50 protein-coding genes and 1 pseudogene (1 of these 51 running past the window's edge) are annotated in these 57671 nt (G+C 74.2%); 28 read left to right on the forward strand and 23 right to left on the reverse strand.

Annotated elements, in window-relative coordinates:
- Positions 1-237 precede the first annotated feature (237 nt).
- From otsB to AB0I11_RS27045, 3 genes are all read right to left on the reverse strand, one after another.
- Positions 238-1062 carry a trehalose-phosphatase gene (otsB, locus tag AB0I11_RS27035; RefSeq protein ID WP_357326334.1) on the reverse strand — a complete coding sequence of 275 codons (825 nt, stop codon included), beginning with the start codon at positions 1060-1062 and terminating at the stop codon, positions 238-240.
- 67 nt (positions 1063-1129) lie between these two features.
- Positions 1130-1483: a hypothetical protein gene (locus AB0I11_RS27040; protein ID WP_046562518.1), complete on the reverse strand. Its 354-nt coding sequence runs from the start codon at positions 1481-1483 to the stop codon at positions 1130-1132.
- 179 nt (positions 1484-1662) lie between these two features.
- Entirely contained in the window at positions 1663-2103 is a 441-nt protein-coding gene (locus AB0I11_RS27045) for a helix-turn-helix transcriptional regulator (RefSeq protein ID WP_046562519.1), read from the reverse strand.
- A 264-nt stretch (positions 2104-2367) separates the two neighbouring features.
- Here AB0I11_RS27045 and AB0I11_RS27050 point away from each other — a divergent pair, with 264 nt between their 5' ends.
- The 6 genes from AB0I11_RS27050 to AB0I11_RS27075 all read left to right on the forward strand — a co-directional run bounded on the left by AB0I11_RS27050 (position 2368) and on the right by AB0I11_RS27075 (position 7876).
- Positions 2368-2709 carry a hypothetical protein gene (locus tag AB0I11_RS27050; protein ID WP_357326338.1) on the forward strand — a complete coding sequence of 114 codons (342 nt, stop codon included), beginning with the start codon at positions 2368-2370 and terminating at the stop codon, positions 2707-2709.
- A 34-nt stretch (positions 2710-2743) separates the two neighbouring features.
- Positions 2744-3178 (forward strand): hypothetical protein, encoded by a 435-nt coding sequence (locus tag AB0I11_RS27055; protein ID WP_357326341.1) that lies wholly within the window; start codon positions 2744-2746, stop codon positions 3176-3178.
- A gap of 413 nt (positions 3179-3591) precedes the next feature.
- Positions 3592-5007, forward strand: a complete 1416-nt coding sequence (locus AB0I11_RS27060; protein WP_357326344.1) for a PhoH family protein — start codon at positions 3592-3594, stop codon at positions 5005-5007.
- 335 nt (positions 5008-5342) lie between these two features.
- A complete protein-coding gene (locus AB0I11_RS27065) occupies positions 5343-6023 on the forward strand; it encodes a lytic transglycosylase domain-containing protein (RefSeq protein ID WP_357326347.1) in 681 nt (226 codons plus the stop codon).
- Between the two features lie 118 nt (positions 6024-6141).
- A complete protein-coding gene (locus AB0I11_RS27070; protein WP_357326349.1) occupies positions 6142-6804 on the forward strand; it encodes a rhomboid family intramembrane serine protease in 663 nt (220 codons plus the stop codon).
- A 103-nt stretch (positions 6805-6907) separates the two neighbouring features.
- The gene (locus AB0I11_RS27075) at positions 6908-7876 is read left to right on the forward strand and encodes an NAD(P)/FAD-dependent oxidoreductase (protein WP_357326352.1); all 969 of its coding nucleotides are present in this window, start codon (positions 6908-6910) and stop codon (positions 7874-7876) included.
- A gap of 49 nt (positions 7877-7925) precedes the next feature.
- Here the strand turns inward: AB0I11_RS27075 and AB0I11_RS27080 are convergent, their stop codons facing one another.
- The gene (locus tag AB0I11_RS27080; protein WP_357326356.1) at positions 7926-8612 is read right to left on the reverse strand and encodes a TetR/AcrR family transcriptional regulator; all 687 of its coding nucleotides are present in this window, start codon (positions 8610-8612) and stop codon (positions 7926-7928) included.
- Positions 8613-8749: 137 nt separating this feature from the next.
- Here AB0I11_RS27080 and AB0I11_RS27085 point away from each other — a divergent pair, with 137 nt between their 5' ends.
- Complete coding sequence (locus AB0I11_RS27085; protein WP_357326359.1) at positions 8750-9700, forward strand: NAD-dependent epimerase/dehydratase family protein; 951 nt, start codon at positions 8750-8752, stop codon at positions 9698-9700.
- On the opposite strand, the gene AB0I11_RS27090 is transcribed toward AB0I11_RS27085, so the two are convergent.
- Together AB0I11_RS27090 and glpX are read right to left on the reverse strand one after the other, a co-directional pair.
- Positions 9666-10637, reverse strand: coding sequence for a DMT family transporter (locus AB0I11_RS27090; RefSeq protein WP_357326362.1), 972 nt, complete (start codon positions 10635-10637; stop codon positions 9666-9668). The genes AB0I11_RS27085 and AB0I11_RS27090 overlap by 35 nt on opposite strands.
- The gene (gene glpX / locus AB0I11_RS27095) at positions 10634-11665 is read right to left on the reverse strand and encodes a class II fructose-bisphosphatase (protein ID WP_357326365.1); all 1032 of its coding nucleotides are present in this window, start codon (positions 11663-11665) and stop codon (positions 10634-10636) included. The genes AB0I11_RS27090 and glpX overlap by 4 nt, the downstream gene beginning before the upstream one ends.
- A 159-nt stretch (positions 11666-11824) precedes the next feature.
- On the opposite strand from glpX, the gene AB0I11_RS27100 reads away from it, so the two are divergent.
- Positions 11825-12592: a DUF4245 domain-containing protein gene (locus tag AB0I11_RS27100; protein WP_357326368.1), complete on the forward strand. Its 768-nt coding sequence runs from the start codon at positions 11825-11827 to the stop codon at positions 12590-12592.
- Between the two features lie 249 nt (positions 12593-12841).
- Entirely contained in the window at positions 12842-13684 is an 843-nt protein-coding gene (locus tag AB0I11_RS27105; RefSeq protein ID WP_357326371.1) for a hypothetical protein, read from the forward strand.
- Positions 13685-13793: 109 nt separating this feature from the next.
- Here AB0I11_RS27105 and AB0I11_RS27110 read toward each other — a convergent pair whose 3' ends face one another.
- Together AB0I11_RS27110 and xseA are read right to left on the reverse strand one after the other, a co-directional pair.
- Positions 13794-14015, reverse strand: coding sequence for an exodeoxyribonuclease VII small subunit (locus tag AB0I11_RS27110; RefSeq protein WP_046562612.1), 222 nt, complete (start codon positions 14013-14015; stop codon positions 13794-13796).
- Positions 14016-14145: 130 nt separating this feature from the next.
- Positions 14146-15387, reverse strand: coding sequence for an exodeoxyribonuclease VII large subunit (gene xseA / locus AB0I11_RS27115; protein WP_357326376.1), 1242 nt, complete (start codon positions 15385-15387; stop codon positions 14146-14148).
- Between the two features lie 185 nt (positions 15388-15572).
- Between xseA and AB0I11_RS27120 the strand changes: the two genes are divergently transcribed.
- Both AB0I11_RS27120 and AB0I11_RS27125 read left to right on the forward strand, forming a co-directional pair.
- Entirely contained in the window at positions 15573-16556 is a 984-nt protein-coding gene (locus AB0I11_RS27120; protein ID WP_357326379.1) for a 4-hydroxy-3-methylbut-2-enyl diphosphate reductase, read from the forward strand.
- 40 nt (positions 16557-16596) lie between these two features.
- Entirely contained in the window at positions 16597-17022 is a 426-nt protein-coding gene (locus AB0I11_RS27125; RefSeq protein WP_357326382.1) for a hypothetical protein, read from the forward strand.
- Positions 17023-17168: 146 nt separating this feature from the next.
- Here the strand turns inward: AB0I11_RS27125 and AB0I11_RS27130 are convergent, their stop codons facing one another.
- Both AB0I11_RS27130 and AB0I11_RS27135 read right to left on the reverse strand, forming a co-directional pair.
- Positions 17169-20477 carry a S8 family serine peptidase gene (locus AB0I11_RS27130; RefSeq protein WP_357326385.1) on the reverse strand — a complete coding sequence of 1103 codons (3309 nt, stop codon included), beginning with the start codon at positions 20475-20477 and terminating at the stop codon, positions 17169-17171.
- 83 nt (positions 20478-20560) lie between these two features.
- A complete protein-coding gene (locus tag AB0I11_RS27135; RefSeq protein ID WP_357326388.1) occupies positions 20561-21805 on the reverse strand; it encodes a DNA recombination protein RmuC in 1245 nt (414 codons plus the stop codon).
- A 54-nt stretch (positions 21806-21859) separates the two neighbouring features.
- Here AB0I11_RS27135 and AB0I11_RS27140 point away from each other — a divergent pair, with 54 nt between their 5' ends.
- Positions 21860-22696 carry a hypothetical protein gene (locus AB0I11_RS27140; protein WP_357326391.1) on the forward strand — a complete coding sequence of 279 codons (837 nt, stop codon included), beginning with the start codon at positions 21860-21862 and terminating at the stop codon, positions 22694-22696.
- Between the two features lie 160 nt (positions 22697-22856).
- Here AB0I11_RS27140 and AB0I11_RS27145 read toward each other — a convergent pair whose 3' ends face one another.
- The 5 genes and pseudogenes from AB0I11_RS27145 to AB0I11_RS27165 all read right to left on the reverse strand — a co-directional run bounded on the left by AB0I11_RS27145 (position 22857) and on the right by AB0I11_RS27165 (position 29873).
- Positions 22857-23507 carry a C39 family peptidase gene (locus AB0I11_RS27145; RefSeq protein ID WP_357326394.1) on the reverse strand — a complete coding sequence of 217 codons (651 nt, stop codon included), beginning with the start codon at positions 23505-23507 and terminating at the stop codon, positions 22857-22859.
- A 418-nt stretch (positions 23508-23925) separates the two neighbouring features.
- Entirely contained in the window at positions 23926-26712 is a 2787-nt protein-coding gene (ppc, locus tag AB0I11_RS27150; protein ID WP_357326397.1) for a phosphoenolpyruvate carboxylase, read from the reverse strand.
- 124 nt (positions 26713-26836) lie between these two features.
- The gene (locus AB0I11_RS27155; RefSeq protein ID WP_357326400.1) at positions 26837-27892 is read right to left on the reverse strand and encodes a hypothetical protein; all 1056 of its coding nucleotides are present in this window, start codon (positions 27890-27892) and stop codon (positions 26837-26839) included.
- A gap of 183 nt (positions 27893-28075) precedes the next feature.
- Positions 28076-28671 (reverse strand): annotated as a pseudogene (locus AB0I11_RS27160) (hypothetical protein).
- Between the two features lie 287 nt (positions 28672-28958).
- A complete protein-coding gene (locus AB0I11_RS27165) occupies positions 28959-29873 on the reverse strand; it encodes an AraC family transcriptional regulator (protein WP_357326403.1) in 915 nt (304 codons plus the stop codon).
- Between the two features lie 140 nt (positions 29874-30013).
- Here AB0I11_RS27165 and mfd point away from each other — a divergent pair, with 140 nt between their 5' ends.
- The 4 genes from mfd (at position 30014) to AB0I11_RS27185 (ending at position 37288) form a co-directional block, all read left to right on the forward strand.
- Positions 30014-33670, forward strand: a complete 3657-nt coding sequence (gene mfd / locus AB0I11_RS27170; RefSeq protein ID WP_357326406.1) for a transcription-repair coupling factor — start codon at positions 30014-30016, stop codon at positions 33668-33670.
- A gap of 92 nt (positions 33671-33762) precedes the next feature.
- Entirely contained in the window at positions 33763-34560 is a 798-nt protein-coding gene (locus AB0I11_RS27175) for a hypothetical protein (RefSeq protein WP_357326409.1), read from the forward strand.
- A gap of 2 nt (positions 34561-34562) precedes the next feature.
- Positions 34563-35561 carry a nucleoside triphosphate pyrophosphohydrolase gene (locus AB0I11_RS27180; protein ID WP_357326413.1) on the forward strand — a complete coding sequence of 333 codons (999 nt, stop codon included), beginning with the start codon at positions 34563-34565 and terminating at the stop codon, positions 35559-35561.
- Positions 35562-35665: 104 nt separating this feature from the next.
- Positions 35666-37288, forward strand: coding sequence for a DUF885 domain-containing protein (locus tag AB0I11_RS27185; RefSeq protein ID WP_357326416.1), 1623 nt, complete (start codon positions 35666-35668; stop codon positions 37286-37288).
- Here the strand turns inward: AB0I11_RS27185 and mgtA are convergent.
- From mgtA to AB0I11_RS27200, 3 genes are all read right to left on the reverse strand, one after another.
- Positions 37285-39894: a magnesium-translocating P-type ATPase gene (gene mgtA / locus AB0I11_RS27190; protein WP_357326419.1), complete on the reverse strand. Its 2610-nt coding sequence runs from the start codon at positions 39892-39894 to the stop codon at positions 37285-37287. The two genes, AB0I11_RS27185 and mgtA, sit on opposite strands and share 4 nt — an antisense overlap.
- A gap of 162 nt (positions 39895-40056) precedes the next feature.
- On the reverse strand, positions 40057-40929 hold the full coding sequence (gene nudC / locus AB0I11_RS27195; protein ID WP_357326422.1) for an NAD(+) diphosphatase: 873 nt from the start codon (positions 40927-40929) through the stop codon (positions 40057-40059).
- Positions 40926-41618, reverse strand: a complete 693-nt coding sequence (locus tag AB0I11_RS27200; RefSeq protein WP_357326425.1) for a hypothetical protein — start codon at positions 41616-41618, stop codon at positions 40926-40928. The genes nudC and AB0I11_RS27200 overlap by 4 nt, the downstream gene beginning before the upstream one ends.
- 211 nt (positions 41619-41829) lie before the next feature.
- Here AB0I11_RS27200 and eno point away from each other — a divergent pair, with 211 nt between their 5' ends.
- From eno to AB0I11_RS27220, 4 genes are all read left to right on the forward strand, one after another.
- Positions 41830-43113 (forward strand): phosphopyruvate hydratase, encoded by a 1284-nt coding sequence (eno, locus tag AB0I11_RS27205; protein ID WP_357326429.1) that lies wholly within the window; start codon positions 41830-41832, stop codon positions 43111-43113.
- A 28-nt stretch (positions 43114-43141) separates the two neighbouring features.
- Entirely contained in the window at positions 43142-43777 is a 636-nt protein-coding gene (locus AB0I11_RS27210) for a septum formation initiator family protein (protein WP_357326432.1), read from the forward strand.
- 87 nt (positions 43778-43864) lie between these two features.
- Complete coding sequence (locus tag AB0I11_RS27215) at positions 43865-44422, forward strand: DUF501 domain-containing protein (protein WP_357326435.1); 558 nt, start codon at positions 43865-43867, stop codon at positions 44420-44422.
- 1 nt (position 44423) lies between these two features.
- Complete coding sequence (locus AB0I11_RS27220) at positions 44424-44936, forward strand: amino-acid N-acetyltransferase (protein WP_357326438.1); 513 nt, start codon at positions 44424-44426, stop codon at positions 44934-44936.
- A 7-nt stretch (positions 44937-44943) separates the two neighbouring features.
- Here AB0I11_RS27220 and AB0I11_RS27225 read toward each other — a convergent pair whose 3' ends face one another.
- Complete coding sequence (locus AB0I11_RS27225; RefSeq protein WP_357326441.1) at positions 44944-45840, reverse strand: PHB depolymerase family esterase; 897 nt, start codon at positions 45838-45840, stop codon at positions 44944-44946.
- Between the two features lie 99 nt (positions 45841-45939).
- Between AB0I11_RS27225 and AB0I11_RS27230 the strand changes: the two genes are divergently transcribed.
- Together AB0I11_RS27230 and AB0I11_RS27235 are read left to right on the forward strand one after the other, a co-directional pair.
- Complete coding sequence (locus AB0I11_RS27230; protein ID WP_357326444.1) at positions 45940-46917, forward strand: helix-turn-helix transcriptional regulator; 978 nt, start codon at positions 45940-45942, stop codon at positions 46915-46917.
- A 51-nt stretch (positions 46918-46968) separates the two neighbouring features.
- Entirely contained in the window at positions 46969-47910 is a 942-nt protein-coding gene (locus AB0I11_RS27235) for a Ppx/GppA phosphatase family protein (protein ID WP_357326484.1), read from the forward strand.
- A 79-nt stretch (positions 47911-47989) separates the two neighbouring features.
- On the opposite strand, the gene AB0I11_RS27240 is transcribed toward AB0I11_RS27235, so the two are convergent.
- Genes AB0I11_RS27240 through AB0I11_RS27255 form a run of 4 tightly spaced genes read right to left on the reverse strand, consistent with a single transcriptional unit; the run spans position 47990 to position 53510 of the window.
- Positions 47990-48853, reverse strand: coding sequence for an ABC transporter permease (locus tag AB0I11_RS27240; protein ID WP_357326447.1), 864 nt, complete (start codon positions 48851-48853; stop codon positions 47990-47992).
- Positions 48850-49839, reverse strand: a complete 990-nt coding sequence (locus AB0I11_RS27245) for an ATP-binding cassette domain-containing protein (protein WP_357326450.1) — start codon at positions 49837-49839, stop codon at positions 48850-48852. The genes AB0I11_RS27240 and AB0I11_RS27245 overlap by 4 nt, the downstream gene beginning before the upstream one ends.
- Positions 49840-49869: 30 nt before the next feature.
- Positions 49870-52761: a BTAD domain-containing putative transcriptional regulator gene (locus AB0I11_RS27250; RefSeq protein WP_357326453.1), complete on the reverse strand. Its 2892-nt coding sequence runs from the start codon at positions 52759-52761 to the stop codon at positions 49870-49872.
- A 59-nt stretch (positions 52762-52820) separates the two neighbouring features.
- Positions 52821-53510, reverse strand: a complete 690-nt coding sequence (locus AB0I11_RS27255; protein WP_357326456.1) for a hypothetical protein — start codon at positions 53508-53510, stop codon at positions 52821-52823.
- Positions 53511-53676: 166 nt separating this feature from the next.
- Here AB0I11_RS27255 and AB0I11_RS27260 point away from each other — a divergent pair, with 166 nt between their 5' ends.
- The 6 genes from AB0I11_RS27260 to AB0I11_RS27285 all read left to right on the forward strand — a co-directional run.
- Positions 53677-54009: a PadR family transcriptional regulator gene (locus AB0I11_RS27260; protein ID WP_357326460.1), complete on the forward strand. Its 333-nt coding sequence runs from the start codon at positions 53677-53679 to the stop codon at positions 54007-54009.
- A complete protein-coding gene (locus AB0I11_RS27265; RefSeq protein WP_357326463.1) occupies positions 54006-55022 on the forward strand; it encodes a hypothetical protein in 1017 nt (338 codons plus the stop codon). Before AB0I11_RS27260 ends, AB0I11_RS27265 begins: the two co-directional genes overlap by 4 nt.
- A 247-nt stretch (positions 55023-55269) precedes the next feature.
- Positions 55270-55956, forward strand: a complete 687-nt coding sequence (locus tag AB0I11_RS27270) for a dienelactone hydrolase family protein (RefSeq protein ID WP_357326466.1) — start codon at positions 55270-55272, stop codon at positions 55954-55956.
- The gene (locus AB0I11_RS27275; protein ID WP_357326469.1) at positions 55949-56689 is read left to right on the forward strand and encodes a uracil-DNA glycosylase; all 741 of its coding nucleotides are present in this window, start codon (positions 55949-55951) and stop codon (positions 56687-56689) included. The genes AB0I11_RS27270 and AB0I11_RS27275 overlap by 8 nt, the downstream gene beginning before the upstream one ends.
- A 20-nt stretch (positions 56690-56709) precedes the next feature.
- Positions 56710-57453, forward strand: a complete 744-nt coding sequence (locus AB0I11_RS27280; RefSeq protein ID WP_357326472.1) for a DUF4129 domain-containing protein — start codon at positions 56710-56712, stop codon at positions 57451-57453.
- Positions 57447-57671, forward strand: the 5' portion of a protein-coding gene (locus AB0I11_RS27285; RefSeq protein WP_357326487.1) for a hypothetical protein. The gene runs 363 nt beyond the window's last position; the window shows 225 of its 588 coding nt (coding positions 1-225); the start codon lies at positions 57447-57449; its stop codon lies beyond the right edge, outside the window. The genes AB0I11_RS27280 and AB0I11_RS27285 overlap by 7 nt, the downstream gene beginning before the upstream one ends.

The following is a 57671-nucleotide window of genomic DNA, read 5'->3' on the forward strand; positions in this document are numbered from 1 at the left end:
ACGGACCAAGGAGCGACGACGTCAGCGAGCGACCCACACGATTTTCAGCCCGGAACGGGCCACCTCGCCAGAGGCGACAAGGACTAACCCCACCCTCCCTCCCGCCCTCCCGCCTAACGCCCCGTCGATCATGGAGTTGTGGCGCCCGAATCACCCGTGATGCCGCCTTTGTCCACCACCACAACTCCATGATCGGCGGAGCCGGGGTGGGGTGGGAGTGGGCGGGGCGGGGGTGGGTTAGGGGAGGTGGGGGAGGGCGGCGGTGAGGAAGGTGCCGAGGGCGGCGGGGGAGTCGAGGGTGAGGTCGGCGGCGTCGGCGACCTCGCGGCCGGTCTCCGGGTTGGCGACGGCCACGCAGACGCCGATGAACTCCGGGTCGGCGGCGGCACGGGCGCGCAGCGCGGCGAACGCCTTGATGTCGGAGACGTCGTCGCCGAAGTACCAGGCACCGCCGGCGTCCCGGATCACCTCGCCGATGACCAGGCCCTTGTCCCGGTCGACCGGGGGCTTCAGCTCCAGCACCATCCGCCCGGCCTGGCAGCGCAGGCCGAGCCGCTCGGCGTTGGTCCGGCCCCACTCCTGCACCAGGTCGCCGAGTTGCGGGGCGGTCCGCCAGTGCAGCGCGACGGAGAGCCGCTTGAACTCGACCAGGGCGCCGGGCGGCAGTTCGGCGCGCGCCTGGTCGGCCAGCTCGGCCATGGTGGGCACCCAGGGCAGCGCGGCGGGCTCGGTGACCGTCTCGCCGCCGGAGTGGCTGTGCTCCAGGCCGTAGAGCCCGTACAGGTCGATGCCGGCGAGGCCGCCGAACTGGTCGCGGAGGAACTCCACCGGGCGCGCGGAGACGATGGCGATCCGGCGTACCCGCGGGGCGAGCGCCGCCAGCGCGGTGAGCACCCGGGGAGCGGGCCGGACCGTGGTGGGATCGTCGCCGACCGGCGCGAGGGTGCCGTCGAAGTCGAAGAAGAGGACCACGTCCCGCGCGCGTGCCGCGGTAGCGCGCCACGCGTGCTCGGCGTCCAACGGGGTCCTCGGCTGCTGGTTGCCCAGATTCAACGGCGGCACGCGCGTCAGCGTACCCCGCGCCGGGCGGGGTATTCGTGGCCGCGATGGTTGGCCGGCCAGGCGGTGGTCAGCGTTCGGCGGCTCCCCGTCCCCGGCGCCCGAACGGCACCACGGCCGCGTCCTGGCCGTGGCTGAGCAGGTAGCCCTCCACGAAGCCGGTGTTCCGGTCGCCGGTGTGTGCCTCGATCTCGTTGAGCCGCGCCACCAGGAACTCGGTGAGCGCGCTGACCCGGTCGTTGAGCCGGTCGTGCAGTTCGGCGACGACGGCGAGGACCACCGAGGTGCCGGCAGTGATGAGCGCGAAGAGGTTGACGACCAGGGGAAGCTGCCCGCCGTTCAGTACGCCGACCACCACGTTGCCGGTCACGCACGATGTCACCGACACCACCGCGACCACGACTGCCAACCATTTCAGGGTCATGGACAGACCCCTCCTTCTGTCCCGCAGGGCTGAGTTCGGCCTTGTCCCGTCCCCCCGCCGACGACGAGCCCCGAGCAGTACAAACAGGGACGCTAGCGCGTCCGATCCGGGCCCGGAGGGGATAGATCGGATCTGTCCGGGGGTTCTTTCGCCATTTGCGGAACTGCCTGGCGTGTCGACTATCCGGCCTGCCTGCCTCGTTTTCCGGAATCCGTCGGCAGGGTCGGGCGGTACGCGAGGTAGCGGATGGTCTCCCGGATGTGGAACTTCTCCGCGTCCGAGACCCGGGGGTCGACGAGCCGGCGCAGCAGCGCCTCGACGTCCGGGTCCATCGGCGGCGGGGTGGGGCTGGCCTTCGGCGCGGTCGCCCGGTCCCAGCCCAGGGCGGCGAAGGCCGCCGCCGGGTTGAGGCCGAGCCCTTCGCAGAAGGCGACCACCCGTTCCACCTCGGGGTCGCTGGCCCAGTCGCCGCGTACCCAGCGGTTGATGGTCTGCCGGGAGACCCCGGTGCGCCGGGAGACCTCGGTGCCGCTCCACGCCCGCATGGCGCGCGCGTCGTCCAGCGCGCGGCGAACGAAGGTGGCGAAGGCGATCTTCCGGGCGTTGGCCGTCTCGGTCACTCCGTGACGGTACGGCCCGGCCGGTCCGCCGGCGCGGCCCGGCACGCTGTTGTCACGCCGACGAGACGGAGGATCCGGATCGCCGGTAAACGATTGGGAGGTGCTCCTGAGGGGTGCCACCCGGGCAGAATAGATGGACGGCAGTACGGCGGTAAACGGACGAAAAGCTGATACTGTCACGCTCATGAGACAACTTACGGTGTGTCACGTGCATGAGACGACGAGTGCTCACATGCGTCACTCCGCGAGTGCTGAGGGGGTCTCGTGACCGAGCTCGCGACCCGTTCCCAGGCCTTCGGCCTGATCGCGGCCGGGGTGGCCGCCGGGTTGAGCGCACCGTGGCGCCTCTACCTGGCCCGGGGCTGCCGTTATCTGTCGCTCAGCGTCGGCGACCGGGACGAGTGGGACGCCTGGCGTACCCACCTGGGCTGCCCCGAACTGAGCGTCCGGGTCTACGACGCCGGCGGCGACATCCGCCGGACCTCGGTGGCCGAGGTGATCCTGGACGGCTGCCGGATCAGCGTCGAGCTGGTCGAGGAGGTCAGCACCGAGGACCTGGAGCGGCTGCTGGTCGTTGACCCGGTGGCCGAACCGGAGGAGCGATGAGCCGGCGGGCCGGGACGCGGGCGGGGGTGACCCGGTGAGCCCTTTCCTGGCCGTCCTCCTCGTCCTCTTGCTCGGCTCGACCTGCTACGCGGCGGGCCGGCTGCACGGGCAGCTCAGCTACCGGATCGGCTACCGGTTCGGCTACCGGCAGGGGTATTTCGACGGTGACCGGGGCGCCTGGAACCGGCGGCGCCGCGACGCGCAGGCCGCGATCGCCTCGGCGCTGGCCCGGTCCACCCCGGCGTCGGTGTCCGCCCCGCCCAGCCGCGCCGCGGTCCCGTTCGCCGGCACCGCCGTACCGGCCGCGGTGACCGCGAAGCCCGCACCCGGCGCGGCCCCGCGGGCCACCGCGACCGTGCAGCTCGGCGGACTCGCCACCCGGCAGGGCACCACGTACACGGGCTCCTCGTTCAGCGCGTCCGTGGGGGGCGGGCGGCAGACCGGGACCCTGGTACGCCGGCACGGCTGAGGCCGCCCGGGCGCGGTGCGGCGTTCGCGGCGGACGCGCACCGTCTGGGCCACCGCCGACTGGTGACGGTGGTCCGGCCGGCCGGGATGCGCGCAGGGGGCATGCATCCCGGCCGGCCTCGCGCCGCGGTCGACCTTCCGAACGACCCTGAGCCGCACCGGGCCGGGCCGCACCGCACCGGGCCGCGCTGAGCGGGCTGGGTTCACCCGGTCGATGCGCCGCAGCCCGCCGCCACCACTAGCCGACGGGCCGCGCGGGCATTAGCGTCTAGACATGGCACGGGGCTTTCCCGGGCCAGCCGGACAGCCCGGACCTGCGACCTCGCGCACGGGGCCCGCATCCGACCCCGTGTCCACCGGGCACCGGACGAGGCGGAACTCGGGTGGCCGGGTGCCCATCCGCGGAGCAGGCCTGTGACCACTCGCCGTACCCCCGCCGGTGCCGACCAGACCCCGGCCGCGACCGCCGTGACCCGCCGGACCACCCGCAGCCGCCGCACCGCGGCGCCCGCGTCGGCCGGCCCCGAGGAGCCCCGACCAGCCGGCCCGGCCTTTGTCCTGGACACCTCGGTGCTGCTCTCCGATCCCGCGGCGTTCTACCGCTTCGCCGAACACGAGGTGGTGCTGCCGCTGGTGGTCATCTCGGAGTTGGAAGGCAAGCGGCACCATCCCGAGCTGGGCTGGTTCGCCCGCCAGTCCCTGCGGATGCTCGACGAGCTGCGGGTGCGGCACGGTCGGCTCGACCGGCCGGTGCCCGCCAACGACCAGGGCGGCACCCTCCGGGTCGAGTTGAACCACACCGACGACGGGGTGCTGCCGCCGGGGTTCCGCAACGAGTCGAACGATGCCCGCATCCTCTCGGTGGCGCTCAACCTGGCCGCCGAGGGGCGGGAGGTCACCCTGGTCAGCAAGGACATGCCGCTGCGGGTGAAGGCGGCCTCGGTGGGCCTGCGCGCCGACGAGTACCGGCACGGCCAGGCCAGCGATCCGACCTGGACCGGCATGGCCGAGCTGGAGCTGACCGAGGAGGAGATCGCCCGGCTCTACGCGGGCGAGGCGCTGGACCTGGATGCCGCCGCCGGCCTGCCCTGCCACACCGGGCTGGTGCTGCACTCCGGCCGGGGCTCGGCGCTGGGCCGGGTGCTGCCGGACAAGACCGTGCGGCTGGTCCGGGGCGACCGGGAGGCGTTCGGCGTGCACGGCCGCTCGGCGGAGCAGCGGGTCGCGCTGGACCTGCTGCTGGACGAGGCGATCGGCATCGTGTCGCTGGGCGGCCGGGCCGGCACCGGCAAGTCGGCCCTGGCGCTCTGCGCCGGGCTGGAGGCGGTGATGGAGCGTCGCCGGCACAAGAAGGTCATCGTCTTCCGCCCGCTCTACGCGGTCGGCGGTCAGGAACTCGGCTACCTGCCCGGCTCCGAGTCGGAGAAGATGTCCCCCTGGGCGCAGGCGGTCTTCGACACCCTCGGCTCCGTGGTGCACGAGAACGTGCTGGAGGAGGTCATCGCCCGCGGCCTGCTGGAGGTGCTGCCGCTGACCCACATCCGGGGCCGCAGCCTGCACGACGCCTTCGTCATCGTGGACGAGGCGCAGTCGTTGGAGCGGGGGGTGCTGCTCACCGTGCTGTCCCGGATCGGTCAGGGGTCCCGGGTGGTGCTCACCCACGACGTGGCGCAGCGGGACAACCTGCGGGTGGGGCGGCACGACGGGGTGACCGCCGTGATCGAGGCGCTGAAGGGTCATCCGCTCTTCGCGCACGTCACCCTCAGCCGTTCGGAGCGTTCACCGATCGCCGCAATGGTCACTGACTTGTTGGAGGACGGACCGCTCTGATCCGGGTTTTTGCCCGCCTTTGTGGGCATTCGCCTTGTGGTGCAGATCACAAATAGAGCCCAGCGTTTCCCATCAGCCTCACTGTGCGCAATGGTGTCCATCGAGCGTCTCCGACAACTCCAGGTCCGCGCGGCCAGGTTCGCGCACCGATCTGGAGTCGTCGGACGCCCCGACAGGATCGTCGAGCATCGTTCGCCCCGGCGCGGCGAAGGGCCACGAACCGCGGGGCGGCGGCCGCGAGTTCGGGGCCGGGGCGCTCGCGGCGTGCCGACGCGCGGCCATTGAGGCGGCCAGGCGTCCGCGCCGTGTCCTTGCCCCCGACGAAGGGACACTTCGTGAGTCGGCTGTGGAGCCGGTTCGGCGCCCGTACGGCCGCTGTCGCGCTGCTTTCCGTGGGCGTCGCCGGTGGCTTCTACCTGGGCGAAGACCGTCAGACCCAGCAGCAGGGCCTGACCGCGCAGGTCGGCCTCGAGGTCGATCAGGCGGAGTACGCGTACCAGCGGGACCGGCAGGCCGACCACCGGTTGGTGTCGGCCAAGCAGCGGGCCGCCGAGTACCAGGCGAAGCTGCGGGCCGCCGCGGCGGCCAAGGAGGCCGCCGAGCGGGCCAAGGAGGCCGAGGCGGCCGCCGCGTCCCGCAAGAAGGAGCGCGAGGCCGCGGCCAAGGCGGTCACCAAGCCGTACGAGGGACCGATCCCGTCCTCCTGCGAGGAGTACAGCGGCAACCGGAAGGTCGGTTGCGCGATCATGCTCGACCAGGGCTTCGATATCGACCAGTTCCCCTGTCTGGACAAGCTCTGGACCAAGGAGAGCGGCTGGAACCACAAGGCCTACAACGCGGGGTCCGGCGCGTACGGCATCCCGCAGGCGGTCCCGGGCAGCAAGATGGGCTCGGTCGCCGACGACTGGAAGACCAACCCGGCCACCCAGATCAAGTGGGGCCTCGGCTACATCAAGGGCCGGTACAACAACCCGTGCGGTGCCTGGCAGCACTCGCAGAACAGCGGCTGGTACTGATCGGACGCCCCGTCGACGGCGGGCGGCGCGGATGTCCGCGCCGCCCGCCGTCGTCTCATCCCGGTCGGCTGCGGCGCTCGGGTGGCGGTCGGGCCCGATTGCTGATAGCTGTTGGTACGTGACCTGGCGCGGTGGCCCCACGGGCGGCGATCCCCGACGGTTCGGCACCGAGGCGTTCTACGCCTCGCTGGGTCGGGCCTTCGTGGCGATGTGCGCGGTCGTGCCGGTCCTCTTCCTCATCGAGGCCCTCGACGTCGGCCTCCGGTCCGACCTCGACGTCACCGCCGGGATCATCCCGCGCCGGATCCAGGGGCTCGACGGAGTGATCTTCTCGCCGTTCCTGCACGCCGGCTGGAACCACCTCTACAGCAACAGCATCCCGCTGATCCTGCTCGGCACCTTCGTGCTGGCCGCGGGCACCCGCCGGTTCCTCTGGTCCACCATGGTGATCATCCTGGTCAGCGGCCTGGGGGTGTGGTTCACCGGCTCGCCCAACTCGGTGGTGGTCGGCGCGAGCGGGGTGATCTTCGGCTATCTCGGCATCCTGCTCACCCGTGGGGTGGTCGAGCGGAGCTGGTGGAACTTCGCGGTGGTGCTGCTGGTCGGCCTGCTCTACGGTTGGCAGCTGCTCGGCATCCTCCCCACCGACGAGCGCATCTCCTGGCAGGGGCACCTGTTCGGGTTCCTCGGCGGGATCGTCGCGGCGATCCTGTTCCGCCGCCGCCGGGACGAGCTGCCCGACCCGGCGCCGGTCGAGCCGTCCACCGTCACCCTCCCCTGATCGGGCACCGACGCGGATCCGGGACGTGCTTGCCCGGTGCCCCCCGGCCGCCTACCGTCGGGATCAATACGCGTTGATCCGTGACCGAAAGTGACGGTACGCCATGCGCGAGGTCGATGTCGCCGTGATCGGGGCCGGTCCGGCCGGGCTCTTCGCCGCGTACTACGCCGGCTTCCGCGGGCTCTCCGTGGCCGTCGTCGACGCGCTGCCCGAGCCGGGCGGGCAGGTCACCGCCATGTACCCGGAGAAGCTCATCCTCGACGTCGCCGGCTTCCCGGCGGTCAAGGGCCGGGAGCTGGTGGCCAACCTGGTCGCCCAGGCCGCGCCCTTCCAGCCCGAATACCTGCTCGGGGTCCGCGCCGAGAAGCTGGCGTACCTCGACGGGCGGCCGGTGCTCGGGCTGGCCGGCGGGGACCAGTTGCACTGCGGGGCGGTGGTGGTGACCGGCGGGCTGGGCAGCTTCGCGCCGCGACCACTGCCGGTGGCGGACAGCTTCCTGGGCGCCGGGATCGTCTATTTCGTGCCGCAGCCGGCCGAGTTGGCCGGCCGGGACGTGCTGATCGTCGGCGGCGGCGACTCCGCGTTCGACTGGGCGGTCACCCTGGCGCCGCTCGCCCGGTCGGTCACCCTGGTGCACCGGCGGGAGAAGTTCCGGGCCCACGCCTCCACCGTGGCGCGGGTCCGCGCGCTGCCCGTGCGGGTGGTGGTCAACGCCGAGGTGACCCAGCTGTACGGGGAGGACCGGGTCACCGGTGCCGAGCTGACCGTACGCGGCGGGCCGGTGGAGACGCTCCCGGTGGACACCGTCGTGGCCGCGCTCGGCTTCACCGCCGACCTGGGGCCGCTGGCCGAGTGGGGGTTGAACCTGGACCGCCGGCACATCGTGGTGGACAGTGCGATGGCCACCAACCTGCCCCGGGTCTTCGCGGCCGGCGACATCACCGAGTACCCGGGCAAGGTCCGGCTGATCGCCACCGGTTTCGGCGAGGCCGCCACCGCGGTGAACAACGCGGCCGTGGCGATCGACCCGTCCGCGCACCTGTTCCCCGGTCACTCCTCCGACGGCACCTGAGCCGTCCGGGAGCGCGACGACCGGGTGCCCGCGGTCGGCCCGCCGGCGCTCAGGGCAGGCCGATGAGGTCGGCCATCAGGGCGGTCTGGTGGTCGAAGTACTCGTCGCGGTGCGGCAGCATCCGGTTGAACCGGCCGAAGAGTTCGAAGCTGATCAGGCCGAAGAGCTGGGTCCAGCCGGCCATGCCCCGGGCCAGCAGCGCGGCGGGCAGCGCCATGGAGGTGCCCGCGGCGACCTCGGCCAGGTCGTCGCGAAGCGGCTCGGGCAGTTCCTCCTCGGTCGGGTGGAGCCGGCCGCTGGCGACCCCGTCGCGGAGGATGCCGACCAGGGTCAGCGGGGGGCGCGACGCCGGCGCCACGGTGTCGTCGGGGGCGGCGTACCCGGGGACCGGACTGCCGTAGAGCAGGGCGTACTCGGCGGGGTGGGCGAGCGCCCAGGTCCGGGCGGCCCGGCAGGCCGCGTGCCAGCGCCCGCGCAGGTCGGCCCGGTCGGCCGCGGCGTCGGCCGCCTCCACCGCGTCGCCGAGCGCCTGGTACGCGTCGAGGATCAGCGCGGTGAGCAGGTCGTCGCGGCTGGGGAAGTAGCGGTAGATGGCCGAGGAGACCATGCCCATGTCGCGGGCGACCGCGCGCAGCGAGAGGTTCGCGCCGTCGGTGGCCAGGTGGCGGCGGGCCACCGCCTTGATCTCGTCGATCATTCCGGCGCGGACCCGGGCGCGGAGCGAGGGAGCGACCATGCCCCCACTCTGCCACGTCTGAGAGCGGCAATCAAAAGAGAGAGCACCGCTCTTGACGGAAGGGGCGCGGTGGAGCATGCTCTGATGCGAGAGCGGTGCTCTCAGAAGGTATCCCCGCTTCGAAGGGTGGCCCCTCCATGGCCCTGCACGTGATCGTCGGCGCCGGACCCGTCGGCACCGCCACCGCCCGCCTCCTCGCCGACCGCGGCGAGCGGGTACGGGTGGTGACCCGGCGCGGCACCGGACCCGACCACCCGGCGATCGAGCGGACCGCCGCCGACGCCGCCGACACCGACCGGCTCACCGCGCTGACCGAGGGCGCCGCGGCGCTCTACAACTGCGCCAACCCGGCGTACCACCGGTGGCCCACCGACTGGCCGCCGCTGGCCGCCGCGCTGCTCACCGCCGCGCAGCGGACCGGCGCGGTGCTCGCCACCGTCGGCAACCTCTACGGGTACGGGCCGGTCGACGGCCCGATGACCGAGGCCACCCCGCTCGCGGCCACCGGCGTCAAGGGGCGGGTCCGCAACCGGATGTGGGCGGACGCGCTCGCCGCGCACCGGGCCGGAGAGGCCCGGATCACCGAGGTACGCGGCTCCGACTACCTGGGCACCGGCGGCTCCTCGCTGGCGATGATGGTGCTGCCCCGGGTGCTCGCCGGGCGACCGGTGTTCCTGCCGGTGGACTGGGACGCCCCGCACACCTGGACGTACATCCCGGACGTCGCCCGCACCCTGGTCGCCGCCGCGGCCGAGGAGCGGGCCTGGGGCCGGGCCTGGCACGTGCCCAGCTCACCGGCCGTGCCGATGCGGGACCTGGCCACCCGCGCGGCGGCCCTGGTCGGTGCCCGGGCGCCGCGCCTGATCCGGATGCCGTACCCGCTGCTCTGGCTCGCCGGGCTGGCCGACCCGACGGCCCGTGAGCTGCGCGAGACCGCCTACCAGTTCCGCCGGCCGTACGTGCTGGACGCCACCGCCGCCGAGCGGGCCCTCGGCCTCACGCCGACACCGCTGGACCAGGCCCTCGCCGAGACCGTCGCCGGACTGCGCCCGGTCACCGGCGCGGGGCCGGCCCGAGCGCGGCGATGAGGACCGCCACCATGGTCAGGGCGGCGCCGAGCAGGGTGTCCAGACCGGGGCGCGCGGCCGAGGTGGGGAGCAGCAGGTCGAGCAGGACGGCCCCGACGATCTGCCCGGCGATGGTGGCCAGGCCGAGCAGCAGCACCCCGGTAAAGCGGACGATGGCCGCGGCCAGCGCGATGAACACGATGCCGATGGGCCCGCCCAGATAGAGCCACGGCTCGGCCGGGAAGCCGCCGGCCGGGCGGCCCCGCACCGCCACCTCCACCGCGAAGGTGGCGAGCAACGCCGCCGTGCCGACGGCGAAGTTCACCAGCGTGGCGATCGTGGCGCTGCCGGCCGCCGCCCGCACCTGGCCGTTCACCGCCTGCTGCCAGGCGATGCCGACGCCGGCGGCCATCGGCAGCAGAGCCAGCGCCAGCGCGCCGGGGTCGCCCAGCCGGTCGCCCACCGCCAGCAGCACCGCCAGCACGGTGAGCACCGCGCCGACCAGCCGGTGCGGGGTGATCGGCTGCGGCCCGGTCGGTCCGAGGCCGGCCCGGTCCACCAGCAGGCTGCTGCCCGACTGCCCGGCCACCACGGCCACGGTGAACACGGCGACGCCGAGCGTGCCGATGGTGAGCCCCTGGGTGGCGACCAGGAAGGCGCCACACAGGCCGCCCAGGCACTGCCAGGGCCGCAGCGAGCCGGCGCGCAGCGCCACCCGCAGGGCGGCCAGCCCGCGCCGGCCGGCCGGGGTGGCGGGGACCAGCACCAACAGGATCAGCAGGCCCACGCCGAACGAGACCACCGCCGCGGCGATCCCGTCGGCCAGCCGTACCCCCAACTCGCCGTTGATCCGGGACTGGACGGCCACGCCGACGCCGGCGCCGGTGGCCAGCCCGACGCCGGCGATCCGCCGGGCCGGCGGCAGCGTGGGCGGAGCCGCCGTCCCGGTCAGCGTCACTCCTGCTCGGCCAGGGGACGGCCGTCGAAGTCGACCGCCGAGTAGAGGGCCAGCTTCTCCAGCCGGTGGTACGAGTCGATCACCCGGATCGTGCCGCTCTTGGAACGCATCACGATCGACTGGGTGTACGCCCCACCGGAGCGGTAGCGCACCCCGCGCAGCAGGTCGCCCGAGGTGACGCCGGTGGCCACGAAGAAGCAGTTGTCGCCGGTGACCAGGTCGTCGGTGAAGAGCACCCGGTCCAGGTCGTGCCCGGCGGCGATCGCCTTCTCCCGCTCCTCGGCGTCCTTGGGCCAGAGCTTGGCCTGCATCATCCCGCCCATGCACTTGAGCGCGCAGGCCGCGGTGATGCCCTCCGGCGTGCCGCCGATGCCCATCAGCACGTCGACGTCGGACTCGCCCCGGGCCGCCGCGATCGCGCCGGCGATGTCGCCGTCGGAGATGAACCGGATGCCCGCCCCGGTCCGCCGGATCTGCTTGACCAGGTCGTCGTGGCGCGACCGGTCCAGCACGCAGACCGTCACCTCGGCGGCGTCGGTGCCCTTGACCCTGGCGATCCGGCGGATGTTCTCGGCCACCCCGGCGTTGATGTCGACCACGTCGGCGTACATCGGGCCGACGGCGAGCTTCTCCATGTAGAAGACGGCGCTCGGGTCGAACATCGCGCCGCGCTCGGCCACCGCGAGCACCGCGAGGGCGTTCGGCATGCCCTTGCTCATCAGCGTGGTGCCGTCGATCGGGTCGACCGCCACGTCCACCTCGGGACCGGTCCCGTCGCCGACCTCCTCGCCGTTGAAGAGCATCGGGGCGTTGTCCTTCTCGCCCTCGCCGATCACCACGACCCCGCGCATCGGGATCGAGTTGATCAGCTTGCGCATGGCGTCGACGGCGGCTCCGTCGCCGCCCTCCTTGTCGCCCCGACCGACCCAGCGGCCGGCGGCCATCGCCGCGGCCTCGGTGACCCGGACGAGGTCGAGGGCGAGGTTACGGTCCAGATCCTGGGGGGTTCGCGTCCTGGTGATTGTCATGACGGCTTCCTCCTCGCGACGTTGCGGGGTGGACCGGCGGGATGCGGCCGTCGCCGCCGCCGGTTTTGTCGCTGATCCTCACACGATCTCAGGTTCCGCGTCGGAGCGGGGCGGAGGAGGCCAGGATCACGCCTCACGGCGGGCTGCGAGAATGGTCGGGTGGAACCCGCACAGCCTGCCGACCGCGTACCGACCGACGCCACCCCGCCCGACGGCCAGCCGCCGGTCGGGCCCGCCGCCGGGCCCGCTGCCCAGGCCGGGGAGCCGGCGCTGGTCGAGTCGTCGACCGGTCCCGCACCGCTGGCCGAGGGCGGCGAGCCGGCCCTCGTCGAACCGGTCGACCGGCCGGCCGCGGGCGACGCCGGCCCGCACCCCGCCGTCTCCGGCGACCAGCCCGCCCCGCCGGCCCGCAAGGAGAAGTCGCGCTCCGAGCGGTCGCCCCGGGACATGGCCCTGTCGCTGCTGGTGCTGCTGGTCCCCATCGTGCTGCTGCTCGCCTTCTACCGGGGCTTCCTGGGCGGGGACGAGCCGACCACCGTCGATGCCGCGCCCGCGATCGAGCAGGCCCGGGCGGCCGGCGCGTTCCCGGTCAGCGAGCCCGAAGGGCTGGCCTCCGGCTGGCGTACGGTCAGCGCCCGCTACCGGACCGAACCCGGGGGCGCCACGCTGCGGATCGGCTACCTGACCCCGGAGGGGCGGGGCGCCCAACTGGTGGAGAGCAACGTGCCGGCCGAGCAGTTGCTGCGCACCGAGCTGAAGGGTGGTCAGCCGCAGGGGCCGGCCGAGCTGCCCGGCGCGAGCTGGCAGCGGTACACCGCCCGGGACAACGAACAGGCCCTGGTCCTGCTCGAACCGAACCGCACGGTGCTCGTGATCGGTGACGCCCGGGAGGGCGAGCTGCGTCAGCTGGCCAGCGCGCTGCGCTGACCCGGCCGGCGTCGCCCGGGGACCGGCCGCCGGCGCCTGGGGACCGGCCGCCGGCGCCCGGGTGGACGGCGGACGGCCGCGCCCAACCGGACAGGGATTGCCGAACACCACTTCAGGGAACAGAGGAGGCACGGACCCGTCGCCGCCTCCGAGGTCGCGCCGGGGCCGTGCGCCGGAGCCGGCGTCAGGGCTGCGGCGGAACGCCTCCGGCACCTCGTGGGCCGGACGACCCACCTGGAGAGGTTCAACATGAAGATTCGACGGTTCAGCGCCGCCGCCTTCGCCGCGGCGCTGCTCATCCCCGGCGTGGCCGCCTGCAACGACGACGGGACCGCCGGCGCGGGGGCCTCCGGCACCCCGAGCGCCTCCGGCAGCATCGCGCCGAGCGGCAGCGCGGGCACCGGCGACGCCAAGCAGGCGCTGCTCGACTCCACGAACGCGATCCGCGACGGGAACTTCCGGTTCACCATGTCCGGCGCCGGCTCCACGGCGGAGGGGCAGGTGCACGAGCCGAGCCAGAGCGCGGAGATGCGGATGACGATCGGTGAGCCGTCGTCCGACCTGATGATGAAGCTGGACCTGATCCACCTCAAGCCCGACAGCTGGGTGAAGCTGGAACTCGGCGGGAAGGCCGCCAGCAGCGTCCCCGGCGTGCAGAAGCTCAATCTCGGCAAGTACCAGCACCTCGACCAGACCCGGATCAAGGGCAACCGGGCGCTCGGCTTCGACTTCGACAAGGTCGACCCGGCCGGCAGCGCCGTGCTGACCCAGGGCATCACCGAGGTCCGGCAGACCGGCGAGGGCGCGTACGCGGGCACCGTCGACGTGTCCAAGGCGGCCGAGGCCGGATCGCTCGACCCCGCGGTGATCACCGCGCTCGGCACCCAGGCGAAGACCGTGCCGTTCACCGCCAAGGTGGACGGGCAGGGCCGGCTCAGCGAGCTGGTGCTCCAGCTCTCCGCCGCCGGGCAGAGTGCCGCCCAGGACATCAAGATCACGTACTCGGACTACGGCAGCGCGACCGCCGCCCAGAAGCCCCCGGCCGACCAGGTCGTCGAGGCACCGGCCGAGTTCTACAACCTGTTCAGCTGACCGAACGCTTCGGTGGGGCGGCCACGGCCGCCCCACCGGCGTCTCTGGTCAGTCCTCGGCGGCTCGGTCGCCGCGCCCGCGTTTCCGGTCGCTGTGGCGGCGGTTCCGGTCAGTCCTCGGCGGGTTGCCGGGCGGCGTCGATGCGGGCGCGGGCACCGTCCAGCCAGCGCTGGCAGACGCCGGCGAGGCGCTCGCCCCGCTCCCAGAGCGCCAGCGACTCCTCCAGCGAGGTCCCGCCGGCCTCCAGCCGCTCGACCACCTGGGCCAGCTCGGCCCGCGCCTGCTCGTAGCTGAGCCGCTCGTCCGGCCCGGCGTCTCTCTGGTCGCTCATCGGGCCCATCCCATCACACTCCCGGCGCGGACCGTGGGCACGGGTCGCCGGCTGCGGGCGGCGCGTCGCCGGAACCCGCCGGGTCGAGGCGGCGTCAACCCGCCGGGTCGAGGGGGCGTCCGGGGACCGGTCAGCTCCCGCCGTCCACCGTCGCGGCCAGCTCGCCCTCGGCGAGGCGGACCCGCAGCGGGTCGCCCTTGGCCACCTCGGACGCCGCGCGGACCACGTGCCCGTCGGCGCGTTGGACGATCGCGTACCCCCGGTCGAGGGTCGCGGCGGGGGAGAGGGCGCGCAGCCGGGCCAGGGTGTGCCGCAGGTCGTCGCCGGCGGCGGCGAGCCGGTGGTCCAGGCAGCGGCCGGCGCGGTCGCGCAGCGCGACCACCTCGGCGGCCCGCTGCTCGACCATCACCTGCGGGCGGGCCAGCACGGGTCGGGAGCGGAGCAGGTCGAGCCGGTGCGACTCCCGGTCCACCAGGTTGCGGACCGCCCGCTCCAGCCGGGACCGGGCCTGGCCGATGAGGCGTACCTCCTCGGTGAGGTCGGGGACGACGCGCTTGGCCGCGTCGGTCGGCGTGGACGCGCGGACGTCGGCCACGTAGTCCAGCAGCGGCGTGTCCGTCTCGTGGCCGATCGCGCTGACCACCGGGGTACGGCAGGCGAAGACCGCCCGGCAGAGCGCCTCGTCGGAGAAGGGCAGCAGGTCCTCGATGCCGCCGCCGCCCCGGGCGATGACGATCACGTCGACGGTGGGGTCGGCGTCGAGCACCTTGAGCGCCGCCACGATGTCGGGCACCGCGCTCGGGCCCTGCACCGCCACGTTGACCGTGCGGAACTCCACCGCGGGCCAGCGCCGGCGCGCGTTGGTGAGCACGTCCCGCTCGGCGGCCGAGGCCCGCCCGGTGATCAGCCCGATCCGCTGCGGCAGGAACGGCGGGCGGCGCTTGCGGGACCGGTCGAAGAGTCCTTCCGCGGCGAGCAGCTTCTTGAGCTTCTCCAGCCGGGCCAGCAGCTCACCCAGCCCGACCTGGCGGATCTCGTCGGCGCGCAGGCTCAGCGTGCCCCGGGCGGCGTAGAACTCGGGCTTGGCGTGCAGCACCACCCGGGCGCCCTCACGCAGCTCGGGCGCGCCGGCGTCGAGCACGTCCCGGTTGGTGGTGACGGTCAGGCTCAGGTCGGCGGACGGGTCGCGCAGGGTGAGGAAGACGGTGCTGGCGCCCGGCCGGCGGCTGATCTGCGCCACCTGCCCGTCCACCCAGACCCACCCCAGCCGGGCGATCCACGCGGCGATCTTCTGGCTGACCACCCGGACCGGCCACGGCTCCTCGGACGTGCTCCGTCCGACCTCGCTGCCGCCCTGCCCCACCGCGCCCATCCGCCCACCCTAGTTCCCGCCGCACCGCCCACCCCGACACCACCTCCGCCCCGCCCGTGTCGTCCGAAACGGGACGGCGGTGAGTTCCGGGACCGCGCCGCGCCTGGTGATCAACGGGGTGGTGCGGGGACGGTCGACGCCTCGCGGCCGCTGCCGGCCGAAGAGCCGCCACGTACGATGGTCGGGTGACTGAGGCTGCGACCACTCCCCGGACCGGCAAGCGCGTGCTCCTGGCCAAGCCCCGCGGCTACTGCGCCGGGGTGGACCGGGCGGTGCAGACCGTCGAGGAGGCGTTGAAGCTCTACGGCGCCCCCATCTACGTGCGCAAGCAGATCGTGCACAACAAGCACGTGGTGCAGACCCTCGAGGCCCAGGGCGCGATCTTCGTGGAGGAGAACGAGGAGGTGCCGGAGGGCGCCACCGTGATCTTCTCCGCGCACGGCGTCGCCCCCGAGGTATACGAGCAGGCCCGGGAGCGCTCGCTCAGGGCGATCGACGCGACCTGCCCGCTGGTCACCAAGGTCCACCAGGAGGCTCGCCGGTTCGCCGCCGAGGACTACGACATCCTGCTGATCGGGCACGAGGGGCACGAGGAGGTCGTCGGCACCGCCGGTGAGGCGCCCGCGCACATCCAGCTCGTGGACGGCCCGGACGGCGTCGACAAGATCTCCGTCCGCGACCCGAACAAGGTCGTCTGGCTCTCCCAGACCACCCTCTCGGTCGACGAGACGCTGGAGACGGTGGCCCGGCTCAAGCAGCGGCTGCCGCTGCTCCAGTCGCCGCCCAGCGACGACATCTGCTACGCCACCTCCAACCGGCAGCACGTGGTCAAGGAGATCGCGCCGGACTGCGACGTGGTGATCGTCGTCGGCTCGCGTAACTCCTCCAACTCGGTCCGCCTGGTCGAGGTGGCCCTCGACGCCGGCGCCCGCGCCGGGCACCTGGTCGACTTCGCCCACGAGATCGACGACGCCTGGCTGGCCGACGCCCGCACCGTCGGGGTGACCTCGGGCGCCAGCGTGCCGGACGAGCTGGTCCAGCAGGTCCTCGCGCGCCTGGCCGAGCGGGGCTTCACCGACGTCGACGAGATCACCACCGCCAACGAGCGGCTGACCTTCTCGTTGCCGCAGGAGCTCAAGCGGGACATGAAGGCCGCCGCGCGCGGCTGACGGCCGGAACGGAACCGTCGGCCGGTACGTCGAACTCGGCATGAAGACTCCTCGGACGGTGCTGGTCGCCCTGGTCGCCGGCGTGGCGCTGAGCGCCTGCGCGGGCCTGGGCGCCGAGCCCACCACCCCCACGACGACGGGAGCCACCCCGGTGACCAGCCAGCCCAGCCCGGACCCGAGCGCCGTCCCGAGCGACCCGACCCCGACCGGCAAGGGCGGCCCGACGCCGACCGGCAAGGGTGGCCCCTCGGTGCCGCCCCCCGCCCGGGACACCCTGACCGGCGTGGTGGAGGCCGGGGTGGAGCCGAACTGCCTGCTGATCGGCGGCAACCTGCTCGTCGGCGGCCCGCGCGACGTGCTCAAGCCGGGCACCCGGGTCGTCGTCACCGGTCACCCGCAGCCCGGCCTGATGACCACCTGCCAGCAGGGCACCCCGTTCGTCGTCGAGTCCGCCCGCCGGGCCTGAGCGCGGCCCCGGGCGGAGCCCCGCTCTGACGGGCGCAGTCCGGCCCCGACCGGCGCAGTCCCGCCCCGACCGGCGCAGTCCCGCCCCGACGGGCGGAGCCCCGCCCCCACGGGTGGGGACGGGGCTCCTGACGGGTCGGCCGGCGGTCAGTTCACCGCGCCGACGGCCACCGAGCCGCGGCCGACGACCGCGCCCTCGACGGTGGTGACGGCCAGGTCACCGTAGAGTTCCCGGCCGGCCGCCGGGGCGGCCAGGGCGGTCACCGTGCCGGTCAGCGTGGCGGTGGCGCCGTTGGCCAGGAACACCGGGGTCCTGGGGGCGGCGAGGGCACCCAGCGCCGGCGACGAGAACGAGTCCCGGTAGTCGTACTCGGTGCCGCCGGCGGCGACCGCGTAGCCCTGCACGACCACCCGGTAGGTGCCGGCGACCGGGTTGGTCAGGGTCACCGCCTCCTCCGAGTCGCCGTCGGCGGACCGGCCCACCTGGGTCGCGCCGCGGAAGACGTACAGGTCCAGGTCGGCGCCGAGGTCGGAGGTGTTGCCGATCCGGGCGCTGAACGAGGTCGTACCGGCCGGGACGTCCACCGTGTACTCCTGGCTGGTGCCCACGGTGATGGTCGGCCGCCCGCTGCGCACGCTGGCGAGCGGGCCGCCGACGCCGCTGACCCGGACCGGGCCGAAGGTGTTGGTCAGGTCCCAGCTCACCTCGGTCGGGGTGCCGGCGGTCACCGACGGCAGCTCGACGACGGCCGGCTCGACCGCGACACCCTGCACCCGCGTCTGGAGCTGGTACGGGTTGTCCAGGCTCGGGGAGGTACGCCGGGCCTCCACCTCGATCTCCCAGACCCCGGCGATCGGGTTCTGGTAGTCCCGCTCCTGCGGCTTGCAGGCCGCGGCGTCGGAGAAGTTGGTGTAGCAGGCGGTGCTCGTGGTGCTGTCGACCGGCACGCCGTACGGGTTGATGGCGATGAACCGGGTCTGCGAGCCGGTGGCGATGCCGGAGAGGTTGACGTGGAGCGCGCCCGTGCCCTCCGGGACCGTCACGAAGTACGAGGTGAAGCTGTTGCGCTCGACCGAACCCTCGGTGGTGAAGGCGTAGGCGGGCGTGGTGACCTGGGTCGGCACCACCACGACGGTGGAGACCTCGAAGTCGATCACCGAGGTGGCCGGGTCGTCCACCGTCATGATCGCGCCGTGCGCGCCGGTGCTCAGCGGCTTGGCCTTGACCTGGACGGTGACCGTCCGGTTCAGCGGCAGCGCCACGGACTTCGGCGCCGAGAAGGTGCCGTCGTTGCCCCGGAACGCGATCTCGTGCCTGATGGTCCGGTCCGGCCCGCTGGTCCGGGTCAGCTTGACCTCGTAGGAGCGCTTCTCCTTGACCTGCTGGCCGCCCCGGCCGATGGCGCAGCGGTTGTAGACGCCGGTGCCCACGTTGGGGTTCTTCTCGAACTCGCCGCTGTCCGGGTTGTACGTCGCCAGGTTGCCCGACAGCTCGGTGCAGACCGGCGCCGCCGACGTGTAGCCGCGGGTCTGTACGCCCCTGGCGAGCAGGCCCCAGGCGCCCGGCACGTTGAGCATGCCGTAGCCCTGGCCGTACGTCGGCACGCCCTTGATCGCCTTGGCGGAGCTGTAGAGGGCCCGGCGCAGCGCGGCCGGGGTGACCGCCTGGCCGGTGGCGCGGGCGGCGGAGAGCAGCAGCGCCGCCCCGCCGGTGGCCTGCGGCGAGGCCATCGAGGTGCCGTTGAGCATCTGGTAGCCCGGGGGCAGCTGGTAGCCGGCCTCGGGGACCGGGTTACCGGGCTGCCAGGTCGGCGCGGTGGAGATCGCCGAGCCGGGGGCGGTGATGTTCGGCTTGAAGCCGCCGTCCTCCCGCGGGCCGCGCGAGGAGAAGTTGAACAGCGCGTTCTCCTTGCGTACCACCGAGCCGTAGTTGGCCAGCCAGGTGTCCTTGCTGACGTTCGCGGCGACGCTGACCACGTTGCTGGCCACCGACGGGTCGCCGACCGTGTTCAGGCCGGGCCCGGAGTTGCCGGCCGAGAGGAACAGCTGCACCCCGTACGTGGTGATCAGGGTGTTGTAGAGCTCGGCGCGGGCGTTGGCGCCGTCGTTCAGCGCCGGCAGGCCGCCGATCGACATGTTGACCACGTCGACCTTGCGGTTGACCACCAGGTCGACCATGCCGGTGGTGAGCGCCGCGGCGGTGCAGCCGCCACCCCACGAGCAGGCGCGGGCGGAGACCAGCTTGGCGCCCGGGGCGGCGCCGTCGAAGGCGCTGTTGCCCAGCATGTCGTTGGCGGCGGTGATGCCGGCCACGTGGGTGCCGTGGGTGGCCTCGATGATGCCGATGTTCACGTAGTCGACGAGGCCGGGGCCGCCGGCCGGCGCGGTGTCGACGTCCTCGCGGTACTCCACGACGAACGGCATCTGGTCCCGGACCGCGGTGGCCGGGTTGTCTGTGCCGAAGTGGCCGACCTGGAACTTCTCCCGGTACGGCCGCATCACCTCGTCGTCGGTGAAGTCCCGGTTCTGGTTGACGTCCACCCGGATGTCGTGGCTGACCGGGTCGTAGAGCACGCCCCAGGCGTTGGTGGTGTCACCGTCGCGGTTCACGTCACCGGCCGGGTCGCTGGCCGCGGTGATGGACTCGCGGAACGTGTTGAACGTGAAGGTGCCCGCCGGTGCGGTCCAGGTGGTCGCGCCCGCGCCGGTGCCGATGACGAAGGACGGGCCGCTGACCTGGGTGGTCATCGGCCGCCAGGTGGCGTCTTCGAGCGGGTCGGTCGCGGTGACCCAGTCGACGATCTTGCGCTCGCCGGTGGTGGTCTTCTGCAGGGCCGGCTGGTCCAGGTCGATCCCGGAGTCCATGATGCCGATGGTCACGCCGCGTCCGTCCCAGGTCGGGTGCGCGGCCTTGAAGGCCTCCGCGCCGGTCTCGGCGGTCGGCATGTACGGGTTGACCGCGCCGGTGCCCGCGCCCGGGCCGGCCAGCGTCGCGCCCTGCCGGGCGGTCTTCGCGCCGGCCTTGGCGGCCTCGGGGGCCGGGTCGGGGCGCTTGATGGTCTCGTCGAGGTCGACGGCGGAGACGCCGGGCAGCGTGGCGGCCTTCAGCACCTTCCCGGTGGGGACCTTGGCCAGCAGGTAGCCGACCTGGTCGTAGCGTTGGCTGACGGTGGCGCCGAGGTCCTCGAGGCCGGCGGCGACCGTGCCGGCCGCGCCCTGCCGGGCGGCGATGATCAGGGTGACGGTCGGCGCGTGCTTCGCCTCCGCCTCGTCGAGGAGCTTGGCGTCGTGCGCGCCCAGCGCCTCGACCGCGGTCGGCTGGGAGGCGTCGGGGGTGGCGGCGGGGGCCGCGCTCGCGGTCGCGGCGCCACCTCCGACGGTCATGGCGCCGGCGGCCAGGACCGAGGCGAAGAGCGCGGCGGAGGTACGCCGGCTCCGGTTGCGGGGTTGGCTCACGTTCTCTTCCTCCAGAGAACAGGGCCCTGTGGAGCACAGGGCACGTGTCCCCGTGATCCTCTGGGGCACCCCGCCCGATGTCACTAGTCCAGGATGGATTTGTGACCGGTCCGTAACGCAGATCGACCATCGTCGTCACAGTCAGCACGTGGATCGTCGGGGCCGGCTGGCCGTTCGGACGATGTGGACGGCGCGTCGAGCAGCTCCGGCGCCTGCGGCTGCCGGGGGGTCAGCTCGACCTGCGCCGGCGCGGCCAGCTCCTGGTCGGAGACGCCCAGCTCGGCGAGCTTGCGGGCGCTCACCAGCACCCGCGCCTCCAGCGAACCCACCGCCCGGTTGTACGCCGTGACCGCCCCGCCGAGCGAGGCGCCGAGCTTGCCGACGTGCTCGCCCAGGGTGGACAGCCGCCCGTACAGCTCGCGGGCCAGCGAGTGCACGGTGGCCGCGTTGCGGGCCAGGGCCTCCTGCCGCCACGAGTACGCCACCGTGCGCAGCATCGCCACCAGGGTGGCCGGCGTGGCCAGCACCACGTTGCGGGCGAAGGCGTGCTCCAGCAGCGTCGGGTCGCGCTGGAGGGCCACGTCGAGGAACGGGTCGGCCGGCACGAAGAGCACCACGAACTCCGGGGTCTGGTCGAAGGCCGCCCAGTAGGACTTGGCGGCCAGCCCGTCCACGTGTGCGCGCAGGTGCCGGGCGTGCGCGTCGAGCTGGGCGTCCCGTCCCCGCTCGTCGCGCGCCTCCATGGCGGTCAGGTACGCGTCGAACGGCGCCTTGGCGTCCACCACCACGGTGCGGCCACCGTGCAGCCGGACCACCAGGTCGGGGCGGACCCCCTGGTGGTCCGTGGCGGCGGTGACCTGCTCGTTGAAGTCGCAGTGCTCCAGCATGCCGGCGGCCTCCACGATCCGCCGGAGCTGGTGCTCGCCCCATCGGCCGCGCACCTGCGGGGCCCGCAGCGCCGCGACGAGCTGCTTGGTCTCGGTGCGCAACTCCCCGGAGACGCTGCTCATCGCGCGTACCTGCTCGCGCAGCTCGGCGTACGCGTCGATGCGGTCCCGCTCCAGCTCGGTGACCCGCTGCTCGTAGCGGCGGAGGGTGTCGTGCAGGGGCGCCACCGCCCGCGCCACCGCCTCCTGGGACTGGGCGGTCGCCTCGTAGCTGAGCGCCCGCATGGACTGCTCCAGCCGGCCCTCGCCCTCGCGGTTGGCGGCGAGGGTCGCCTCGAGCCGGGCGATCTCGGTCGCCGATCGGGCGCGGGCGGCCAGCCAGCCGACGGCGCCGCCCGCGCCGAGGCAGAGCACCACCACGGCCACCGTCGAGAAGCTCATGGCCAGAAGCTTGCCAAACGGATACGACGTGCGCCTGCTGGGTACGGTCGAGTCATGGAACTTGCCCTTTGGCTGGTCCTGGTGCTGATGCTCGGAGGTGCGCTCGTGTTCTGGCGATGGGGAAGCAGGTCCCGGCGGGCCACCGAGCTGGCCGACGCCCGAGCGGAGGCCCAGCGCTGGTACGAGCGGCTGGGTGGCCAGCTGATGAATCTGCACGGCGACGCCCCGGCCGTACGCCAGGCGCTGGCCGACGCCGGTGAGCGGTACAACGCCGCCGGCTCCCAGCTCGAGCAGGCCCGCACGCCGCACCAGTTCGCGCTGGCCCGGGAGACCGCGCTGGAAGGGCTGGCGTACATCCGGGCCGCGCGGACGGCGATGGGCATCGACCCGGGACCGGAGCTGCCGCCGCTCGCGGCCGCCCGGGGCGCCGGCATGCTCACCAAGGAGCGCGAGGTCAACGTGCAGGGGCAGACCTACCGGGCCGGCCCCCAGCCGGGCAACCAGACGCCCTACTACTACCCCGGCGGCAACTGGCAGGGCCGGCCGGTGCCGGCCGGCTGGTACTCGACGCCCTGGTGGAAGACGGCGCTCGGCACCGGCGCCGGGGTGCTCGGTGGCCTGCTGATCGCCGACGCGCTCTTCTCGCCGGCCTTCGCCGACCCGGGCTACGGCTACGAGGCCGGCTACCAGGAGGGCTTCCAGGACGGCTACGGCGACGGCCAGGACAACGGCGACCAGGGCGGCAACGACGTCGGCGGCGACCAGTTCGCCGGCGACCAGGGCGACTACGGCGCGGCGGGCGACTACGGCGGTGGGGACTTCGGCGGCTACGGCGGCGACTTCGGCGGCGGCGACTTCGGTGGGGGCGACTTCGGCGGCGGGGACTGGTGACCCGGGCGGCGTGAGTGGCGGGAGGCCCGCCCGACCGGCCCGCCCGGTGGGTGTCGCGGCGGCTGACTGTCGCTCGTGAGCGGTCTGCGACCGCCGGCGGGGACGACGACGAAAGGGCATCCCGGGTGGGGTCGGGCCCTTTCGGGTGCTGCTCGGATCGTCAGGAGGCGCTGTAGCCGCGGGTGGCGATCCAGTCGGCGAGGTTGTCCACGCTCATCCGGTAGGAGGCCATGTTCGGGTCGGCCGAGTCGGCGATCGTCACGGTCTTTCCGCCGTCGCGGTAGCCGACGACGCTGATGTAGTGGCCGCCTTCGAAGGAGTGGGTGTTGCCGTCGGTGTCGGTGGCGGTGCCGGCGATGTTGGCGACCACGGCCCGGCCGTCGTCGACGGTCTCGACGATGTCAGCGCGCAGCCGCTCGGTCTGCTTGTCGTCGGCCTTGGGGTCGCGGATCTCCACCGAGTGGTAGGTCTTGCCGGTTTCCTTGTTCAGCACGGGGGTGATGTCGTTGATGCTGTTGGTGCCGGCCTCGGTGGTGCCCATCTCCTTGGCCATGGCGTCCACGTCGATGTTCTTACCCAGGACGCTCAGGGCGTTGCGGGTGGCGGCGGGGCCGCAGTAGTAGAAGTTCGGCTGGGCCTCGTAGCGGACGTCGAGTTCCCGCTCGCCGTGGCCCTTGCGGTCGGTGCTGACCTGCGCGGTCTTCTCCGCGGGGGCGGCGTGGGCGGCGATGGCCGGGCCGGCGATGCCACCAGCGGTGGCGGCGAAACCGGCAGCGGTCAGGACGGTGTTACGCAGCAGAGTGGTACGCATGATGAGTGCCTCTCTGATCGGGGGTGACGCGGCACGACGGCAGGGGGCGCACGAGGTGCCGCGGCAAAAGGGGGAAGGTTTTCGCGGGGCCCGGCGATCAGTGACCTGCTCGGGCGTCCAGGGAAGGTAACGACGGCCGGTGGCCGATCATTCCGACCGCCGCCGCCGCACCCCCTGGGGCGGGCTGCTTCGCGGTCTGCCCTGTACAACGCCCCCACCCCCGACCCGATTCCGCCCGCACGGTGGCGTCCACCACCGACCCGAACCGGACACCGAGCCCACAACCCCCACACACAACCCGGATATCACAGCCATAGCGGCCACTCCGCCCCGGCCCACGCCCCGTTGACAAGGAGTTCGCGTCAGGGACGGCGCGGATCCCCGGACGCAAACTCCTTGATCAACAAGGGAGAACGGGTCAGCCCGTGTTGCGCATGCCGGCGGCGATGCCGTTGACCGTGGTGAGCAGGGCCCGCTCCAGAGCGGTGCCGTCGTTGGGGGCGCGCCGGCCGCCCGGTGCGGTGGCGACCGCCCGGCCGGCGGCACCGGAGTCCCGGTACTGGCGCAGCAGCGCCACCTGGAGGTGGTGCAGCGGCTCCAGGTAGGTGTCGCGTACCGCCAGGGTGCGCTGGAGCACCGGCGAGTTCTCCAGCAGGGCCGGCGAGGCTGTGACCGCCAGCACCTCCTGCTTGGTCAGCTCGTACTCCTGCTCGATCTTGGCGAAGATCGGGTGCAGCTTCTTCGGCACCAGCGTCTCGACGTACCGGCGGGCGATGGACAGGTCCGTCTTGGTCAGCATCATCTCGACGTTCGACAGGAACGTGCGGAAGAAGTGCCAATTCCGGTTCATCTCGGCGAGCACGTCCTCGAGCCCGGCCGCGCGGGCCGCGGCCAGGCCGGACCCCACGCCGAACCAGCCGGGCACGATCTGCCGGGTCTGCGTCCAGCCGAACACCCACGGGATGGCGCGCAGGCCGGACAGGCCGGCACCGGTGTTCGGCCGCTTCGCCGGCCGGGAGCCGATGTTCAACGCGCCGAGCAGCTCGGTCGGGGTCGACGCCCAGAAGTACGCCGCCAGGTCGGGATCCTCGACCAGCGACCGGTACGACCGGAAGGCCGACTCGGACACCACGTCCATGGTGGCGTCCCAGCGCTCCAGCATCTCGGCCGGCTGCCGGGGTGCGGTGTGCAGCAGCGTGGCCTGGAGCACCGCGGCCATGGTCAGCTCCAGGTTCTCCCGGGCCAGCGCCGGGAGCGTGTACTTGTCGGAGATGACCTCGCCCTGCTCGGTGACCTTGATCGCGCCGTCCAGGGTGCCGTACGGCTGGGCCAGGATGGCGTCGTGGGTCGGGCCGCCGCCCCGGCCGACCGTGCCGCCCCGGCCGTGGAAGAGCCGCAGGTGCACGCCGTGCCGGGCGGCCACGTCACGCAGCGCCCGCTGGGCCCGGTGGATGGACCACTGGCTGGTGGTGATGCCGGCCTCCTTGTTGGAGTCGGAGTAGCCCAGCATCACCTCCTGCACGTCGCCCCGGGCCGCCACCAGCGCCCGGTAGGCCGGCAGCGACAGCAGCTCGTCCAGCAGCTCGCCACCGGCGTTCAGCTCGGCCGGGGTCTCCAGCAGCGGCACGATGCCGATCCGGGCCCGGCCGCTGTGCACGTCGACCAGGCCGGCCTCGCGGGCCAGCACCACGGCCGCCAGCACGTCGTCGACGCCCAGGGTCATCGAGATGATGTACGACTCGATCACCTCGGTGCCGAACCGGTCCTGCGCCTCGCGGACCGCGGCGAACACGTCGAACGTCTTCCGGGCCGACTCGGTGAGCGGGGTGTCCTGGGTGGAGAGCGGCCGGCGGCCGGTCAGCTCGTCGGCGAGGAGCTTGGTGCGCTCCAGCCGGGTCAGCGACGGGTAGTCGGAGACCTCGCCGACCGCGGCGTAGAGCTGGGCCAGCACCTCGTGGTGCTTCTCGGCGTGCTCCCGGACGTCCATGGTGGCCAGGTGCAGGCCGAACGCGGAGACCGTACGGATGGTCGAGGCGAGCCGGCCGACCGCGGTGAGCTGGCCGGAGTTGCGGGCCAGCGAGGCGCGCAGCAGCTCCAGGTCGGCGATCAGCTCGGCCGAGCCGCGGTAGTCCCGCCCCGGCACGTGCGCGGTGCCGCTGCGCAGCCGCTCCCGGGTGTTGGCCAGCTTCGCCTTCACGCACCGAGCCTTGAGCCGGTACGGCTCCTCGGCGTTGACCCGGCGGAACCGGGGCGCCACCTCGGGCAGCGCGTCCAGGTCGGCGGCGAGGCTGGCCGAGAGGTCCAGCGAGACCGCGCGCAGCCGGCGGGAGACGCTGACCTCGCTGATCAGCTCGTCCATCGCCCGCTCGGTGGCCTCGATGCCGTGCTCGTGCTGGATCCGCAGCACTTCCCGGGTGACCGCCGGGGTGACGAACGGGTTGCCGTCCCGGTCGCCGCCGATCCAGGTGCCGAAGGTCAGCGGGCGGGCCGTCGGCGAGGTCTCGACGCCCAGGGTGCGCAGCGTGTCGGCGAGGTCGTCGAGGACCTGCGGCGCGGCCTCGGCGTGCAGGTCGCGCAGGTAGTAGATGGCGTTGCGTGCCTCGTCGGTCGGGTCCGGCCGGTCCAACCGCAGCTCGTCGGTCTGCCACATCAGGTCGAGCAACTCGGCCAGGCGCCGGTTGGCCGGCCCCTCGTCGCTGGCGCCGTAGAGGATGGCGTTCGCGGTCTCGGTGTCCAACTCGTCGGCGATCGCGCGCAGCTTGGACAGGATGGACCGGCGGGCCGCCTCGGTGGGGTGGGCGGTGAAGACCGGGCGTACCGCGAGCCGGCGGGCGGCGGCGGCGATCTCCTCGGCCGGCACGCCGCGTTCGGCGATCATCTTGGCCGCCTGGTCCAGCCAGCCGCCGTGCATGGCCCGGCGCCGGCGCAGGTCGCGGGCCCGGTGCACCTGCTCGGTGATGTTGGCCAGGTGGAAGTAGGTGGAGAAGGCCCGGGCCAGCTTGGTCCCGGTGGTGACGTCGAGACCGCCGAGGCGCTGCGCGGCGGCCGGCGGGTCGGCGCGGACCTGGGCGCGGATCTCCTCGACCAGGTCGAGCAGCGGACGGCCCTCCTGCCGGGCGAGGGTCTGCCCGAGGAGCGTGCCGAGGCGGCGGATGTCGGCCCGCAGTGCGGCGTCCGGGCCGTCGTGGTCGTGCTGGTCGGTCACGGGTGCGCTCCTTACGTGAGTACGAAGGACAGCGCTGTCCGACTCCCTGGATGGTATCCGTGCCGGGGCCGACCGGAGCATGGGGATCGCGTGATGATCTGCACTCCGGGACGGCCGGTGCGGGTCAGTCAACGGTCCGTGGCCCGTCGCCGGCGGCGGGCCGGCTCCCGGCGGCGCGGGCGGCCCGGCGGTGCGCCTGGAAGATCGTCGCGGTGATCAGCCCGAGCGCGCCGAGCAGCGCCCACAGGATCAGCCCGGCCACGGCCCAGCCGGCCGAGCGGCGATCGAAGTAGACCGCCGAGCGGATCAGGTCGGTGGCCAGTCCGGGCACGTTCCAGCGGTGCATGCCGCGCATCCAGTCGGGCAGGAACTCGGGGGCGTAGATGCCGCCGGAGCCGGGATTGCCGAGCACCACGAGCAGCAGGATGACGATGCCGGTGCCGATCACGCCGAGCCAGGCCTGCACGGCGGCGGCCACCATGGCGGCGGCGAAGACGGTCAGCGCGCCCACCCCGGAGAGCGCCAGGATGTCGTGGTCCCAGACGTCGAGCACCGGACCGACCACGACGGCCCCGACGATTCCGAGCACCACCGAGTAGACCGCGAGCGCGGCGATCCGCAGGCCGGCCCGGGGCAGGCCGGCCGGCGCGGTGCGGGTCTGCAGGGCGAGCGCGGTGGAGGCGAGATAGCCGCCGAGCACGAGGCCGACCGCCAGGTAGAACGGGACGAGGCCGCGCGGGTCGGTCTCCGCCACCGGCACCTCGTCGGCGACCTGGATCGGCACGCCGGCCTGCCGGGCGGCCTCGGTGAGCACCTGGGTCACCAGTTCGGCGGCGGCCGGCGAGGAGGCGCTGGCGGTGGTGAGTCGCAGCCCGTTGTCCGGGCCGGTGGTCAGCACCCCGTAGACGGCGCGGGCGGTCAGGCCGTCGGCGGCGGCCGCCAGGTCGTCGTACTCGATCGGTTTGAGCTTGTCGGTGCGCTGCCGCACGGCGGCCAGCACGGCCTGGGCGCGCTGGTCGCCGAGCACCACCCCGACCGGGACGTCCCGCGGGTTGGGTTGGTGCAGCGCGCCCACGTACGCGGCGATGAACGCGGTGGCCAGGGCGAGCGTGCCGACCAGCAACGCCGCGGTGCGCGGCAGCCACCGGCGTACCGGAAGGTCCCGCTCCGCCTCGTCCACGGGCTCAGCCTATTGCGGGCAAATGCCCAGCTTGGGCGGTTTTCCCGGCGGAAGCGCCGACCCGGCCGGACAGGCCCGGACCATGACGCCGCCCCGCTGTCCCGCCCGGGGCGATCCGCGGGACGACCCGACCGCCGTCGGTGCCGGCGCCGGGGACCTGACGCTGGCCGGCCGAACCCGCGGTCAGCCGTCGACGGTGGCGAAGGCGCGCACCGGGAAGGTGCCCATGCCGGCCACCCGGGGCGGCGCGGCGGTGAACCGGAACCCCTCCGGCGGCAGGGCGGCCAGCCCGGTCAGGTGCTCCACGATCGGGATGCCGGCGGCCAGCAGGCCACTGTGCGCGGGACGCTGCCCGGCGGCCGCCGGGGTCATGTCGTCGATGTTGATCGAGTCGATGCCGACCAGTGCCGCGCCCGCCTCGACCAGCCAGTCCGCGCCGTCGCCGGTCAGGTAGGGCGCGTCCGGGGCGGCTGCCAGCCGGGCAGGGTGACCATCCCGTCGCTGATCACGTGGCTGAGCTCGATCAGCCGCCGGCCGCCCCCGACCGCCGGCGCACCGGTGCCCCGGCCGCCCTTGTGCGGCTCCGCGATGATCGTCTTGCCGCTGATCCGCACCTCGGCGACCATGAGCAGCCCGAGGTGCCGGACGAAGAGCGCGGCCAGTTCCGGGTCGGTCAGGTCGCGGCCGGGAATGTCGAGCCGGAAGCCCTCGGTGCGGAGCCCGCCGCCGTTGGCGAAGGTGACCTCGGCGTCGAACTGCGCCCGGTACTGCTCAACCATGCCGCTCACCGCAGCACGTCGGGCGTCCCACGGTCAACCTCGCGGCCGCCGGTGCCGGCGGCAGGGGAGGTGCCGCGCTGGGGGAGCGCGGCACCTCCGGCGGCCCCGCTGCGTGGCGGACCTCCTGCGCGGCCCGAGCCGGGGCGTCGGGCCCCCCCGAATGGGTCCGCGTGCCCCCGCCGTCCCGGCGCCCTGGGGCGACCGGGATCGGGCCGGTGCGGACAATCCTCGGCCGGTCGGCCGGCCCGGTCTTGTAAAAATGTGCGCGGTTCGGGTCCGGACCCCGCTCAGGCGGCCCCGGTCCGCGGCGCGGTGCCGTGCAACAGCCGCCGCAACCGGGCCGGCGGGTGGCCCACCTGGTCCCGGAGCACCCGGGTCAGGTGCGCCTGGTCGGCGAAGCCGTAGTCGCTGGCCAGCGCGCCGAGCGGGCGCCCGTCCGGCTCGACCAGGGTGTCCAGCACCGCCTGGACCCGCAGCCGGTTCCGGTACGCGGTCAGGCTGCTCCCGGTGACCCGCTGGAAGACCCGGCTCAGGTGGTGCGGCGAGCAGCCGACCGCCCGGGCGACCTCGTCGAGGCCGAGCGAGAAGTCGGAGGTGGCCAGCACCTCCCGGGCCCGGTCGGCGAGGCGCCGGTGCGCGGCGAGCGTCGCCGGGCGCCGCCGGATCGCGTGGTCGAGGTCGGCGTCGGCCCCCTCGGCGGCCAGCCGGCTGTGCTGGAGCAGCCGGCCCAGGAAGCGGTGGAACCGCTCGGCCAGCTCGAAGCCGTCCAGCCGGCGCCGGGACGCGGCGACCAACTGCCGGTGCGCCAGGTCCAGGGCCGGGTCGGAGTGGCCCTCCCAGCCGTCGCGGGCGAACCAGCGGGCCGCGTCCGGCCGTTCGGCCAGCACCTCGTGATCCACCTCGAGGCAGGTGTACGAGTCGCCGCAGCCGTACGGGTGGGCCACCGCCATCTCGTCGCCGGGCCGGGCGAACAGCACGGAGGTGCTGTCGGCGACCGCCGTACGCCCGTTGAACCGGCGGTGGTAGGCCCCCGACACGCCGATGATGACCTTGTAGCGGTCGTCCGCCACGCTCTCCGACCAACCATGGTCCTCGACGATGCAGCGGGCCTGGTAGATCAGGATCCCGCCCGGATGGCCGAGCACCCGCCAGTGGGCGGACGTGGTGCTCCGGCGCGGATCACTGCCGACTCCCTCGGGCAAGGCGACTCTCCCCCCGGTGGCCCGTCCCGGCGTGCCGTGCCGAGCGGGTTCCTGGAGAGATAGTGTCGATCCGACAGACCCCCCGTCCAGCCCGGGCGAGGGGTGATCGTCGTGTGCTCTCCGCGGGGAAGTGATCACGCATGCTCACCGGACTGTTCGCCGCCGCCCTGGCCGATCCCGGGCTGGCCCGCGCGCGTGACCTGGCGCGCTCCGGTGCCGCCCAGGTCGACGGCCTGGACCTGACCGCCCCGGCCGCGCTGCGCCCGTTCGCCGTCGCGGCCGTCGCCGCCGACGAGCCGGCCGGGGGCGCCGGACGGCCGGTGCTCGCGGTGACCGCCACCACCCGGGAGGCCGACGACCTGGCCGCCGCGCTGGGCAGCCTGCTCCCGCCGGAGCAGGTGGCCGTCTTCCCGTCCTGGGAGACGCTGCCGCACGAGCGGCTCTCGCCCCGCTCGGACACCGTCGGGCGGCGGCTGGCCGTGCTGCGCCGGCTGGCCCACCCGGACGCGGCCGACGCGCACGGGCGTACCGGCCCGCTGCGGGTGGTCGTGGCGCCCGTCCGGTCGCTGCTCCAGCCGCAGCTCAAGGGGCTCGGCGACCTGGAACCGGTGCAGCTCGCCGCCGGCGACGAGGCGGACCTGGAGGAGATCGCCCGCCGGCTCACCGACATGGCGTACGCCCGGGTGGACCTGGTCACCAAGCGCGGCGAGTTCGCGGTGCGCGGCGGCATCCTCGACGTCTTCCCGCCCACCGACGAGCACCCGTCCCGGGTCGAGTTCTGGGGCGACGAGGTGGAGGAGATCCGCACCTTCGCCGTGGCCGACCAGCGCACCATCGAGGGCGTGGCGCAGCTGTGGGCGCCGCCGTGCCGGGAGCTGCTGCTGACCCCGGAGGTGCGGAAGCGGGCCGCCGCGCTCGCCGCCGAGCATCGCGAGCTGACCGAGATCCTGGACAAGCTGGCCGAGGGCATCCCGGTCGAGGGGATGGAGTCGCTGGCCCCGGCGCTGATCGGTGCCGACGCGCTGGAGCTGCTCGTCGACTGCATGCCGGCCGGCACCCACGTGCTGCTCTGCGACCCGGAGCGGATCCGCACCCGGGCGCACGACCTGGTCCGTACCTCGGAGGAGTTCCTCCAGGCCAGCTGGGCCGCGGCCGCCGTCGGTGGCCAGGCCCCGGTCGACCTCGGCGCCGCCGCCTTCAAGACCCTGGCCGACGTACGCACCCGCGCCCGCGCCCTGGGCCAGCCGTGGTGGACGCTCGCGCCGTTCGGCCTGGTAGAAGCGGAGGCCACGCCCGCCCGGCAGCCGTGGGAGGACGAGCCGACCGGGGTCGACGTCACCCCGGACGACGCCATCGCGGTCACCCTGGCCGCCCAGCCCGCCCCGCTCTATCACGGCGAGACCGCCCGGGTGGTCGACGACCTGAAGCGCTGGGCCGGCGAGGGCTGGTCGATCGCGTTGGTCTTCGAGGGGCACGGCCCGGCCCAGCGGGCCGTCGAGGTGCTCCGCGACGCCGGCCTGGGCGCCCGGCTCACCGAGGAGGTGCCGACCGCGCCGGCCCCCGGCGAGCTGCTGGTCTCCTGCGGCTGCCTGACCGCCGGCTTCGTCGACGAGGCGTCCCGGTTCGTGCTGCTCACCGGCGACGACGTCACCGGCGGCCGGGGCACCTCCACCCGCGACATGCGCAAGCTGCCCAGCCGGCGGCGCAACACCATCGACCCGCTGGAGCTGCGGGCCGGCGACTTCGTGGTGCACGAGCAGCACGGCATCGGCCGGTACGTCGAGCTGGTCCAGCGCACCGTCAACGGCGCGAGCCGGGAGTACCTGGTCATCGAGTACGCGCCGAGCAAGCGCGGCCAGCCCGGCGACCGGCTCTTCGTCCCCACCGACCAGCTCGACCAGCTCTCCCGGTACGTCGGCGGCGAGCAGCCCACGCTGCACAAGATGGGCGGCTCGGACTGGCAGAAGTCCAAGGCCCGGGCGCGCAAGGCGGTCCGCGAGATCGCCGCGCAGCTCATCCAGCTCTACGCCGCGCGCAAGGCGTCCAAGGGGCACAACTTCGGCCCCGACACCCCGTGGCAGCGGGAGCTGGAGGACGCGTTCCCGTGGCAGGAGACGCCCGACCAGCTGGCCGCCATCGAGGAGGTCAAGCGGGACATGGAGCAGACCGTCCCGATGGACCGGCTGATCTGCGGCGACGTCGGCTACGGCAAGACCGAGATCGCGGTCCGGGCGGCGTTCAAGGCGGTGCAGGACGGCAAGCAGGTGGCCGTGCTGGTGCCCACCACCCTGCTGGTGCAGCAGCACTACAACACGTTCGCCGAGCGGATGAGCCAGTTCCCGGTGTCGATCCGGCAGCTGAGCCGGTTCCAGACGCCGAAGGAGACCGAGCGGACGCTGGAGATGATCGCCGACGGCACCGTCGACATCGTGATCGGCACCCACCGGCTGCTCCAGGCGTCCACCCGGTTCAAGTCGCTCGGGCTGGTCATCATCGACGAGGAGCAGCGCTTCGGCGTCGAGCACAAGGAGCACCTGAAGACGCTGCGCGCCTCGGTCGACGTGCTGGCCATGTCGGCCACCCCGATCCCGCGCACGCTGGAGATGGCGATCACCGGCATCCGGGAGATGTCCACCATCGCCACCCCGCCCGAGGAGCGGCACCCGGTGCTCACCTTCGTGGGAGCGTACGACGACCGGCAGGTGGCCGCCTCCATCCACCGGGAGCTGCTCCGCGACGGGCAGGTGTTCTACCTGCACAACCGGGTCGAGTCGATCGACCGGGCGGCCCGGCGGATCCGGGAGCTGGTGCCCGAGGCCCGGGTGGCGGTGGCGCACGGCCAGATGGGCGAGGATGCGCTGGAAAAGGTGATGGTCGGCTTCTGGGAGAAGGAGTTCGACGTCCTGGTCTGCACCACGATCGTGGAGTCCGGCATCGACATCCCGAACGCCAACACGCTGATCGTGGAGCGGGCCGACCTGCTCGGCCTGGCCCAGCTGCACCAGATCCGGGGCCGGGTCGGCCGCGGCCGGGAGCGGGCGTACGCGTACTTCCTCTATCCGCCGGACAAGCCGCTCACCGAGAACGCGCACGAGCGGCTGGCCACCATCGCCCAGCACACCGAGCTGGGCGCGGGCATGTACGTGGCGATGAAGGACCTGGAGATCCGGGGCGCCGGCAACCTGCTCGGCGGCGAGCAGTCCGGGCACATCGAGGGCGTCGGTTTCGACCTGTACGTCCGGATGGTCGGCGAGGCGGTCTCCGCGTTCAAGGGCGAGCGGCCGGAGGAGGAGGTCGACGTCAAGATCGATCTGCCGGTCGACGCGCATCTGCCGCACGACTACGTCGCGGTGGAGCGGCTGCGCCTGGAGATGTACCGCAAGCTCGCCGAGGCCCGGGACGACGAGCGGCTGCGCGAGGTGGTCGCCGAGATGACCGACCGGTACGGCGAGCCGCCCACCCCGGTGCAGAACCTGGTGGCGGTGGCCCGGTTCCGGTTGCTGGCCCGCCGCTACGGCCTGACCGACGTGTCGATGCAGGGCAAGCACCTCCGGTTCGGCCCGCTGCCGCTGCCCGACTCGAAGCAGCTGCGGCTCAAGCGCTACCACCCGGACTCGGTCTACAAGGCCGCGCTCGACCAGGTCAGCGTGCCCCGGCCGAGCACCCGCCGGATCGGCGGCGAACCGCTGCGCGACCAGGCGCTGCTGGAGTGGTGCGCCCAGCTCCTCTCCGACGTGCTCGGCAAGCCCGAGGAGCTGGCCGGTTCTGCCAGCCCCGCAGTGGCGAGCGGGAGGTGACCCGGCGAGCCGGCGGTGGCCGGGGCGCGGTGTGGTGGGCACCCAGGTGGGCGGCGTCACAGCCGGGCGCCGGGCGTGAGAGAGTGGCCGTCATGCGTGCTCGCCGTCTCTTCGCCGCCGCCAGCGTCGCGGCCCTCGCTGTGCTTCCCGTCGCCGGCTGCGGCCGGTCCGCCCCGGACGTCGCCGCGTACGTCGGCGACACCAGCTACTCGATCGACCGGGTCAACACCATCCGGGACGAGGCCGCGCGGGCGTACGCCGGCGTGGTCAAGTCCGCCGAGGAGCAGGGCCAGCAGGTGCCGGCCGAGCGGCGGCAGCTGGACCTGGACGGCCAGGACGTGGTCAACCTGCTGGTCGGCCTCGACCTGGGCAAGCGGATCGTCGCGGCGAAGCAGCTGCAGACCGCCGACGAGATCAGCCCGGCGGACATCGGGCAGGCGCTCAACGTGCCGGACACCGAGTACGCGCGGCTCGCCGCCGAGTGGTACGACGTCTTCGCCGCGCTCGGCAAGGGGCTGCCGAAGGCGGAGCTGTCCGACGCCGACCGGACCGCCGTCTACGCGGCGCTGGTGAAGGCGAACGTGGCCCCGGCCGGCTGGTCCGCGGACGACCAGCGCAAGGCCTTCGCCGACCCGACCATCGCGCCGCAGCTGTCGGCCGTGGTGGGGCTGAGTGAGGCGCTGAAGGACGAGGTGGAGCGCCAGGACGTCCGGGTGAACCCGCGCTACGCGTCGCTCGCCGTGCCGGCCCTGCTCCAGCTGCGCACCATCAGCCTCTACGATCTGCCGTACGTCGACGGCGCCGACGAGGTGACCGACATCTCGACCCCGGAGCCGGAGGCCACCGACCCGGCCGAGACGGACGCCTCCACCGGCCCGGCCACCACCTGAGCATGACGGCACGGATCGTCCTGCTGGTCACCTCGCCCCGGCTGCCGGCCGGCTTGCTGACCGCGGCCGCCTGGGACGTCGTACGCGAAGCTCCGGTGCTGGCCGGCGCGGAGAGCGAGCTGACCCGGGTGGTCCGCACGGCCGGTGCCGAGGTGGCCGTGGTCACCGGGGGCGCGACGCAGGCGCTGCTCGACGCGGCGGCGGCCCACGGCAGCGCGGTCTGGCTGGCCGGACCGACCGGGGACGAGGCGCTGGCCCGGGAGCTGGGGCTGCGGCTGGCCCGCGAGCCGGGGCTGGCCGAGCTGGAGCTGATGTACGGCTCCTGGGATCCGCCGGGCGCGCGGCTGCTCGACGCGGTCGAGGTGATGGACCGGCTCGCCTCGCCGGGCGGCGACCCGTGGAAGCGCGCGCAGACGCACCGCAGCCTGGCCGGCTTCCTGCTGGAGGAGTGCTACGAGGCGTACGACGCGATCAGCGCCGACGACACCGACGCGCTCCGCGAGGAGCTGGGTGACGTGCTGCTCCAGGTGCTGCTGCACGCCCGGCTCGCCGAGGACCTGCCCGAGGGGAAGAGCTGGACGGTCGATGACGTGGCCGGCGGCCTGGTCGACAAGATGGTCCGACGCAACCCGCACGTCTTCGCCGGGGTCGAGGCCGGCTCGATCGAGGAGATCGAGGCGAACTGGGAGCGGATCAAGCGGGCGGAGAAGACCCGGGAGTCGGTGCTGGACGGCATCGCGTTGAGCCAGCCGGCCCTCGCCCTGGCCGCGAAGATCCTGGACCGGGCGGCCCGGATCGGCCTGGCCGTGCCCCCGCCGCTCGCCGAGTCCCAGGTCGACCCGGAGGCCCGGCTCGGCGCCGGCCTGCTCGCCACGGTCGCCGCCGCGAGGCGGGCGGGAATCGACCCCGAGGCCGCCCTCCGCCGGGCCAGCCTGGCCTACGCGCAGGCCGTCCGCACCGCCGAACGCCCCGCCCACCCCACCCCCGACCAGCCGAGCTGATCAAGGAGCTCGCGGCCGGAAACCGGGCTCGGCTGACGCAGCTCCGTGATCAACCGGAGCGGCGGTGGAGACCGGGAAGCCGGGTAGATCGGTAGGGTTTCGGCATGGAAGCGTTTGGGCCGCTCGCCGAGCGGATCGTGGAGGCGTTGCTGGAGAGCCGGCCCGGGCTGGCCACGTCCGCCGGGGACCATCGGTACGACGACCGGCTGCCCGACCTCTCCGCCGACGCCCTCGCCGCCGACCAGGCGATGCTCAAGGACGCGGCCGACGCGCTCGCCGAGATCGACCCGGACGCCCTCGACGTCGCGGAACAGGTCGACCACGCCCTGCTCAGCAACCTGGTCGACGGAGGGCTCTTCGAGGCCACCGAGATCCGCAGCCACGAGTGGGACCCGCTGCGGCACAACCCCGGCCCGCTGCTGCACGCCCTGCTGGCCCGCCCGTACGCGCCGGCCGAGGAGCGGCTCACCCACCTGGCCGGGCGGCTCGCCGCCGTACCCGACGCGCTGGCCACCGCCCGCGCGACGCTGCGCGACATGCCCCGGATCCACGCCGAGACGGCGATCGGGCAGTTCACCGGCACGGCGGCGCTGATCCGCGATGAGGTGCCGGCGCTGCTGGCCGAGGCGCCAGCCCTGCACGGCCGGGTGGAGCCGGCCGCCACCGCGGCGATCGCCGCGCTGGAGGAGTTCGTGGCCTGGCTGCGGATGGGGCTGGTCGCCGACACCGGCCCGGGGCGCGACCCGCGGCTGGGCCGGCGCCGGTGGGAGGCGCGGCTCTGGCACACCCTGGACACCGAGCTGAGCGCCGCCGAGATCCAGCGCCGGGCCTGGGCCAACCTCGACCGGGTCGGCGCCGAGCTCCGCGCGGCGGCCGTCGAGCTGGTCGGCGGCCCGGCGGACGACGAGACGGTACGCCGGGCGCTGGACCTGCTCGCCGCCGAGCACCCGGACGACGCCACCATCGTCGACCTCGCCTCGGTCACCCTGGACGAGGCGACCGACTTCGTCCGCGCGCACGACCTGGTCACCCTGGTCGACGACCCGTGTGTGATCCAGGAGATGCCGGAGTTCGCCCGGGGCGTGGCGGTGGCCTACTGCGACTCGCCCGGCCCGCTGGAGACGGCAGACGTGCCGACCTTCTACTGCATCGCGCCCACCCCGGCGGACTGGCCGGCGCACCGGGTCGACTCCTTCTACCGGGAGTACAACGACCACATGATCCGGAACCTGACCGTGCACGAGGCGATGCCGGGCCATTTCCTCCAGCTCGCCCACGCCCGCCGCTACGCCGGGCCCACCCGGGTCCGCGCGCTCACCGAGTCGGGGGTGTTCGTCGAGGGCTGGGCGGTCTACGCCGAGGAGCTGATGGCCGGGCTCGGCTTCGGCGGCCTGCCGGTCCGGCTCCAGCAGCTCAAGATGCAGCTCCGGATGACCATCAACGCGCTGCTCGACCAGCTCGTGCACGCCGAGGACCTGACCGAGGCCGACGCCATGGCGCTGATGACCGGGCGCGGCTTCCAGGAGGAGGGCGAGGCGGCCGGCAAGTGGCGCCGGGCGCTGCTCACCTCCACCCAGCTCTCCACCTACTTCGTCGGCTACAGCGAGGTCGCCGACATCGCCCGGACCCGCCCGGACGGGGTGCCGGTACGCGACTGGCACGACGCGATGCTGGCGCACGACTGCCCGCCGCCGCGCCACCTGCGTACCCTGCTGGGCCTCGCCTAACGGGTGCTGAACCGGGCCGCCCGGCGGTGGGTGCGCCGGCGGTGCACCGCCGCCGGTTCGCGGCGGCTCGGGCGCAGCAGGTCCGACGAGGCGAACAGCGTCCGCTTCGTCGCCTCCACCAGCGCCAGGTACGCCGCCACGAGCCCCACCAGCACCGGCAGGAAGACGACCGGCAGCGGCCGGAAGCCGAGCGGCCCGGCGACCGGCAGGTACGGGATCAGCCACGCCGCCGCGACCGCGCCGAACGCGGCGAGCAGCAGGGCCCGGCTGGGCCGGCTGCGCCAGAACGGGCTGGTGTGGGTACGGATGACGAACACCACCAGCGTCTGCGTCGCCAGCGACTCCACGAACCAGCCGGTGCGGAACTCGACCGGCCCGGCGTGCAGCACGCTGAGCAGCAGCGCGAAGGTGAGGAAGTCGAAGAGCGAGGAGAGCGGCCCGAAGGTCAGCATGAACCGGCGGATCTCCCGCAGGTCCCAGTGCGCCGGGCGGGCGAGCTGGTCGGCGTCCACCCGGTCGGTGGGGATCGCCACCTGGCTCAGGTCGTAGATCAGGTTGTTGAGCAGGATCTGGGCGGGCAGCATCGGCAGGAACGACAGGAACGCCGACGCCCCGGCCGCGCTGAACATGTTGCCGAAGTTGCTGGACGTGCCCATCAGCACGTACTTGATGGTGTTGGCGAAGATCCGCCGGCCCTCGGTGACCCCGTCGGCGAGCACGTCGAGGTCCTTCTCCAGCAGCAGCACGTCGGCCGCGTCCCGGGCCACGTCGGTGCCGCCGGCCACCGAGATGCCGATGTCGGCGGCGTGCAGGGCCAGCGCGTCGTTCACCCCGTCCCCGAGGAACGCCACGTCCCGGCCGGCGGTCCGCTGGGCGCGGACCAGCCGGGCCTTGTCCTCCGGCGAGACCCGGGCGAAGACCGTGGTGGCCTCGATCGCCGCCGGCAGCGCCGCGTCGTCGATGCCGGCCAGCTCGGACCCGGTCAGCACCCCGGTCACCGGCAGGCCGAGCTGCTCGCAGACCCGGACGGCGACCGCCGGGTGGTCCCCGGTGATCACCTTGACGCCGATGCCCAGCCCGGCGAGCCGGTCCAGCGCGGCCCGGGCGTCCGGCTTCGGCGGATCCAGGAAGACCAGCAGCCCGCCGAAGGTCAGCTCCCGCTCGTCGTCCGGCTCGATGCCGGTCAGTCCGGCCGCGGGCCGGCTGGCCACCGCGGTCACCCGGTCGCCGCCGGCCAGCCGCTCGTCGAGGGCGCGCCGCGCCGCCTCCGGTACGTCCCGGCAGAGCGCCATCACCTCCTCGGGCGCGCCCTTGGTCACCAGCGTCCGCCCGTCCGGCCCGTCCACCAGCACGCTCACCCGGCGGCGCTGATGGTCGAAGGGGAGCAGCCCCACCCGCCGGTACGCGGCGACCGGCTGGGCCCCGGCGTCCGGCGCCGCCCAGAGCGCCCGGTCCATCGGGTTGCCGTCACCGCCGGCGCTGGCCTCGTTGGCGAGCAGGCCGGCCAGCAGCACGTGCGCGTCGGGCCGCCCGTCCGGGCCGAGGGTCTCGGCCAGGCTGAGCCGCCCGTCGGTGAGGGTGCCGGTCTTGTCGGTGAAGAGCACCTCGACGTTGCCCAGGTCCTCCACGCAGACCAGCCGCTTCACCAGCACGCGCCGCCGGGCCAGGGCGCGGGTGCCGGCCGCCAGGCTGGCGGTGACGATCGCGGGGAGCAGCTGCGGGGTGATGCCCACGGCGATCGCCAGGCTGAACAGCACGGCGTCGATCAGCGGCCGGTGCAGCACCAGGTTGATCACGAAGATCACCGCGGTCAGCACGCCCGCCACCCGGGCCAGCATCAGCGAGAACCGGCGCAGCCCGCGCTGGAACTCCGTCTCGCCCGGCCGCTCGCCGAGGCCGGCCGCGATCCGGCCGAACGCGGTGTGCCCGGCCGTCGCGACCACCACCCCCACCCCGGAGCCGGCCCGGACCACCGTGCCCATCAGCGCGCCCGAGGCGAGGTCGCCCAGGGCGGTTCCGGCGGGCACCGGCGCCGGGTCCTTGGCCACGGCGACCGACTCGCCGGTGAGCACCGACTCGTCGCACTCCAGCCGGTGCGTCTCGATGAGCCGCAGGTCGGCCGGCACGATCGTGCCGAGGTCGATCCGCACCACGTCGCCGGGGACGAGGTCGACCACGTCGACCACCTCGGTCCGGCCGCCCCGGACCACCGGCGCGGTGTGCCGTACCCGGTCGTGCAGCGCCGCCCCGGCCCGTTCGGCCCGGTACTCGTTGCCGAAACCGAAGCCCACGCTGATCGCCACGATGACCCCGATGACCAGCGCGTCGGTGCGTTCGCCCACGAAGTAGGAGACGGCGGCGGCGACCAGCAGCAGGCCCAGCAGGGCGGAGCGGAACTGCCGGACCAGGACGGCCAGGGCGGAGACCCGGTGGGTGCGGACCGCGTTCGGGCCGAGGCGGGAGCGGCGGCGGAGCACCTCCTCCGGGGCCAGCCCGGCCGGGCCCGTCCCGAGCGCGGCGGACACCTCGTCGACCGGGCGGGCCGCCGCCTCGGCCAGCGGCAACCAGCCCGCGTCCCGCCCCGCCCCGGCCTCGCGCACCGCCACCGTTCCCGTCGTCCGACCCACCGTCCGGGCCCCCTCACCCATTGCACACCCGGGCCTGACCGCCCGGACCAGCATCCGGCGCGCCGGGCCGGCCGGGTCAGGGCCGTCGGACCCGTCGTCGCGGGCAGGAGGGCCGGACGGGGCCGCGGGCGGGGACCGGGCTCAGCGGGCGGCCGGGGCGGCGACCGCGTCGATCAGCCAGCGCGAGAGGGAGTACGCCGGGGGCAGCTCCGCCGGCAGCGCGTCGACCGGGAACCAGCGCGCCTCGGTCAGCTCCCGCAGGTCGACCACCGGTTCGGCGTCCGGTCCGGTGACGGTGGCGGTGAAGCCGGCCAGCAGGGTCCCCGGCCCGGACATCGCCCAGGGCTGGCTGTCCACGTACCGGGGGCGTTCGATGGTGAGCCGGACCTCCTCGCCCACCTCCCGGTGGGCGGCCGCCTCCAGCGACTCGCCGGCCTCGACGAACCCGGCGACCAGGGCCCACAGCCCGGTCGGCCCGTACGCGTGGCGGACCAGCAGCAGTTCGTCGGGACCGCCGGCCGGGCCGGGACGGGTGATCGCCACCAGCACCGCGACGGAGAGCGGCACGAAGACGGTCAGCCCGCAGTCGGGGCAGCGGCGGGCCGTCTCGTCCGGCACGTCGGCCAGCTCGGTCCGGCAGGCCCCGCACCACCGGTGCGTACGCCGCCAGGTGAGCACGGCGAGGGCCCGGCCGGCGAGGTCGGCCTGTGCGGCGGGCAGGTCGGTGGCGAGGCCGCGCCAGCCGCGCCAGCGGCCGGTCACCGTCTCGGGGTCGGCCACCTCGGCGGCCCAGGCGGGGACGCCGTCCAGCGTGCCGATCGGCTGCCAGTCGAGGTCGGCCGGCAGGTCCCCGATCCGGGGCAGGCCACCCGCCGGGCCGGTCAGCAGCTTGCGGCCGGCCGCCGCGAGGGCCAGGTCGCCGGGCGCGGGTGGGCGGCTCCGGTCGGCGCCCGGCACGAAGCCGGCCCGGCCGGCGCCGGTGGGGTCGGGCGTCCCGGCGGGTCCGGTCGTCACGAGGTGGCGGTACGGCGGTCCACCACGCCGGCCCCGGGCGGCACGTCGAACGCGGCGGCCCGGACCGTGTCGGTGTAGCCGGTCAGCGTCAGCTCGGCGGGCTTGTTGTCGAGGGTGCCGGCGAAGCTGGCCAGCACGCCCTCGTTGGTGACGCAGGCGGTGAAGCGTTCCCCGGCCCGGGTGACGTCGACGCAGGTGGCGTGCCGCCCGGCCAGGGTGGTGTCGCTCTGCTCGATCTCCGCCTCGGGGTCGAACGCGGCGTCGGTGAGCAGCCGGATGACCGCCGGCGGGGTGACCAGCCCGTGCTTGCGGGCCTCCGCGAAGACGATCACGGACGGCTTGCCGGCGGTGAGCACCGGCGGCGACAGCGTGCAGGAGGTGCGCCCGCTGGTGCTGGCGCACCGGGTCACCGCCTGCTGGGTCACCGTGATCTTGCCATCCGGCCAGGTGTACGACGACTGGAGGGGCTTCGCGGTCTGCGCGATCGAGGCGCTCCGACCGCCGGCCAGCTGGTAGTCCGCGGCCCAGGTCTGCTCCAGCGACCGGTCCATCCGGGCGGCCAGGTCGTTGACCAGATCGGCCCGTCCGAGCGCGACTCCGGCATCGTCGACGGCCTGACAGCCGGTGACGGAGAGCGACGCGATGACCGAGGCGGCGAGCACGCGGAGAGTCGTCGTGGCGGCGGGCATGGGCCCCAGCCTTGTCGATCCGGGCAACCTCTCGCAAACCCGTTGCCGGTTGACGCCCGAGAATCCGGGAATGTCCGTGTCCGCAAGCCGGGCCGGTGCGCCCCGAGCGAGGTGCGCTCCGGCACCGACCGATACGCTGCGTTCAACACCTGCCTCAGCCGCACCGTCGCGGCCCATACCGGACCGGAACACACAAACGAGGAGCGACTCAGTGGCAACCATCGAGGGAATCGTCGCCCGGGAGATCCTGGACTCGCGGGGCAACCCGACGGTCGAGGTCGAGGTCGGGCTCGACGACGGCACGATCGCCCGCGCCGCGGTGCCGTCCGGCGCCTCCACCGGCGCCTTCGAGGCGATCGAGCTGCGCGACGGTGACGCCGACCGCTACCAGGGCAAGGGTGTCGAGAAGGCGGTCGCCAACATCGAGGACAAGATCGTCGACCAGCTCATCGGGTACGAGGCCAGCGAGCAGCGGCTGATCGACCAGAAGATGCTCGACATCGACGGCACCGACAACAAGGCCGAGCTGGGCGCGAACGCCATCCTCGGCGTCTCGCTGGCGGTGGCGAAGGCCGCCGCGGGCAGCGCCGAGCTGAGCCTCTTCCGCTACCTGGGCGGCCCGAACGCGCACCTGCTGCCGGTCCCGATGATGAACATCCTCAACGGCGGCGCGCACGCCGACTCGAACGTCGACATCCAGGAGTTCATGATCGCGCCGATCGGCGCGCCCACCTTCCGGGACGCGCTGCGCTCCGGCGCCGAGGTCTACCACGCGCTGAAGTCGGTGCTGAAGAAGAAGGACCTCTCCACCGGCCTGGGCGACGAGGGCGGCTTCGCCCCGAACCTGCCCACCAACGCCGCCGCGCTGGACCTGATCGCCGAGGCGGTGGAGAAGGCCGGCTACCGGCTCGGCACCGACATCGTCTTCGCCCTCGACGTGGCCGCCACCGAGTTCTTCGACAACGGCAGCTACACCTTCGAGGGCGCGGCGAAGAGCGCCGAGGAGATGAGCAACTACTACACCAAGCTCGCCGGCGACTACCCGATCGTGTCCATCGAGGACCCGCTGTCGGAGGACGACTGGAGTGGCTGGGCCACCCTCACCGCGGCGCTCGGCGACCGGATCCAGATCGTCGGCGACGACCTGTTCGTGACCAACCCGCAGCGCATCGCCCGGGGCATCACCGAGAAGGCCGCCAACGCGGTGCTGGTGAAGGTCAACCAGATCGGCTCGCTCACCGAGACGCTGGACGCGGTCGAGCTGGCCCACCGCGCCGGCTTCAGCTGCATGATGAGCCACCGCTCGGGCGAGACCGAGGACACCACCATCGCCGACCTGGCCGTCGCCACCGGCTGCGGGCAGATCAAGACGGGCGCCCCGGCCCGCTCCGACCGGGTCGCGAAGTACAACCAGCTCCTGCGGATCGAGGAGGAGCTGGCCGACGCGGCGCGCTACGCCGGCGCCGGCGCGTTCCCGCGCTACCGTTCGGCCTGAGCCGAGAGCTCCGGGGAGGGGTGTGACGATGCAGCAGCGCCGCACACCGGGTGGTCAGCGTCCCGCCCGCCGGCCGGGTCAGGCCGGCCGGCCGGGCGGTGCCCGGGTCCGGTCGACGGTCCGCGACGGCGGCGTCCGCGCCGAGCCGCGCGCCGCCGGCCGGTCACCCAACGGCACCCGGGGCTCCGACGGCGTACGCGCCGCGAGCCGGCCGGGGGCCGCCCGGCGGACCGGGGCCGGTGGCACGGTCAAGCGGCTCACCGCACCCCAACCCCGGCGCTTCACCGGGCGCGCCACCGTGCTCTTCGCGGTGCTGATCGCGCTCGCCCTGGCGTACACCTATCCGGTCCGGGTCTACCTGGACCAGCAGGCGGACATCGAGCGGATGGAGGCGTCCCAGGCCGACCAGCGCCGCCGGATCGAGGAGCTCACCGCCGAGGCCGCCAAGTGGCAGGACCCGGCGTACATCGAGACCCAGGCCCGGGAACGCTTCTTCATGGGCCGGCCCGGTGAGACCCTGCTGATCGTCCTCTCCGACCCGGAGGGGGCCGCGAAGGACGCCGGCAAGGGCGCCAGGCCGGGGCCGTCGAAGGCGCCCGACCCCTGGTACGACACCCTGTGGTCGAGCGTGCGGGCGGCCAACGCCGAGCGCCCCGACAAGTGACCCGGCTACCCGACGAGAGACAGGTACCGTGAGCGCGAGGAGTGAGCCGGGTCTGCGAGCCCCGCAGTCGCGAACGAAGGCGGAACCGTGAGCGTCGTACCACCGCAGGACCCGGCGGCGGGCTCCGTACCCCCGCCGGAACGGCAACCGGCCACCGAGGCCGACCTGGCCGCGGTGGCCGCGCAGCTCGGCCGCCCGCCCCGCGGCACCCGGGCGGTGGCCCACCGCTGCCCGTGCGGCCTGCCCGACGTGGTGGAGACGACGCCCCGGCTGGCCGACGGCACCCCCTTCCCGACGCTGTACTACCTGACCTGCCCGCGGGCCACCGCGGCGTGCAGCCGGCTGGAGTCGGCGGGCCTGATGAAGGAGATGGCCGAGCGGCTCGCCGCGGACCCGGAGCTGGCCGCCCGCTACCGGGCCGCACACGAGGACTACCTGACCCGCCGGAAGGCGATCGGCGAGGTGCCGGAGATCGCCGGCATCTCGGCCGGCGGCATGCCCGGGCGGGTGAAGTGCCTGCACGTGCACCTGGGGCACGCGCTCGCGGCCGGGCCGGGGGTCAACCCGTTCGGCGACGAGACGCTGGCGCTGGTGGAGAAGTGGTGGGCGGCCGGCCCGTGTGTGGACGTGCCGGCGGCCGGGTGAGATGAGCGCCGCCGACGAGATCACCGTCCGCCGGGCCCGCACCTCCGACGTGCGCGGCATCCGGCGGCTGGTCGACACCTACACCAACGACCGGCGGCTGCTCAGCAAGGCCACCGTCACCCTCTACGAGGACGTGCAGGAGTTCCGGGTGGCGGTCGCCGCGGACGGCACGGTCGTCGGCTGCGGCGCCCTGCACGTGATGTGGGAGGACCTGGCCGAGATCAGGACGGTGGCGGTGGACCCGGTCTGCCGGGGCCGCAAGATCGGGCACCGGATCGTCGGTGAGCTGATCGACGCGGCCCGCGAGGTGGGCGTGGCGAAGATCTTCGTGCTGACCTTCGAGACCGGCTTCTTCCGTTCGTTCGGCTTCCGCGAGATCGACGGCGCACCGGTCCCGGCGCCGGTCTTCGAGCAGCTGCTCCGCTCCTACGACGAGGGCGTCGCCGAGTTCCTCGACCTGGAACGGGTCAAGCCGAACACCCTGGGCAACACCCGGATGCTGCTGCGGCTCTGACCCCGGCTCAGCTTCGCCGGGGATGGGCCGCGAAGAACTCCCAGATCAGATCCGTGGCGGTCAGCCCGGCGTCCGGCGCGGCAAGTTGGCCCGCGGTGGCGCCCGGCCAGGAGTGACTCATCTGCGGCAGGCTCCATACGGTGACGTCGCTGCCGTCGGCGCACCGCGCGTCGGCCCGGGTGATTCCGCCCCGGCCCGAGGCGGCCCGGCCCGGTACCGGCCGACAGCCGAGCCGGCGCTGCCAGGTCCGCAGGCCCTCGTGGAAGGTGTCCGCGTACCGGTCCTGCCCGCCGACGAAGGTGATCACCGAGACCGGCTGCTTCGGCACGTAGCTGTCCGGTTCGGTCAGCGGGCCGCTGTAGCCGCCACTGACCACGCCGATCGCCGCGAACCGACCGTTGCCCTCCACGGCGGCCCGGAAGCTCAGGTCGCCGCCGTTGGAGATGCCGGTCAGATAGACCCGGTCCGGGTCGGCCCGCCAGGCGTCGACCAGGTGGTCGGTGAGCGCGGTGAGGAAGCCGACGTCGTCGGCGGACCCGCAGCAGATCAGCGCGTTGAAGCCGCCGTCCCGCCCGTCCGGGTAGGCGACCAGGAAGTTCTCCCGGTCCGCCCGGGCGTCGAGGCCGGCCAGTTCCCGCATGGCGGCCCCGCTGCCCGGGAAGAAGTGCAGCGCGATCACCAGCGGGGTGGGGCGCGCCGGGTCGTAGCCGGGTGGGGCGTGCAGGAGGTAGCTGCGGGACACCCCGCCGTGGGACAGGGTCAGCCGGTGGTCCCCGGCGGCGGGACGCTCGGCCGGGGCGGCCGGGGCCGATGGCGTGGCGTGGCCGGGCTCCCGTTCCCCGCCGCACCCCGCCCCGGCGTACGCCAGAACCAGCCCCGCCAGCACCGCGATCGTCCGCCGCACGTCCCGCCCTCCCCGTGGCCACCGGGTTCCACCGTCGGTTCCGGGACACCGACCGGTCAACCCTTTCGGTCCTCGCCGAAGCCGGGCACGCTGCATTCCATGCTGCGGCTGCACCTCGGACCGGCCGACCTGTGCCGGATCCGGTTCGTCGACCGGCTGCACCCGGTGGGCACGGCCATGCTGGCCTGCCAGGCGCTGCACGATCCGCGCAGCGCCGCCATGGCGCCGGACCTGGCGGTGGCGGCCGGTACGGCGGCGTCGGTGCCCGGCGTCCGCTCGGCCGTCGCGTCGCTGCGCCACCTGCTGCCGGCCCGGGGCCGGTTGCCCGACTTCCTCACCCCGTTCGACGGGCTGGACTCGGTGGGGGCGGGTCTCGCCGCGATCCGGGCCACCCCCGTCCGCCGGGTGCGGGCCGAGGTCGCCGCCGCGTACGGCGGGGTGGCCGCGACGCCGCTGCGGCGCGGGTTCGCGGCGGCCGACCCGCAGGTGCTGGACCTGTTCGGCCGGGCCATGCACACCTGGTTCGGTGCGGTGCTGGCCCCGCACTGGCCGGCGCTGACCGCCCTGCACCAGCGGCAGGTGGCCGAGGCCGCGCGCGGGCTGGCCCGGCGCGGGCTGGCCGGCCTGCTCGCCGGCCTGCATCCGGCGATCCGGTGGCGGCCGCCGGTGCTGGAGGTCCGGACCTGGTGGCGCGGCGAGGTGACCGGCACCGGCCACGGGCTGCTGCTGCTCCCGTCCCCGGTGGCCGGTCCGCTGCCCCGGGTACTGGTCGAACCGGACCGGCCGGTGCTGCTCGTCTACCCGGCGGCGATGCCCGCCCGGGCCACCGCGCCGGCGGCCGACCCGCTCGCCGGGGTGCTGGGCGCGACCCGGGCGGCGGTGCTGCGCCGGCTGGCCGAGCCGGGCCGGCACACCACCACGGCGCTCGCCCGCGGCGTCGGGATCAGCCTCTCGTCGGCCTCCGAGCACGCCTCCGCGCTGCGGGCCGCCGGCCTGGTCGACACCGAACGCAGCGGCGGGGCGGTCCGGCACCGGCTCACCCCGCTCGGCGCGCACCTGCTCGACGGCGTGCCGTAGCGCCGGAGGCCCGGGGTCGGCTGCCGTAGGGTGGCAGCCGTGACGACGCGCGTGGCCGCCATCGACTGCGGGACCAACTCGATCCGACTGCTGGTCGCCGACCTGCCCGACCCGTCCGCCGGGCCGCAGGCGCCGTTGGTGGACCTGAGCCGCCGGATGGAGATCGTCCGGCTGGGTCAGGGCGTGGACCGGACCGGCCGGCTGGCGCCCGAGGCGATCGAGCGCACCCGGATCGCCCTCGCCGACTACGCGGCGGAGATCGAGAAGCTCGGCGCCGAGCGGGTGCGGATGTGCGCCACCTCGGCCAGCCGCGACGCGTCGAACGCCGCCGACTTCCGGGCGATGGTGGAGCAGACCCTCGGGGTGGCGCCCGAGGTGGTCAGCGGCGACGAGGAGGCCCGGCTCTCCTTCACCGGCGCGGTACGCGGGCTGCCCGCCGACGCCGAGCCGCCGTACCTGGTGGTCGACATCGGTGGCGGCTCGACCGAGTTCGTGGTCGGCACCCGCGAGGGCGGCGTCCAGGCGGCGATCTCGGTGGACATCGGCTGCGTCCGGATGACCGAGCGGCACCTGCACGGCGACCCGCCCGGGCCGGACCAGGTCGCCGCCGCGCAGGCCGACATCGCGGCCGCGGTGGACCGGGCGCTGGCGGCCGTGCCGGGCCGGGAGGCGGCCACCCTGGTCGGGCTCGCCGGCTCGGTCACCACGGTGGTCGCCATCGCCGAGGGCCTGCGGGAGTACGACCCGGCGCGGATCCACCACGCCCGGGTCTCCGCCTCCCAGGTCGCCGCGGTCACCGCCGATCTGCTGTCGAAGACCCGCGAGCAGCGGCTGGCGATCCCGGTGATGCACCCGGGCCGGGCGGACGTGATCGGGGCGGGCGCGCTGGTGCTCCGAGTGATCATGGAACGCGCCGGGATGCCCTCGGTGGTCGCCTCCGAACACGACATCCTCGACGGCATCGCCTGGAGTCTCCTACCGGCAACGAGCTAGCTGGCGGCCCCGGCCCGGGCGGCACGGACCGGGCTCAGGCCGGTCTCCGGTGGCGTCGAGGCCACCGGAGACCCGGCCGTCAGCGACTCAGTCGCTGGTAGCGGCGAACCGCCAGCGGAGCGAACGTCGCGATCAGGAGCACCGGCCACACCACTGCCAGCAGCAGTGCGTGCTCCGCCGGCCACGAGTCGCCACCCAGGCCCGGATTGCCGAACAGTTGGCGGATCGCGGCGACGGTGGCGGACAGCGGGTTCCACTCCGAGATCACCCCGATCCACCGCGGCATCAGCTCGGGCGACACGAAGACATTGGAGATCGCGGTGAGCGGAAACGCCGCCGGGAAGATGATCATGCCGACCGTGTCCGGGTTGCGGACCAGCAGCGCCAGGTAGATCCCGATCCAGGTGATCGCGACTCGCAGCATCAGCAGAAGCCCGACGGCAAGCACCGCCCTGCCGACGCCGTCCCGCCACTGCCAGCCGACCAGCAGGCCACACACCAGCAGGGTGGCCATCTCCAGCAGGGCACGCAGCAGGTCCGCGGCGCTGCGGCCGGTCATCAGGGCGGAACGCGCCATCGGCATCGACCGGAACCGGTCGACGACACCGCGGTTGAGGTCCAACGCCAGGCCGGTCGCGGTGGCGCCAAGGCCGTACAGCATCGTCATCACGAAGATCCCGGGCATCAGGAACTCGCGGTAGTTGCCGCCGCCCGGCACCCGCATGCCGCTGCCGAACACGTACCCGAAGACCAGCACGAACATGATCGGTAGCGAGAAGTAGAGGATCAGTTCCTCCGGCGCGCGGATCACGTGGGTCATGTTCCGCCTGGTCATCGTCCAGCCGTCGGTAACCGCCCAGCGCAACCGCGCCAGCGGGGTGCGCGCGGGCGCCGGCGGGGCCGGTACGGTCTCCGTCTCGCGCAGTCGGATCGCGGTCGTCATGCCGGGTCCGCCTTCCGTCCGGCGCCGACGGGCTGGTTGGCCTCGTCGGCACGGTGTCCGGTCAGGTGCAGGAACGCCTCGTCCAGCGTCGCGCGGCGCAGGCCGACGTCCTCGACCGCGATCCCCGCCTCGTCCAGCGCCCGCACGACGTCGACCAGCCCGGCGACCCGGTCGGCCACCGGCGCGTTGAGCCGCCGGATCTCCGGATCGCGCTCGGCCTCCGCGCCACAGATCCGCGCGATGATCCCGCCGGCCCGGGCCAGGTCGGCCGCGTCGCGTACGACCACCTCGATCCGGTCACCGCCGGTCATCGACTTCAGTTCGTCCGGGGTGCCCTCGGCCACCACCCGACCGGTGTCGATCACCGAGATCCGGTCGGCGAGCCGATCGGCCTCCTCCAGGTACTGCGTGGTGAGCAGGACGGTGGCCCCGTCCGCGGTCAGGGCGCGGACGACGTCCCACACCTGGTTGCGGCTGCGCGGGTCCAGGCCGGTGGTCGGCTCGTCGAGGAAGAGCACGCGCGGCGTGCGGATCAGGCTGGCGGCGAGGTCCAGTCGGCGGCGCATCCCACCCGAGTACGAACCGGCGGACCGGCTGGCCGCCTCGTCGAGCCCGAACCGCTCCAGCAGTTCGCCGGCGCGCCGGCGGGCGGCCCGGGCGCCGAGTCTGCTCAGCCGTCCGAACAGCTCCAGGTTCTGCCGGCCGCTGAGGGTCTCGTCGACCGCCGCGTACTGCCCGGTGAGCCCGATCCGGGCCCGCACCTCGTCCGGCTGTCGGGTCACGTCGAATCCGGCCACCCGGGCCCGGCCAGCGTCGAGGCGCAGCAGTGTGGCGAGGACCCGTACGGCGGTGGTCTTCCCGGCGCCGTTCGGTCCCAGTAGGCCGTGGACCGTGCCACCGGGCACGGTCAGGTCAAGTTTGTCCAGCGCGCGGGTCGGGCCGTACCGCTTGCCCAGCCCTTCGGCGACGACCTCGAAAGTTGTCATGCCCCCACGGTGCGGGCCGGCGCTGACCGCTCACGCACCGTCGGCTGACGGCCGCGCACCGCCCGGCGCGACCCGGGTCGCGGTCTGCTCCGCCGCGGTGATCTGTTCGAGGGCGAGGATGATCTCCGCCCGCGTGGCCTCCCCGACGTACCAGCCGGTGAGCCCGCCCGTCAACGCCGCCTCGCACAGCCGCCGGGCCTCCGCGAGGTCGCCGCGCGACCGCGCCACCTGGGCGAGGCCGAGGCGGGCACCGGACACGAACTCCGGTGCGCCGCCGCGTTGGGCGAGGAGCAGGGCCCGGGCGAAGTCGTCCTGCGCCGCGGCGAGGTCACCGGCGCGCAGCCTCGTCTCGCCCCGGGTGCGCAGCATGTCGGCCTGGTCGACGGTCGATCCGAGTTCCTCGGCCAACGCCATGGCCCGGTCCAGGACGGCGCTCGCCGCCCGGGGGTCACCCTGCCAGGCGGCGAGTTCGCCGAGCACGCCGAACGTGATCATCGACCCCCAGCGGTCGCCGATGCTCTGGAAGCCGTCGAGCGCGGTGGTCAGCGCGGTCCGGGCCCGGTCGTGCTCACCGCTCCACATCCGCGCCGAGCCGAGTCCCATCGCGCCGAGCGCGTTGAGCCAGACGTCCGAGCCGATCAGCTGCTGCAGGTCCCGCATCAGGTGGTCGACGTCCTCGCCGTCCCGGGACGGTGGTCCGGTCGAGATGCCCGACAGGTACAGCAGGAAGGGTTGCCGGGGTGGCCGGGGTGGCCGGTCGAGGCTGAGGAGCAGGGACCGCTGCGATCCGGGGGGCGGCAGGTGGCCGAAACCACCGAGCGAGGCGTTGTAGACGCACAGGACGAACTCCTCGCGCAGGCCGGGTGGCGCCTCCGGGCCGAGCACGTCGAGCACATCGGCGGCCAGCCGGGCCGCTTCGCCGCGCATGCCGCGCAGCCACCAGTAGAAGGACAGCGCCGCGACCAGTTCGGCCGCGACGGGCGCGTCCGCGGCCCTGGTGACGCGACGGAGCGCAGCGTGCAGGTTGTCCCGCTCGGCGTCGAGCCGGCGCAGCCACGCCAACTGCTCGGCCCGGCGAAGGTGACCGTCGGCGGTCCAGGCCAGCTCCAGGAAGTACGCGGCGTGCGCGCGACGGAGCTGGTCGGCCTCGCCGGCCTCGGTGAGCCGCTCGGCGCAGAAGGCACGCACCGTCTCGAGCATCCGGTACCGGCCGGCACTCAACTCCACGAAGGACTTGTCGACCAGGCCGGTCAGCGCGTCGACGAACTCGGCGGTGGGCAGGCCGCAGATCCGCTCGGCCGCCTCCAGGGTGGCGCCACCGGCGAAGACGGTGAACCGCCGGGCCAGCCGCCGTTCGGCGTCGTCGAGCAGATCCCAGCTCCACTCGACCACCGCCCGTAGGGTCCGGTGCCGCGGCACCCCGCTCCGGCTGCCCATCGACAGGAGCCGGAAGCGATCGTCGAGACGGGCCGCCAGCTCGGCGATCGGCAGCCCGCGCAGCCGCGCGGCGGCCAGCTCGATCGCCAGCGGCAGGCCGTCGAGGGTGCGGCAGATCCGCAGCACCAGCTCGAGGTTGGCCGACGTGACCGCGAAGTCGGGCGCGGCGTCGGCGGCCCGCTGGGCGAACAGCACGACCGCGGCGTACCCGTCGGCGTCCGTCACCGCCACGCCGGCCGCCGGCAGGGCGAGCCCGGAGATTGGGCACAGCGCCTCGCCGGTCAGCCCGAGCGGCTCGCGACTCGTGGTCAGGACGCGCAGCGCCGGGCAGGCGCTCAACAGGCGGGCGACCAACCGGGCCGCATCGGCGACGACGTGCTCGCAGTTGTCGAGCACGAGCAGCAGCCGCCGTTCGGCCAGCGCCGCGACCAGCCGGTCGGTCGAGTCCCGGCCCGGCTCGGACGGGGCGCGCAGGCCCGCATCGCGCAGGCCGAGTGCGCTCAGCACCGCCTGCGGTACGTCCGCACCGTGGGCCAGCCCGGCCAGCTCGACGAAGTGGACCTCGCTGTCGAGGCTGCCCGCTGCCTCGATCGCCACCCGGGTCTTGCCCGCTCCGCCGGGGCCGATGAGGGTGATCAGCCGTCGCTCGCCGAGCAGCTCGCCGACGCGCGTCAGCTCCTCCTCCCGCCCGACGAACGTGGTGAGCTGGCCCGGCAGTCCGTGTTCGGGTTTCTCGCGTCCGGCGGGGCGTTCGTCGCCGCGCAGCACGGCCAGGTGGGTCGCGGCCAGCGCGGCCGACGGGTCGGTGCCGAGTTCCTCGGCCAGCGTCCGCCGGGCGTCCTCGAACTCGGCGAGTGCCTCGGCCGGCCGGCCGGCGGCGGACAGGGCGCGCATGAGCTGGATCCGCGACCGTTCCCGCAACGGATGCGCGGCGACCAGCTCGCGCAGCTCCGCGACGAGCGCGGCGTGCTCGCCCAGCGCCAGCTCCGCCTCAGTGCGATCGTCGATGGCGGCCAGCCGCAGCTCGTCCAACCGGGCCGCCTGAACGGGCGCACCGGCCACCTGGGTGACGTCGGCCAGGGCCGGTCCGCGCCACAGGTCCAGCGCCTCGCGCAGCGCCGCCGCCGCGCGGGACCAGTCGCGGCCGGCGAGCGCGCGGTGCCCCGCCTCGGCGAGCCGCTCGAACCGGTACGCGTCGACGTCAGCGGGATCCACGGCGAGCCGATACCCGGCCGGGTGGAACTCGACGGTGTGCGCCGCGGGCAGGGCCTGACGCAGCCGGGACACCTGGGACTGGAGTGCGTTGGCCGCGCCACCGGGCGGATGCTCGCCGTACAGGCCGTCGATCAGCCGATCCGTGGGCACCACCCGGCCCGCGTCGAGCAGGAGCAGTGCCAGCAGGGCGCGCAGCCGCGGACCGCCCACGGGGATCTCGCGTCCGTCGGCCAGCAGCACCTGGGTCGGACCCAGGATGCGGAAGAGCATGGTGCCGATTGTCGCCGACGGCCCGCGCGCCCTGTAGGCACCGTGGGCCGTCGGCGGTTCTACCTCGAACGCTGGCGCGACCAGTCCGACGGCCGCCCGGACCCGTCGCCGGAGCCGCCCGACAGCAGCCCGGCCCAGTCGGACCGACCGGCCCAGTCCGCACCGTCGACCCGGGCGGGACCGCCGGCCCGCACCAGTTCCGGCTCGGCGGTGGTGGGCGGCGCGCCGAGCCCGAGACCGTCCTCACCGGGTGCGCGGTCCCGTCGGGTCACCGGCGGGAGGATCTCGTCCGCCTGCAGCGCCGGCGGCCTGTCGTCGGCGGGCTGCGGCCACCGCTGCCAGCGGCGGATGCTCACGACGCCGACCAGGAGCAGCGACCCGACCAGCAGCGTCGTGCCGGACCGGAGCGGGGCCGCCAGGTCGATCCGGTGACCGCTCACGGTCAGTTCGTGGTCGAACAGTCTCAGCACGCGGGCCGGACTGACGAGCAGGCCCAGGTAGCTGGCCGAGTAGACCAGGCCGGTCAGCGCCGCGCCCAGCGGAGAGAACCGGAGCGTGCCGATGAGCCCCAGCAGGAGCCCGGCGGCGGCCAGCACCAGCGCGGGCCGGACGAAATCACCGCTGTCCAGCGCGCCGCCGTGCTGTGCGGCGGCGAACGCCCGCTCCGACCGGTCCTGGCCGAGCGCGAAGAGAATCCAGGCCAGCGGACCGACGATGACGGCGGCGAGCACTGTTCCGAGGTGTCGCATCCGGGCAACGTACCGATTTCGGCCGAAGATGAGCAGGTCTGATAAGCGAAACTTAAGCCGACCGATCGCCCGCCCGGGCCGGCGTGGAGCGTGCCCGCGAGTCACGGGACCCGCCGAACTACTGTTTTCTTGACGGTACTCTGCAATCCGCATTAGTGTGCGGGGCGTGGATACGACGCAGCTCCTCAAGGGTGTGCTCGACCTCGCCGTGCTCGCCGTGCTCAAGGACGAGGACGGCTACGGCTACGACATCCTCCGCCGGCTGCGCGAGGCCGGCCTGGAAGAGGTCGGCGACGCCTCGGTCTACGGCACCCTGCGCCGGCTCTTCGCCGCCGGCCTGCTGACCACGTACGTGGTGCCGAGCGAGGCCGGGCCGCACCGCAAGTACTACGCGCTCAACGCCGCCGGCCGCGACCAGCTGGCCCGCTCCGGCAAGACCTGGCGGTCCTTCGCCGGCACCATGGACGCTCTGCTCGAGGATCGGGGGATGGCGGCATGACCGTCACTGGGCCGGAGATCGCGGACTACGTCGACCGGGTCCGGGGGGCCCTGGCCGACCTGCCACCCGCCGTCCGCGACGAGTTGACCGAGGATCTGCCGGAGCACCTGGCCGAGGTGGCCGCCGAGACCGACGGCACCCTGGTCGACCGGCTCGGCACGCCGGAGGCGTACGCGGCCGAACTGCGCGCCGCCGCAGGTGCGGAGGCCGGCACCCGGCCGGCGTTCCTGAGCCGGCGGTTCGACGCCGCCCGGGCCCGCGCCGGCACCCAGCTCCGGGCGCTCGACACCCAGCTCGGGCCGCTGCTCGGGCAGCCCTCGGTGAGCGACTTCCTCCGGCCGCTGCGCCCGGCGTGGTGGCTGCTGCGCGGCTGGCTGGCGGCGCTGGTGATCTCCGAGATCCTCGGCGGGTCGTCCGGGCTGCTGCCCCGGCTCGACGGCAGCGTGTTCGCCGGCCTGTTCCTGCTCGCCGGCACGGTCCTCGCCTCGGTCTGGCTGGGCCGCCACTCCGCCGGCCTGCGCGGCTGGCGACGCCAGGTGCTGCAGATCGGCACGGCCGCCCTGCTGCTGTTCTCGTTCGCCACCCTGGTCACCGTGGACCAGCACGCCCGCTCCGACCCGTTCGGCGGCTACCAGGAGGTCTCGACCGACCGCCGGTACGACATGATCCAGGACGTCTTCGTCTACGACGAGCAGGGCCGGCTGGTGACCGACGCCCGGCTCTTCGACCAGAACGGCGTGCCGATCCGGCTCGGCTGGCCCACCTGCCCCGACGGCACCGGCGTGGTGCCACCGCCCCGCTACGTCTACCCGTACTGCCCGGAGCAGGCGCCCTTCGCGCCGCCCGTGCCGTCCCCCGCGACGCCCGCACCGCCCGCGCCCGGCACGGCGAACCCGACCGGGAGCGCGCCGGCACCGAGCGGGAGCGCCCCCGCGCCGAGCGGGAGCACGCCCGCGTCGCCGACCGGCACCGCCGGGCCCGCGCCGTCGGCGGAGCCGACCACCACCCGCTGAACCCGCACCCGCAGGGGCGCCCGCCGAACGGCGGGCGCCCCTGCGGCCGTCCACCGTCCACGCCGGACCGGGCCGGCCAGGTCGGCGGCCACCGCACCCGCCGGGGCGTCCCGTCCCGCGGGCGAACAGGAGGTGAATGCCACTGTTCTCGCGTCTTCCCCGGGCCGTGCGGCGCGTGGCACGCTACCCGCACGTAACACCACTGTGCGACCAGCCAACGATGACTGACCGCTAGGAGGACGGACCCATGGGCGAGATGGTGAGCTTCGCCGGCAACGGAGGGACGAGCGAGGGGTATCTCGCGATACCCTCCGTCGGTGCGGCCAGCCCGGCGGTCATCGTCATCCAGGACTGGTGGGGCCTGGTGCCCCACGTGCGGGCGGTGGTGGACCGGTTCGCGGAGGCCGGCTTCGTGGCCCTCGCCCCGGACTTCCGGCACGGCGGCCCGGCCAGCAAACCGGACGAGCCGCGGCAGATGTTGAACAGCACCCAGATGGACGAGGCGGCCAGCGACATCGCCGCCGCCGCCGAGTTCCTCGCCGGCCGCCCCGAGGTCGCCGGCAAGATCGGTTGCGCCGGGTTCTGCGCCGGGGCGAGCCTGGCCCTCTGGTCCGGCACGTTCTCCGAGCGGATCGTCGCGACCGCCGCCTTCTACCCCCGGCTGCCCTGGGAGGGCATGCGCGCCGACTGGCCGGACTACGCCGGCAAGGCCGCGCTCATCCACTGCTCCGAGGCGGACGGCCTCTCCGCCGCCGACGGGGTGCAGGGCGTACGCCGGGCCATCGAGGCGGCCGGTGGCTCCTGCCAGACATACGACTACCCGGGCACCGCGCACGCGTTCTTCAACGAGGACCGGCCGGAGCACTTCGACCAGCGGGCCGCGGCCACCGCCTGGGCCCGCACCCTGGAACTGTTCCGGGCCCGGCTTGGCTGAGTCGCGTACCCCCGCCGAGGTGGTCGCCCGCGCCGCGCGGGCGACCGACCTGGCCGACCTCGACGGGGCGGTGAGCGACTGCTTCGCCTGCCCGCGCCTGGTCGCCTGGCGGGAGGAGGTCGCCCGGACCAGGCGGGCCGCCTTCCGGGACCAGGAGTACTGGGGGCGGCCGGTGCCCGGGTTCGGCCCGGCCGACGCGCGCATCGGCATCCTCGGTCTGGCCCCGGCCGCGCACGGCGGCAACCGCACCGGCCGGATCTTCACCGGTGACCGTTCCGGCGACGTGCTCTTCGCCGCGCTGCACCGCGCCGGGCTGGCCAACCAGCCGACCAGCGTCGCCGCCGACGACGGGCTCGCCCTGCGCGACACCCGCATCTTCGCCGCCGTGCGCTGCGCGCCCCCGGACAACAAGCCCACCCCGGTCGAGCGGGACACCTGCGCGCCCTGGGTGCACCGGGAGGTCGCGCTGATCCGGCCCACGCTGCGCGTCGTGGTCGCGCTCGGCGCGTTCGCCTGGGCCGCGTGGTGGCCGGTGCTGCGCGACGTGTACGGCCGGCGACCGCCCACGCCGCGCCCCGCCTTCGGCCATGGGGCACACTGGTCCGGCACGTCCGCGCCGGAACTGCTCGGCTGCTACCACGTCAGCCAGCAGAACACCTTCACGGGGCGGCTGACACCAGCGATGTTGGACGACGTGTTCGCCCGGGCGAAGCACCTGGCCGGGGTGGACTGAGGAATGCGTGGGGCGGTGGGATGGACCTCGGCGTGCTGCGCAGGTGGTGGCCGATCGCGGCGGTGACCCTGCTGCTGGCCGCCGCCGCGTTCGCCGCCGGCCACTCCGCCATCGGGGCCAGCCGCATCCCACCGGCCGCCGACAACATCCCGTACGTGCCGGAGTACCCGTCCGCCGAGGCCGCGCCCTCCTTCCCGGCGGAGCCCCGGGACTTCGGTCCGCCCACCTCCGGCGGCATCCCGGGCTGGGTCGCCACCACCGCGATCGTGCTGCTCACGGCGGCCGTGCTGGGCGCCGTGGGCTACGTGCTCTGGACGTTGGTCGGCGGGGCGCTGCGCCGGACCACCCGGGCGGTGCCGGCCCAGCGGGCCCGGCGTACCGCCGCCGGCACCGCCCGCGAGGTGGTGGCCGCGCTCGACGCCGGCCTGGTCGAACTCGACGACCGGGACACCGACCCGCGGACCGCGGTGATCGCCTGTTGGGTGCGGTTGGAGGAGGCCGCCGAGGAGGCCGGGGTGCCCCGGCTCGCCGGGGACACCCCCACCGACCTGGTCACCCGGCTGCTGCGCGGTGATCCGGCCGCCGGGGTGCCGGCGATCGCCAGCGCCGACGTGCTGGACGGGTTCGCGCACGTCTACCGCGAGGCCCGGTACGCCACCCACACGGTCGACGCGCGGATGCGCGACCAGGCCCGGTCCGCGCTGCGCCGGCTGCGCGGCGAGCTGACCAGCCTGGCCGGCGCGGGGGAGGCCCCGGCATCGTGAGCACCAGCATCGACGACCTGCTGTCGTCCGCCGAGGAACCCGCCGCGGAGCGGGCCGAACCGGCCGGCCGTGGCCGGGTCCGGGTGCTGCTGCGGACGCTCACGGTCACCGCGGCGATCACCGTCGTCGTGGTGGTCGGGCTGCGCGCCGTCGGCCTCCAGGTCTCGCTCTGGATCATCGTGGCCGGCGTGCTCGCCGTGCTCGCGGTCCGCCGGGTC

Origin of the sequence: Micromonospora sp. NPDC050495 (assembly GCF_040655175.1) — a bacterium.
Lineage (GTDB): Bacteria > Actinomycetota > Actinomycetes > Mycobacteriales > Micromonosporaceae > Micromonospora.

Coding starts and splice junctions, on each gene's coding strand:
- AB0I11_RS27040 (WP_046562518.1), bottom strand. CDS start 1,483: ATGACCCTGAAATGGTTGGCAGTCGTGGTCGCGGTGGTGTCGGTGACA.
- AB0I11_RS27075 (WP_357326352.1), top strand. CDS start 6,908: ATGCGCGAGGTCGATGTCGCCGTGATCGGGGCCGGTCCGGCCGGGCTC.
- AB0I11_RS27080 (WP_357326356.1), bottom strand. CDS start 8,612: ATGGTCGCTCCCTCGCTCCGCGCCCGGGTCCGCGCCGGAATGATCGAC.
- AB0I11_RS27085 (WP_357326359.1), top strand. CDS start 8,750: ATGGCCCTGCACGTGATCGTCGGCGCCGGACCCGTCGGCACCGCCACC.
- glpX (WP_357326365.1), bottom strand. CDS start 11,665: ATGACAATCACCAGGACGCGAACCCCCCAGGATCTGGACCGTAACCTC.
- AB0I11_RS27105 (WP_357326371.1), top strand. CDS start 12,842: ATGAAGATTCGACGGTTCAGCGCCGCCGCCTTCGCCGCGGCGCTGCTC.
- AB0I11_RS27110 (WP_046562612.1), bottom strand. CDS start 14,015: ATGAGCGACCAGAGAGACGCCGGGCCGGACGAGCGGCTCAGCTACGAG.
- xseA (WP_357326376.1), bottom strand. CDS start 15,387: ATGGGCGCGGTGGGGCAGGGCGGCAGCGAGGTCGGACGGAGCACGTCC.
- AB0I11_RS27125 (WP_357326382.1), top strand. CDS start 16,597: ATGAAGACTCCTCGGACGGTGCTGGTCGCCCTGGTCGCCGGCGTGGCG.
- AB0I11_RS27135 (WP_357326388.1), bottom strand. CDS start 21,805: ATGAGCTTCTCGACGGTGGCCGTGGTGGTGCTCTGCCTCGGCGCGGGC.
- AB0I11_RS27140 (WP_357326391.1), top strand. CDS start 21,860: ATGGAACTTGCCCTTTGGCTGGTCCTGGTGCTGATGCTCGGAGGTGCG.
- AB0I11_RS27145 (WP_357326394.1), bottom strand. CDS start 23,507: ATGCGTACCACTCTGCTGCGTAACACCGTCCTGACCGCTGCCGGTTTC.
- mfd (WP_357326406.1), top strand. CDS start 30,014: ATGCTCACCGGACTGTTCGCCGCCGCCCTGGCCGATCCCGGGCTGGCC.
- AB0I11_RS27175 (WP_357326409.1), top strand. CDS start 33,763: ATGCGTGCTCGCCGTCTCTTCGCCGCCGCCAGCGTCGCGGCCCTCGCT.
- AB0I11_RS27180 (WP_357326413.1), top strand. CDS start 34,563: ATGACGGCACGGATCGTCCTGCTGGTCACCTCGCCCCGGCTGCCGGCC.
- AB0I11_RS27185 (WP_357326416.1), top strand. CDS start 35,666: ATGGAAGCGTTTGGGCCGCTCGCCGAGCGGATCGTGGAGGCGTTGCTG.
- AB0I11_RS27200 (WP_357326425.1), bottom strand. CDS start 41,618: ATGCCCGCCGCCACGACGACTCTCCGCGTGCTCGCCGCCTCGGTCATC.
- AB0I11_RS27210 (WP_357326432.1), top strand. CDS start 43,142: ATGCAGCAGCGCCGCACACCGGGTGGTCAGCGTCCCGCCCGCCGGCCG.
- AB0I11_RS27220 (WP_357326438.1), top strand. CDS start 44,424: ATGAGCGCCGCCGACGAGATCACCGTCCGCCGGGCCCGCACCTCCGAC.
- AB0I11_RS27230 (WP_357326444.1), top strand. CDS start 45,940: ATGCTGCGGCTGCACCTCGGACCGGCCGACCTGTGCCGGATCCGGTTC.
- AB0I11_RS27240 (WP_357326447.1), bottom strand. CDS start 48,853: ATGACGACCGCGATCCGACTGCGCGAGACGGAGACCGTACCGGCCCCG.
- AB0I11_RS27245 (WP_357326450.1), bottom strand. CDS start 49,839: ATGACAACTTTCGAGGTCGTCGCCGAAGGGCTGGGCAAGCGGTACGGC.
- AB0I11_RS27250 (WP_357326453.1), bottom strand. CDS start 52,761: ATGCTCTTCCGCATCCTGGGTCCGACCCAGGTGCTGCTGGCCGACGGA.
- AB0I11_RS27255 (WP_357326456.1), bottom strand. CDS start 53,510: ATGCGACACCTCGGAACAGTGCTCGCCGCCGTCATCGTCGGTCCGCTG.
- AB0I11_RS27265 (WP_357326463.1), top strand. CDS start 54,006: ATGACCGTCACTGGGCCGGAGATCGCGGACTACGTCGACCGGGTCCGG.
- AB0I11_RS27270 (WP_357326466.1), top strand. CDS start 55,270: ATGGGCGAGATGGTGAGCTTCGCCGGCAACGGAGGGACGAGCGAGGGG.
- AB0I11_RS27280 (WP_357326472.1), top strand. CDS start 56,710: ATGGACCTCGGCGTGCTGCGCAGGTGGTGGCCGATCGCGGCGGTGACC.